This is a genomic window from Kluyvera genomosp. 3 (assembly GCF_011765685.1).
In the GTDB taxonomy this organism is placed as follows: Bacteria; Pseudomonadota; Gammaproteobacteria; order Enterobacterales; family Enterobacteriaceae; genus Kluyvera; species Kluyvera georgiana_A.
Map to the genome: position 1 here is coordinate 1,027,049 of NZ_CP050321.1, position 57,136 is coordinate 1,084,184.

The 57,136-nt window shown below is 56.1% G+C and carries 55 protein-coding genes (2 of these 55 cut by a window edge); 39 read left to right on the plus strand and 16 right to left on the minus strand.

Annotation, left to right across the window (positions count from 1 at the left end):
- Positions 1-249: the final stretch of a murein transglycosylase A gene (gene mltA / locus GY169_RS04870; protein WP_065358098.1), read on the plus strand. Its footprint begins 849 nt before the window's first position; only the last 249 of its 1,098 coding nucleotides appear in the window; the start codon falls outside the window, past its left edge; its stop codon occupies positions 247-249.
- A gap of 124 nt (positions 250-373) precedes the next feature.
- Entirely contained in the window at positions 374-1,186 is an 813-nt protein-coding gene (tcdA, locus tag GY169_RS04875; protein WP_064543045.1) for a tRNA cyclic N6-threonylcarbamoyladenosine(37) synthase TcdA, read from the plus strand.
- Here tcdA and csdE read toward each other — a convergent pair.
- Both csdE and csdA read right to left on the minus strand, forming a co-directional pair.
- Entirely contained in the window at positions 1,171-1,620 is a 450-nt protein-coding gene (csdE, locus tag GY169_RS04880) for a cysteine desulfurase sulfur acceptor subunit CsdE (protein WP_167575120.1), read from the minus strand. The genes tcdA and csdE overlap by 16 nt on opposite strands.
- Complete coding sequence (gene csdA / locus GY169_RS04885; protein WP_167575121.1) at positions 1,620-2,825, minus strand: cysteine desulfurase CsdA; 1,206 nt, start codon at positions 2,823-2,825, stop codon at positions 1,620-1,622. Before csdA ends, csdE begins: the two co-directional genes overlap by 1 nt.
- A gap of 191 nt (positions 2,826-3,016) precedes the next feature.
- Between csdA and GY169_RS04890 the strand changes: the two genes are divergently transcribed.
- The 4 genes from GY169_RS04890 (at position 3,017) to rlmM (ending at position 6,025) form a co-directional block, all read left to right on the plus strand.
- Positions 3,017-3,244 carry a YgdI/YgdR family lipoprotein gene (locus GY169_RS04890; protein WP_167575122.1) on the plus strand — a complete coding sequence of 76 codons (228 nt, stop codon included), beginning with the start codon at positions 3,017-3,019 and terminating at the stop codon, positions 3,242-3,244.
- A 352-nt stretch (positions 3,245-3,596) separates the two neighbouring features.
- The gene (gene gcvA / locus GY169_RS04895) at positions 3,597-4,514 is read left to right on the plus strand and encodes a glycine cleavage system transcriptional regulator GcvA (RefSeq protein WP_167575123.1); all 918 of its coding nucleotides are present in this window, start codon (positions 3,597-3,599) and stop codon (positions 4,512-4,514) included.
- A gap of 22 nt (positions 4,515-4,536) precedes the next feature.
- A complete protein-coding gene (locus GY169_RS04900) occupies positions 4,537-4,932 on the plus strand; it encodes a DUF423 domain-containing protein (protein WP_163446320.1) in 396 nt (131 codons plus the stop codon).
- Positions 4,925-6,025, plus strand: a complete 1,101-nt coding sequence (rlmM, locus tag GY169_RS04905; RefSeq protein WP_163446319.1) for a 23S rRNA (cytidine(2498)-2'-O)-methyltransferase RlmM — start codon at positions 4,925-4,927, stop codon at positions 6,023-6,025. The genes GY169_RS04900 and rlmM overlap by 8 nt, the downstream gene beginning before the upstream one ends.
- Before the next feature lie 72 nt (positions 6,026-6,097).
- Here the strand turns inward: rlmM and xni are convergent, their stop codons facing one another.
- From xni to queF, 5 genes are all read right to left on the minus strand, one after another.
- On the minus strand, positions 6,098-6,853 hold the full coding sequence (gene xni, locus GY169_RS04910; protein ID WP_167575124.1) for a flap endonuclease Xni: 756 nt from the start codon (positions 6,851-6,853) through the stop codon (positions 6,098-6,100).
- A gap of 112 nt (positions 6,854-6,965) precedes the next feature.
- A complete protein-coding gene (locus GY169_RS04915; protein WP_065358092.1) occupies positions 6,966-8,333 on the minus strand; it encodes an L-serine ammonia-lyase in 1,368 nt (455 codons plus the stop codon).
- Between the two features lie 53 nt (positions 8,334-8,386).
- Entirely contained in the window at positions 8,387-9,676 is a 1,290-nt protein-coding gene (locus GY169_RS04920) for an HAAAP family serine/threonine permease (protein WP_065358091.1), read from the minus strand.
- A 501-nt stretch (positions 9,677-10,177) separates the two neighbouring features.
- The gene (ppnN, locus tag GY169_RS04925; protein WP_065358090.1) at positions 10,178-11,542 is read right to left on the minus strand and encodes a nucleotide 5'-monophosphate nucleosidase PpnN; all 1,365 of its coding nucleotides are present in this window, start codon (positions 11,540-11,542) and stop codon (positions 10,178-10,180) included.
- A 117-nt stretch (positions 11,543-11,659) separates the two neighbouring features.
- Positions 11,660-12,505 carry an NADPH-dependent 7-cyano-7-deazaguanine reductase QueF gene (gene queF / locus GY169_RS04930; protein WP_065358089.1) on the minus strand — a complete coding sequence of 282 codons (846 nt, stop codon included), beginning with the start codon at positions 12,503-12,505 and terminating at the stop codon, positions 11,660-11,662.
- Positions 12,506-12,574: 69 nt separating this feature from the next.
- Here queF and syd point away from each other — a divergent pair, with 69 nt between their 5' ends.
- From syd to GY169_RS04960, 6 genes are all read left to right on the plus strand, one after another.
- Positions 12,575-13,120, plus strand: a complete 546-nt coding sequence (syd, locus tag GY169_RS04935; protein ID WP_167575125.1) for a SecY-interacting protein — start codon at positions 12,575-12,577, stop codon at positions 13,118-13,120.
- A 633-nt stretch (positions 13,121-13,753) separates the two neighbouring features.
- Complete coding sequence (locus tag GY169_RS04940; protein ID WP_167575126.1) at positions 13,754-14,083, plus strand: YqcC family protein; 330 nt, start codon at positions 13,754-13,756, stop codon at positions 14,081-14,083.
- A complete protein-coding gene (truC, locus tag GY169_RS04945) occupies positions 14,083-14,865 on the plus strand; it encodes a tRNA pseudouridine(65) synthase TruC (RefSeq protein WP_163446314.1) in 783 nt (260 codons plus the stop codon). Before GY169_RS04940 ends, truC begins: the two co-directional genes overlap by 1 nt.
- Before the next feature lie 15 nt (positions 14,866-14,880).
- On the plus strand, positions 14,881-15,324 hold the full coding sequence (locus GY169_RS04950; protein ID WP_167575127.1) for a flavodoxin: 444 nt from the start codon (positions 14,881-14,883) through the stop codon (positions 15,322-15,324).
- 250 nt (positions 15,325-15,574) lie between these two features.
- Positions 15,575-16,915, plus strand: a complete 1,341-nt coding sequence (gene gudD, locus GY169_RS04955; protein WP_163446312.1) for a glucarate dehydratase — start codon at positions 15,575-15,577, stop codon at positions 16,913-16,915.
- 33 nt (positions 16,916-16,948) lie between these two features.
- Positions 16,949-18,088 (plus strand): glycerate kinase, encoded by a 1,140-nt coding sequence (locus GY169_RS04960; RefSeq protein ID WP_167575128.1) that lies wholly within the window; start codon positions 16,949-16,951, stop codon positions 18,086-18,088.
- A 79-nt stretch (positions 18,089-18,167) separates the two neighbouring features.
- Here the strand turns inward: GY169_RS04960 and barA are convergent, their stop codons facing one another.
- Positions 18,168-20,921, minus strand: coding sequence for a two-component sensor histidine kinase BarA (gene barA / locus GY169_RS04965; RefSeq protein WP_167575129.1), 2,754 nt, complete (start codon positions 20,919-20,921; stop codon positions 18,168-18,170).
- A 56-nt stretch (positions 20,922-20,977) separates the two neighbouring features.
- Between barA and rlmD the strand changes: the two genes are divergently transcribed.
- From rlmD to eno, 5 genes are all read left to right on the plus strand, one after another.
- On the plus strand, positions 20,978-22,276 hold the full coding sequence (gene rlmD, locus GY169_RS04970) for a 23S rRNA (uracil(1939)-C(5))-methyltransferase RlmD (protein WP_167575130.1): 1,299 nt from the start codon (positions 20,978-20,980) through the stop codon (positions 22,274-22,276).
- Between the two features lie 50 nt (positions 22,277-22,326).
- A complete protein-coding gene (gene relA, locus GY169_RS04975) occupies positions 22,327-24,558 on the plus strand; it encodes a GTP diphosphokinase (RefSeq protein WP_163446308.1) in 2,232 nt (743 codons plus the stop codon).
- A gap of 60 nt (positions 24,559-24,618) precedes the next feature.
- Positions 24,619-25,410, plus strand: a complete 792-nt coding sequence (mazG, locus tag GY169_RS04980) for a nucleoside triphosphate pyrophosphohydrolase (protein WP_167575131.1) — start codon at positions 24,619-24,621, stop codon at positions 25,408-25,410.
- Positions 25,411-25,633: 223 nt separating this feature from the next.
- Positions 25,634-27,271, plus strand: coding sequence for a glutamine hydrolyzing CTP synthase (gene pyrG / locus GY169_RS04985; protein WP_064543087.1), 1,638 nt, complete (start codon positions 25,634-25,636; stop codon positions 27,269-27,271).
- 79 nt (positions 27,272-27,350) lie between these two features.
- Positions 27,351-28,649 (plus strand): phosphopyruvate hydratase, encoded by a 1,299-nt coding sequence (eno, locus tag GY169_RS04990; protein ID WP_163446305.1) that lies wholly within the window; start codon positions 27,351-27,353, stop codon positions 28,647-28,649.
- A 50-nt stretch (positions 28,650-28,699) separates the two neighbouring features.
- Here the strand turns inward: eno and GY169_RS04995 are convergent, their stop codons facing one another.
- Both GY169_RS04995 and GY169_RS05000 read right to left on the minus strand, forming a co-directional pair.
- Positions 28,700-29,809, minus strand: a complete 1,110-nt coding sequence (locus GY169_RS04995) for an SDR family oxidoreductase (protein ID WP_167575132.1) — start codon at positions 29,807-29,809, stop codon at positions 28,700-28,702.
- A 339-nt stretch (positions 29,810-30,148) separates the two neighbouring features.
- Entirely contained in the window at positions 30,149-31,486 is a 1,338-nt protein-coding gene (locus tag GY169_RS05000; protein WP_167575133.1) for a gluconate:H+ symporter, read from the minus strand.
- Positions 31,487-31,778: 292 nt separating this feature from the next.
- Between GY169_RS05000 and queE the strand changes: the two genes are divergently transcribed.
- Positions 31,779-32,450 carry a 7-carboxy-7-deazaguanine synthase QueE gene (gene queE / locus GY169_RS05005; protein WP_163446354.1) on the plus strand — a complete coding sequence of 224 codons (672 nt, stop codon included), beginning with the start codon at positions 31,779-31,781 and terminating at the stop codon, positions 32,448-32,450.
- A gap of 84 nt (positions 32,451-32,534) precedes the next feature.
- On the opposite strand, the gene agp is transcribed toward queE, so the two are convergent.
- Together agp and queD are read right to left on the minus strand one after the other, a co-directional pair.
- Positions 32,535-33,776, minus strand: a complete 1,242-nt coding sequence (gene agp, locus GY169_RS05010; protein ID WP_167575134.1) for a bifunctional glucose-1-phosphatase/inositol phosphatase — start codon at positions 33,774-33,776, stop codon at positions 32,535-32,537.
- Between the two features lie 165 nt (positions 33,777-33,941).
- Positions 33,942-34,307: a 6-carboxytetrahydropterin synthase QueD gene (gene queD, locus GY169_RS05015; RefSeq protein ID WP_163446301.1), complete on the minus strand. Its 366-nt coding sequence runs from the start codon at positions 34,305-34,307 to the stop codon at positions 33,942-33,944.
- Between the two features lie 304 nt (positions 34,308-34,611).
- On the opposite strand from queD, the gene cysJ reads away from it, so the two are divergent.
- The 3 genes from cysJ to cysH all read left to right on the plus strand — a co-directional run bounded on the left by cysJ (position 34,612) and on the right by cysH (position 38,978).
- A complete protein-coding gene (gene cysJ, locus GY169_RS05020) occupies positions 34,612-36,414 on the plus strand; it encodes an NADPH-dependent assimilatory sulfite reductase flavoprotein subunit (RefSeq protein ID WP_167575135.1) in 1,803 nt (600 codons plus the stop codon).
- Positions 36,414-38,126, plus strand: a complete 1,713-nt coding sequence (gene cysI, locus GY169_RS05025) for an assimilatory sulfite reductase (NADPH) hemoprotein subunit (protein ID WP_065357930.1) — start codon at positions 36,414-36,416, stop codon at positions 38,124-38,126. The genes cysJ and cysI overlap by 1 nt, the downstream gene beginning before the upstream one ends.
- A gap of 117 nt (positions 38,127-38,243) precedes the next feature.
- Positions 38,244-38,978: a phosphoadenosine phosphosulfate reductase gene (cysH, locus tag GY169_RS05030; protein ID WP_167575136.1), complete on the plus strand. Its 735-nt coding sequence runs from the start codon at positions 38,244-38,246 to the stop codon at positions 38,976-38,978.
- Between the two features lie 37 nt (positions 38,979-39,015).
- On the opposite strand, the gene GY169_RS05035 is transcribed toward cysH, so the two are convergent.
- On the minus strand, positions 39,016-39,918 hold the full coding sequence (locus GY169_RS05035) for a LysR family transcriptional regulator (protein WP_167575138.1): 903 nt from the start codon (positions 39,916-39,918) through the stop codon (positions 39,016-39,018).
- A 102-nt stretch (positions 39,919-40,020) separates the two neighbouring features.
- Between GY169_RS05035 and GY169_RS05040 the strand changes: the two genes are divergently transcribed.
- Positions 40,021-40,353, plus strand: a complete 333-nt coding sequence (locus tag GY169_RS05040) for a nuclear transport factor 2 family protein (RefSeq protein WP_163446297.1) — start codon at positions 40,021-40,023, stop codon at positions 40,351-40,353.
- The gene (locus GY169_RS05045; protein ID WP_167575139.1) at positions 40,331-41,110 is read left to right on the plus strand and encodes an SDR family oxidoreductase; all 780 of its coding nucleotides are present in this window, start codon (positions 40,331-40,333) and stop codon (positions 41,108-41,110) included. The genes GY169_RS05040 and GY169_RS05045 overlap by 23 nt, the downstream gene beginning before the upstream one ends.
- A gap of 39 nt (positions 41,111-41,149) precedes the next feature.
- On the opposite strand, the gene GY169_RS05050 is transcribed toward GY169_RS05045, so the two are convergent.
- Positions 41,150-42,196: an aminopeptidase gene (locus tag GY169_RS05050; RefSeq protein WP_167575140.1), complete on the minus strand. Its 1,047-nt coding sequence runs from the start codon at positions 42,194-42,196 to the stop codon at positions 41,150-41,152.
- Positions 42,197-42,522: 326 nt separating this feature from the next.
- Between GY169_RS05050 and cysD the strand changes: the two genes are divergently transcribed.
- From cysD to rpoS, 12 genes are all read left to right on the plus strand, one after another.
- Positions 42,523-43,431 (plus strand): sulfate adenylyltransferase subunit CysD, encoded by a 909-nt coding sequence (gene cysD / locus GY169_RS05055; protein ID WP_064543103.1) that lies wholly within the window; start codon positions 42,523-42,525, stop codon positions 43,429-43,431.
- A gap of 9 nt (positions 43,432-43,440) precedes the next feature.
- A complete protein-coding gene (gene cysN / locus GY169_RS05060; protein WP_167575141.1) occupies positions 43,441-44,868 on the plus strand; it encodes a sulfate adenylyltransferase subunit CysN in 1,428 nt (475 codons plus the stop codon).
- Positions 44,868-45,473: an adenylyl-sulfate kinase gene (cysC, locus tag GY169_RS05065; protein WP_163446293.1), complete on the plus strand. Its 606-nt coding sequence runs from the start codon at positions 44,868-44,870 to the stop codon at positions 45,471-45,473. Before cysN ends, cysC begins: the two co-directional genes overlap by 1 nt.
- Before the next feature lie 43 nt (positions 45,474-45,516).
- Complete coding sequence (locus GY169_RS05070; protein WP_163446292.1) at positions 45,517-45,843, plus strand: DUF3561 family protein; 327 nt, start codon at positions 45,517-45,519, stop codon at positions 45,841-45,843.
- A gap of 151 nt (positions 45,844-45,994) precedes the next feature.
- Positions 45,995-46,312, plus strand: a complete 318-nt coding sequence (gene ftsB / locus GY169_RS05075) for a cell division protein FtsB (RefSeq protein ID WP_163446291.1) — start codon at positions 45,995-45,997, stop codon at positions 46,310-46,312.
- Between the two features lie 19 nt (positions 46,313-46,331).
- Entirely contained in the window at positions 46,332-47,042 is a 711-nt protein-coding gene (gene ispD, locus GY169_RS05080; RefSeq protein WP_167575142.1) for a 2-C-methyl-D-erythritol 4-phosphate cytidylyltransferase, read from the plus strand.
- Entirely contained in the window at positions 47,042-47,521 is a 480-nt protein-coding gene (gene ispF, locus GY169_RS05085) for a 2-C-methyl-D-erythritol 2,4-cyclodiphosphate synthase (protein ID WP_064543116.1), read from the plus strand. Before ispD ends, ispF begins: the two co-directional genes overlap by 1 nt.
- A complete protein-coding gene (truD, locus tag GY169_RS05090; RefSeq protein ID WP_163446289.1) occupies positions 47,518-48,567 on the plus strand; it encodes a tRNA pseudouridine(13) synthase TruD in 1,050 nt (349 codons plus the stop codon). The genes ispF and truD overlap by 4 nt, the downstream gene beginning before the upstream one ends.
- Positions 48,548-49,309 carry a 5'/3'-nucleotidase SurE gene (gene surE, locus GY169_RS05095; RefSeq protein WP_163446288.1) on the plus strand — a complete coding sequence of 254 codons (762 nt, stop codon included), beginning with the start codon at positions 48,548-48,550 and terminating at the stop codon, positions 49,307-49,309. Before truD ends, surE begins: the two co-directional genes overlap by 20 nt.
- A complete protein-coding gene (locus GY169_RS05100; RefSeq protein WP_065357922.1) occupies positions 49,303-49,932 on the plus strand; it encodes a protein-L-isoaspartate(D-aspartate) O-methyltransferase in 630 nt (209 codons plus the stop codon). Before surE ends, GY169_RS05100 begins: the two co-directional genes overlap by 7 nt.
- Positions 49,933-50,054: 122 nt before the next feature.
- Positions 50,055-51,200 carry a murein hydrolase activator NlpD gene (nlpD, locus tag GY169_RS05105; protein WP_163446287.1) on the plus strand — a complete coding sequence of 382 codons (1,146 nt, stop codon included), beginning with the start codon at positions 50,055-50,057 and terminating at the stop codon, positions 51,198-51,200.
- A 117-nt stretch (positions 51,201-51,317) separates the two neighbouring features.
- Positions 51,318-52,310, plus strand: coding sequence for an RNA polymerase sigma factor RpoS (gene rpoS / locus GY169_RS05110; RefSeq protein WP_106926080.1), 993 nt, complete (start codon positions 51,318-51,320; stop codon positions 52,308-52,310).
- 61 nt (positions 52,311-52,371) lie between these two features.
- Here rpoS and GY169_RS05115 read toward each other — a convergent pair whose 3' ends face one another.
- Positions 52,372-52,776, minus strand: coding sequence for a MarR family winged helix-turn-helix transcriptional regulator (locus GY169_RS05115; RefSeq protein ID WP_064543127.1), 405 nt, complete (start codon positions 52,774-52,776; stop codon positions 52,372-52,374).
- A 151-nt stretch (positions 52,777-52,927) separates the two neighbouring features.
- On the opposite strand from GY169_RS05115, the gene GY169_RS05120 reads away from it, so the two are divergent.
- From GY169_RS05120 to GY169_RS05135, 4 genes are all read left to right on the plus strand, one after another.
- Complete coding sequence (locus GY169_RS05120; RefSeq protein ID WP_167575143.1) at positions 52,928-53,521, plus strand: non-oxidative hydroxyarylic acid decarboxylases subunit B; 594 nt, start codon at positions 52,928-52,930, stop codon at positions 53,519-53,521.
- Positions 53,521-54,948, plus strand: coding sequence for a non-oxidative hydroxyarylic acid decarboxylases subunit C (locus tag GY169_RS05125; RefSeq protein WP_064543132.1), 1,428 nt, complete (start codon positions 53,521-53,523; stop codon positions 54,946-54,948). Before GY169_RS05120 ends, GY169_RS05125 begins: the two co-directional genes overlap by 1 nt.
- Positions 54,949-54,958: 10 nt before the next feature.
- The gene (locus tag GY169_RS05130) at positions 54,959-55,195 is read left to right on the plus strand and encodes a non-oxidative hydroxyarylic acid decarboxylases subunit D (protein ID WP_065357919.1); all 237 of its coding nucleotides are present in this window, start codon (positions 54,959-54,961) and stop codon (positions 55,193-55,195) included.
- Positions 55,196-55,453: 258 nt separating this feature from the next.
- The gene (locus GY169_RS05135) at positions 55,454-55,606 is read left to right on the plus strand and encodes a Hok/Gef family protein (protein ID WP_167575144.1); all 153 of its coding nucleotides are present in this window, start codon (positions 55,454-55,456) and stop codon (positions 55,604-55,606) included.
- A gap of 100 nt (positions 55,607-55,706) precedes the next feature.
- Here GY169_RS05135 and mutS read toward each other — a convergent pair whose 3' ends face one another.
- Positions 55,707-57,136: the 3' portion of a DNA mismatch repair protein MutS gene (gene mutS / locus GY169_RS05140; protein ID WP_167575145.1), read on the minus strand. Its footprint extends 1,132 nt past the window's final position; only the last 1,430 of its 2,562 coding nucleotides appear in the window; its start codon lies off the right edge, out of view — the gene reads right to left on this strand; its stop codon occupies positions 55,707-55,709.

A 57,136-nucleotide genomic window follows, 5' to 3' on the forward strand; every position in this document is an offset into this window, starting at 1 on the left:
GTGATCCCGCCGGGTACCACGCTGCTGGCGGAAGTGCCGCAGCTGGACAACAACGGCAAATTTAACGGTCAGTACGAGCTGCGCCTTATGGTGGCGCTGGATGTCGGCGGCGCGATTAAAGGCCAACACTTCGACATCTATCAGGGCATCGGCCCGGATGCCGGACACCGTGCAGGCTGGTATAATCACTACGGACGCGTGTGGGTGCTGAAGTCATCCGGCAGCGCGGGTAACGTATTTAGCGGCTAATGGCCCGATGGCGTATCCGGCCTACACATTAGCGCGTAGGCCGGATAAGCGAAGCGCCATCCGGCAGTGGAATGGCGCTCAGGGCGGCATTGTCCGCTCTTTTTGTTTTTAACTCTGAGGTTCTATGTCTGTGGTTATCAGTGACGCCTGGCGCCAGCGTTTTGGCGGCACGGCACGTTTATACGGTGAAAAGGCGCTGCAGGTGTTTGCCGATGCGCACGTTTGCGTGGTTGGGATTGGCGGCGTGGGCAGTTGGGCGGCGGAAGCGCTGGCCCGCACCGGTATCGGCGCTATCACGCTTATCGATATGGATGACGTGTGCGTGACCAACACCAATCGCCAGATTCATGCGCTGGGCGGCAACGTTGGCCTGGCAAAGGCTGAGGTGATGGCTGAACGTATTCGCCTGATTAATCCCGAATGTCGTGTGACCGTCATTGACGACTTTGTGACACCGGATAACGTCGCGGAATATCTGGGCGTGGGCTACAGCTACGTGGTGGACGCTATCGATAGCGTGCGCCCAAAGGCGGCGTTGATTGCTTACTGCCGTCGCTATAAAGTGCCGTTGATCACCACCGGCGGCGCGGGCGGGCAAATCGACCCGACGCAGATCCAGGTGAGCGATCTGGCGAAAACCATCCAGGATCCGCTGGCGGCCAAGCTGCGCGAGCGGCTGAAAAGCGATTTTGGCGTGGTGAAGAACAGTAAAGGTAAGCTGGGCGTGGACTGCGTCTTTTCCACCGAGGCGCTGGTATACCCGCAGTCTGACGGTTCCGTGTGTGCGATGAAAAGTACCGCTGAAGGGCCAAAACGGATGGACTGCGCCTCAGGCTTTGGCGCGGCGACGATGGTCACCGCGACCTTCGGTTTTGTCGCGGTATCCCATGCGTTGAAAAAGATGCTCGCGAAAGCGGAGCGTCAGGCCAGCGCCTGACGCGCGGCATCAATCATTGCGTCATTCAGGGCCGTCAGGCCCTGACTGCGTGAGGCGCTCAACTGGCCGCGTAACCCGAGCTCATCGAAAAAGTCGAGCGGGCTGGTAGCCAGAATCGCTTCCGGGCGTTTGCCTTCCGCGGCGGTCAGCAGCACCGCCAGCAGGCCGCGCACGATCCTGCCTTCGCTATCGCCAAAGAAATGCAGCGTTCCGTCAGCCTCCAGCGAGTAGCCCAGCCAGACGCGGTTTTCACAGCCGGGAATCTCTTTGGCCTGCGCTTTGAGATCGTCCGTCAGCGAGGGGAGCTGTTTGCCCAGCAGAATCAGCTGCCGGTACTTCTCTTCCCATTGGCTAAGTGCGCCAAACTGTTGCCGTAATGCCTCAGGCGTTACGGTGGTGCCGAACGGGTGTCCGGCGAGCAAAGGAGTCGTCATTAATCCACCAGAAGTTCGAGCGCACGGTCAACGGCGTTGACCAGCGCGTGTACATCGTCTTGCGTATTATAGGGGGCGAACGAGGCGCGCAGCGTGCCGCTGACGCCCAGTGCCGCCAGCAGCGGCTGTGCACAGTGCTGGCCGGCGCGCAGGGCGATCCCGTATTCCGCCAGCAGCGTTACCATGTCACTGTGATGAACACCCGCAAAATCAAAGGCTAACAGGCTGGAATCCTGGCAGCGGAAGGAGCGGAACCCCGGGCGTTTTGCCAGCTCATCTTCCGCCAGCGTCGCTAAGCCCCGGCTCCAAGATTCGGCCTGCACGATATCCACCTCAGACAGCCATTCCAGCGCCGCGCTCAGGCCAATGACGCCCGCTACGTTCGGCGTGCCTGCCTCCAGGCGGTACGGCACCGGCTGGGTGGTAAAGCCGTTAAAGGTCACTTCGCTAATCATTTTGCCGCCGCCCAGCCACGGGGCCATGGCATCCAGCAGTTCGCTCTTGCCATAGAGTACGCCGATGCCGGTCGGCCCGTAGAGCTTATGGCCGGAAAAGGCATAGAAATCGATATCCAGCGCCTGCACGTCCGCCGGGAAGTGCACCGCGCCCTGTGCGCCGTCGACCATCACCACCATACCGGCCTGATGGGCGAGAGTAATTGCGCGCGCCAGATCCGGACAGCCGCCGGTGACGTTCGACATTTGCCCCAGCGCCAGAATGCGGCTGCGCGAGGTGATCAGCGTGGTGAGTTGTTCGACGTCCGGCAGGCGGTTAACGCCAAGAGGCAGTTGTACCACCTTCGCGCCAGTTTGCTCCGCCACCATCAGCCAAGGCACCAGGTTCGCGTGGTGCTCGGCGGTGCTGACGATAATTTCGTCGCCCGGCTGCAGGCGCGGTCGCGCGTAGCACTGGGCCACCATATTGATGGCTTCCGTCGTGCCGCGCGTCCAGACAATGTCTTTGCCGCGAGGGGCGTTTAGCCAGCGGGCGACCTGATCGCGCGCGGCTTCGTAGCGCGCGGTCAGGCGCTGGGCTTCGGCGAATTGGCTGCGATGGACGTTCCCCGCGCTCAGCGAGTAGAACTGGTTTGTCGCCTCTATCACCGCCTGGGGTTTTAACGCTGTGGCGGCGCTATCAAGGTAAACCCCGGCATCGTGCAGGGCGGGAAATTGCGCGCGAAACTGCGCGGGGTTGAAAGCGTTCATGGTATTCCTCGGTTCAATCAACCGATCGTGGCGCAAAATGAGCATTGATACAAGGTTTGTGCCAATCCTCGGAATCGTCTGGTTCTGCTGGCACTATCCGACCAGTGTCTTATGCTAAATAACGTTAGGCAAATATTTTCGCCTGTTATGAAATGAGCTTTAGATAGCATAAATCGCTAAAGGAGAAGAAGATGAAAAAGACTGCCGCAATGATTTCTGCCTGTATGCTGACGTTTACCCTGAGTGCCTGTTCTGGCCCAAACTACGTGATGCACACCAACGATGGTCGTAGCATTGTTTCCGAGGGCAAACCGCAGACCGATAAAGACACCGGTATGATTTCTTACACCGATGCCAACGGCGTGAAACAGCAAATCAACCATAGCGATGTGAAAGAGATGGTGGCGCTGGAGAAATAGCGCGCCGAATCGCAGGCAAAAAAAAGCACCGCAATTAGGCGGTGCTACATTAATCACTATGGACAGACAGGGTAAATGTACAGGAAGTGAAAAAGGGTAGCCTTGCTACCGTGATCTGAATTGCAGACCAATTGCAAACACAACAACACAACATCACAACCGTAAGCCAAAAGCCCTTCAGAACACGCATTCCAAAAAAAGCTTCTCGTTCCGGCTCAGGAAGTGCCGCCATCATAGGTATTTGCTGGTAGAAGCTCAACGGACAAATTATAATGTCTCAGATAAAAAAAACTAATAGGTTAACTGTTGTTTCCTATTTGTTAAATTCAATTAACAATTGGGTTCTGGGACCATGTCAAAGCGTTTGCCACCTCTTAATGCATTACGTGTATTTGATGCAGCCGCGCGCCATTTAAGTTTCACCCGCGCGGCCGATGAGCTTTTTGTGACGCAGGCCGCAGTAAGCCACCAAATCAAGTCTCTTGAGGATTTTTTGGGGCTGAAGCTGTTCCGTCGGCGCAATCGTTCGTTGCTGCTGACTGAAGAGGGGCAGAGCTATTTTCAGGATATCAAAGAGATCTTTTCGCAATTAACAGAGGCAACGCGTAAACTACAGGCACGCAGCGCGAAAGGGGCGCTTACCGTCAGTTTATTGCCCAGTTTTGCGATTCAATGGCTGGTGCCGCGCCTCTCAAGCTTTAACTCAGCTTATCCGGGAATCGACGTCAGAATCCAGGCGGTAGACCGTCAGGAAGACAAGCTGGCGGACGATGTCGACGTGGCGATTTTCTACGGTCGCGGCAACTGGCCGGGGTTACGCGTCGAAAAACTGTACGCGGAGTATTTACTCCCGGTTTGCTCTCCTCTGCTGCTGACCGGCGATAAGGCGCTAAAAACCCCCGCCGACTTAGCCAAACATACGCTGCTGCACGATGCTTCCCGCCGCGACTGGCAAACGTATACGCGCCAGCTGGGGCTCAACCATATCAACGTACAACAGGGACCGATCTTCAGCCATAGCGCCATGGTGCTACAGGCTGCCATCCACGGACAGGGGATTGCGCTCGCCAACAACGTGATGGCGCAGTCAGAGATTGAGGCAGGCCGTCTGGTGTGCCCGTTTAATGATGTTCTGGTCAGTAAGAATGCGTTTTATCTGGTTTGTCATGACAGTCAGGCAGAACTGGGTAAAATAGCGGCCTTTCGTCAGTGGATTCTGGCGAAAGCGGCCCATGAGCAAGAAACTTTTCGTTTTCGTTACGAACAATAAATGAATTTAGGGTAATACCATCATGACCAGCCGTTTTATGCTGATTTTTGCCGCTATCAGCGGTTTTGTCTTTGTCGCACTGGGCGCGTTTGGCGCACACGTGCTGAGCAAATCGCTCGGCGTTGTTGAAATGGGCTGGATCCAGACCGGTCTGGAGTACCAGGCGTTTCATACGCTGGCGATTTTTGGCCTGGCGGTGGCGATGCAGCGCCGCATTAGTATCTGGTTCTACTGGAGTAGCGTATTTCTGGCGCTGGGTACTGTGCTGTTCAGCGGTAGCCTGTACTGCCTGGCGCTCTCTCATTTACGCCTGTGGGCGTTTGTTACCCCGGTGGGCGGCGTCAGCTTCCTTGCCGGTTGGGTGTTGATGTTAATTGGTGCCATTCGACTTAAGCGTAAGGGTGTTGTTCATGAATAAGGTTGTGCTGTATTGCCGCCCTGGGTTTGAGAAAGAGTGTGCTGCGGAAATCACCGACAAGGCCGGGCGTCGTGAGGTGTTTGGCTTCGCGCGCGTAAAAGATAACTCGGGCTATGTGATTTTCGAATGCTATCAGGATGGTGACGCCGATAAGCTGGCGCGCGAGCTGCCGTTTAGCTCACTCATCTTTGCTCGCCAGATGATCGTCGTCGGCGAGCTGTTAAAAGATTTACCGCCAGAAGACCGCGTCACGCCGATCGTCGGCATGCTGCAAGGTGTGGTGGAGAAGGGCGGCGACCTGCGCGTAGAGGTGGCTGACACCAACGAAAGCAAAGAGCTGATGAAGTTCTGCCGTAAGCTCACCGTGCCGCTGCGCGCAGCGCTGCGAGAGGCGAAAGTGCTGGCGCCGTACGAGACCACCAAACGTCCGGTGGTACACGTGTTCTTTATCGCGCCAGGCTGCTGCTATACCGGGTACTCCTATAGCACCAACAATTCACCGTTCTATATGGGCATTCCGCGTCTGAAGTTCCCGGCCGATGCGCCGAGCCGTTCTACGCTGAAGCTGGAAGAGGCGTTCCACGTCTTTATTCCCGCCGACGAGTGGGACGAGCGTCTGGCAAACGGCATGTACGCGGTTGACCTGGGCGCTTGCCCCGGCGGCTGGACCTATCAGCTGGTGAAGCGCAACATGTGGGTTTCCTCAGTGGATAACGGCCCGATGGCGCAGAGCCTGATGGACACCGGTCAGGTGACCTGGCTGCGCGAAGACGGTTTCCGCTATCGCCCGAACCGCAACAACATCTCGTGGATGGTGTGCGACATGGTGGAGAAACCGGCGAAGGTGGCCGCGCTGATGGCGGAATGGCTGGTTAACGGCTGGTGCCGTGAGACCATCTTCAACCTGAAGCTGCCGATGAAAAAGCGTTATGAAGAGCTGTCGCAGAATCTGGCGCACATCCAGGCAAAGCTGGACGAGCACGGTATTAACGCGCAGATTCAGGCGCGTCAGCTGTACCACGATCGTGAAGAAGTGACCGTACACGTGCGTCGCCTGTGGGCTGCCGTGGGTGGGCGTCGCGACGAGCGTTAATCACGCATAACCCGGTCGAATGTGATTTGCAGGCCGGATAAGGCGAAGCCTTATCCGGCCTGCGTCTTTACGCTATCTGTTGAGCCTGAGCTGCTGCAAATTGCCATCGATATGCAAATCGGTTTGCAGGCGCGCGATATCCCGGCACAAGAACGCCATTTCCCGATGCTCTTCCAGTTTCTTTCGCCATTTCTCCGGCACCTCATCCAGATGTTCGTACAGCGCTTCCAGCGTGGGGAACTGCGTCAGCAGTTGAGTGGCGCTCTTCGGGCCAATACCCGCGACCCCAGGTACTTTCGAGCTGCTAATTCCCGCCAGCCCCCAGTAGTCGGGCAGTTGCTGAGGCTGCACGCCAAACTCTTTTTCGATAAACGGCACGTCGAGCCAGCGCTTCTGGAAATAGTCGCGAATGCGCAGGTTGGGTGAGAGCAGCTGGCAGTAGCCTTTATCGGTGGAGACAATGGTGGCCTGATGTCCCGCGCCAGCAACTTTCACCGCCAGCGTGGCGGCTAAATCGTCGGCCTCGTTACCGCGAGATTCCCAGCAGCGTACGCCGCGCAGCTCAAAAGCGGCGCGCAGGGCGGGCATTTCGGCATGCAGATCGTCCGGCATAGGGGGACGACCGGCCTTGTAGTCAGGAAGTCGCTGATGCCGCCAGCCGCTGTTACGCGCTTCATCGTCAAATACCGCTACCGCATGCGTCGGCTGGCTGTGCGCAATCAGCAGATCCAGCGCGTGCTGACAGGTTTCTACGCAGGGGGAGCCCTGAACGGCATGAATACGACGAATTAAGTTGAGTGCGTCAACGATAAGCAAATGGACGGCCACGGGCGTTCTCCCTAACAGATTGGGCGCTAAGGGTAACATTCAGGGACGGGTGAGGCTATTGGCGGGAGATAAAACGGGAAGAGGCCTCGCAAAACGAGGCCTCTGGGGAACGTTAGTCGCAGGCTACCACTTTCATCGCCAGCCCGCCGCGAGAGGTTTCGCGGTATTTGGCGTTCATGTCTTTGCCGGTTTCGTACATGGTCTCGATAACTTTATCGAGACACACGCGCGGCACGCTGGTACGGCGCAGGGCCATACGCGCGGCGTTGACCGCTTTCACCGACGCAATAGCGTTACGCTCGATGCACGGCACCTGAACCTGACCGGCAACCGGGTCGCAGGTCAAACCGAGGTTATGTTCCATGCCGATTTCCGCGGCAATGCACACCTGCGCCGGGCTACCGCCAAGCAGCTCAGCCAGACCTGCCGCCGCCATGGAGCAGGCGACACCCACTTCACCCTGGCAACCCACTTCAGCGCCGGAGATGGAGGCGTTCATCTTGTAGAGCGAGCCGATCGCGCTGGCAACCAGCATATAGCGCGCCAGCGAGTTGGCGTTCACTTCACGGATAAACTTGTCGTAGTAAGCCAGCACTGCCGGAACGATACCGCAGGCACCGTTGGTCGGCGCGGTGACGACGCGGCCACCGGCAGCGTTTTCCTCGTTCACCGCCAGGGCAAACATGTTAATCCAGTCAACCACCGCCATCGGGTCGCTGCTGATTTTGTCCTGGCTGACCAGCATACGGCGCAGCGCGGCAGCACGACGCGGAACGCGCAGTTTGCCCGGCAATACGCCTTCGGTCGTGGTGCCGTGCTCGATTCCGCCTTTCATTACCGCCCAGACGTCAGCGAAGTGCTTTTCCAGCTCTTCTTTGCTGTGCAGCGCGAGTTCGTTCTGCATCATCAGGCCAGACAGCGACAGGCCTGTTTCCTGGCAGTGACGCTGTAAATCCGCGGCGCTTTTATACGGGTATGGCACGGCAACCGGCGCTTCAGTCTGTTGGCCGAAGTGCTCTTCGTCGACGATAAAACCGCCGCCGATGGAATAGTAGGTTTTGCTGTAAACGGCTTTGTCACCTGACAACGCGGTAATACGCATGCCGTTTTCGTGCAGCGAGAGGTTGTCGGCATGGAAGTTCATGCACTGATCAACCGGGAATTCCACTTCGTGCTGACCGTTAGCCAGCATCAGTCGGCCATGGGTATTCACGTCCTGGATAAACGCCGGAATGGCATCGATATCCACCGTATCCGGCAGGTTTCCAGCCAGACCCATAATAATGGCGATATCGGTATGGTGGCCTTTACCGGTCAGAGAGAGTGAGCCGTAAACATCGACGACTACGCGAGTGATATCAGTCAGAATCCCACGCGCAATCAAGTCGTCCGTGAATTGTTTGCCTGCTTTCATTGGCCCGACGGTGTGTGAGCTGGAAGGACCAATGCCGATTTTGAAAATATCGAATACGCTAATCATGAGGCGTCCATTGTGTATCGAGGTGCGCCGCCCCGAAAGGCGGCGCAGGGGGATTAACTAAACAGAGAGTAGGAGATTGCGGAGATAGCGATGAGACCTACCAGCACAACGAAGACGTTGCTGATGTGACCGCTGTACTTACGCATTGCCGGTACTTTCTGAATCGCATACATCGGCATCAGGAACAGAATCATCGCGATGATCGGGCCGCCCAGGGTTTCAATCATGCCCAGGATGCTTGGGTTCAGGGTCGCCACAATCCAGGTGGTAACCAGCATGAACAGCGCAGTGATTTTGTTCAGTTTGTTGATTTCGATGGATTTGCCTTTGCTACGCAGAGACTTAATCACCATCCCGTTAAAGCCTTCACGTGCGCCCAGGTAGTGGCCCAGGAAGGATTTGGTGATAGCGATAATCGCGATAATCGGTGCCATCCAGGCGATAACCGGCGCGTTAAAGTGGTTCGCCAGGTAAGACAGGATAGAGATGTTCTGCTCTTTCGCCGCCGCCAGGTCCGCCGGGGACAGGCTCAGTACGCAGCTGAAGACGAAGAACATAACGGTCAGCACCATCATGATGTGGGCACGTGCCAGGATAGAGGAACACTTCTTCTCTGCGCCCTGACCGTACTCTTCACGCTTCGCGACCGCGAAGGAAGAGATAATCGGCGAGTGGTTGAAGGAGAATACCATCACCGGAATCGCCAGCCACAGAGTCATCCACAGGCCGTTGCCGGTAGAGGCCGCGCTGCTGAAGGACAGGGTTTCCAGTGCTGCGCCGCTCCACTGCGGGATCAGGTACAGCGCCAGCACCATCAGGGCTGCAACGAACGGGAACACCAGGATGCTCATCGCTTTAACGATCATCTGCTCACCGAAACGCACGATAGTCATCATACCGACGATCAGAATCAGCGACAGGATAGCGCGCGGCGGCGGCGTCATGTGCAGCTGGTGCGCCAGGAAGCTTTCCACGGTGTTCGTGATTGCTACGCTGTACACCAACAGGATTGGGTAGATAGCGAAGAAGTAGAGCAGGGTAATCAGTTTACCTGCGCCTACGCCGAAGTGCTCTTCAACGACTTCGGTGATGTCTTCGCCCGGGTTTTTACCGGACAGCACGAAGCGGGTCAGGCCGCGGTGTGCGAAGAAGGTCATCGGGAAGGCGAGGATAGCCATGATGATCAGCGGGATCATGCCGCCGACGCCGGCGTTGATCGGCAGGAACAGTACGCCCGCGCCGATCGCGGTGCCGTAAAGACCCAGCATCCACATCGTATCTGTTTTGCGCCATCCGCTAGCAGATTCTGCTGTGACGACCGTGCTGGTTTGAGTGTTTTCCATCTGTATCTCCTGGAGGAAGGAAAAATGCTAATTTTTTAGTCAAATAAAGTGAAAAAAAATAAAAACGTAATATTAAATTTTAGAAGTATTGGTTTTTTTGTGATTTTTACCCAACACCATTTTCGACGAGCGCAAATGTACATTTAACTCGTGAATGTATCAGTGATCATGATCCCAAATGTAATAATCTACTTTTAGTTAGGGATATTGCAGGTATTTTCCCTGCAATTACCTTTTAAGCGGATATTTATGGGCGCGAAGGCTAGCATTTGCAGTATGCGTGGTAAATGGGGGATGGCGAAATGCGATGTTTTTGCTGATAAAAATGCTGAAAATGGCGTTTTTTAGCGTTCAAACATAATTATCGCTAATTATATGTGGTCTCGGTTTTGACGCAATCGATTGGCTTGCGGGTAGCTACGTCATTTTTGGCGCGTTTTGAGGTGGGAAACCGGCGAGAAAACCCGCCGGTAGAGAAGTGAAATACGCTGCGTCTGTGGGTCAGGCGCAGATTTCGTAGCAAGGAATGTAGGCGGAGCCTGGTAGCTTCATGCGGTGTTGCGCCACGAAGCCCTGTAGCAGTTCATCCATGCGGCGCATCATCTCTTTATCGCCGTGAATTTTGTACGGGCCAAACTCTTCGATAGCGCGAATACCCACTTCCTTCACGTTACCCGCCACGATGCCAGAGAAGGCGCGGCGCAGGTCTGCGGCCAGCACTTCAACCGGTTGATCCGGATAAAGCTTGAGGTTTGCCATGTTCTCGTGCGACGGCTCAAACGGCATTTGCAGGTCTGGCGCAATGCGCATCGACCAGTTGAAGCTGTAGGCGTCGCCGGTATCGCGGCGGTTTTCTTTCACCAGCGGCATCGCTTTTTTCATCTGGCGCGCCACTTCCACTTCATCATCAATGATGATCTTATAGTGGCGACGCGCGCCTTCGCCCAGCGTATGCACCACGAACTCGTCGAGCACGCGGAAGTAGTCGGCGCTCTCTTTCGGGCCGGTGAGGATAAGCGGCAGCACCTGGTCTTTATTCGCCGGGTTCATCAGGATACCCAGCAGATACAGCAGTTCTTCCGCAGTACCTACGCCGCCCGGGAAGATAATGATGCCGTGAGCGATACGGACAAACGCTTCCAGGCGCTTTTCGATATCCGGCATGATGATCAGTTCGTTCACCAGCGGGTTTGGCGGCTCAGCGGCAATAATCGACGGTTCGGTCATGCCGATAAAGCGCCCTTCTTTGTAGCGCTGCTGCGCATGGCCGACCGCGGCGCCCTTCATTGGCGCTTCCATCGCGCCAGGACCGCAGCCGGTGCAGATGTTTAACTCACGCAGGCCAAGCTGGTTACCCACGCGACGCGCGTAGAGGTACTCGTTTTCGTTGATCGAGTGACCGCCCCAGCACACCACCATGCTCGGCGCTTCGCCCACGTGCAGCGCGCGCGCGTTGCGCAGAATGGAGAACACCAGGTTGGTGATATGGGCGGAGCTTTCCAGATCGAGATTCGGGAAGCGTACGGTGTTATGAATCTGCCCGTAAACGAACAGAATATCGCGCAGCACGGCGAACAGGTTGGCCTGGAGCGAGCGGATAATGCGTCCGTCGACGAACGCCTCTTCCGGCGGATTAATCAGTTCGAGCTTAACGCCGCGTTCGCGGCGCAGCACGTTAATATCAAAGCTTTCGAAGCGGGACAGCAGCTCTTTACTGTTATCGGTCAGGCTGCCTGAGTTCAGTACGGCCAATGAGCAGTTGCGGAACAATTGATACAGGTCGGTGCTGGCCGTGCGTTTAAGCATGTCGACTTCCAGCTGCGACAACATATCCATTGAGCCAAGCGGGCTAATATGTGTAATCAAGTGGACTCCTTAACGGGACGAAAATCGTCTTCCTTAGTGATTACAATAGCCTCGCAGGCTTGTTTACTACAACCTCAGTCGCGGAACAATGTGCGCATTATTGAGAAATTGTTCAGCTTACTGGCGCACCAGACGGCCAATTGCCGGTACAAATTCACCGTTTGCCCGCCACGGGTTGATATCCAGCCCGCCGCGGCGAGTGTATCGCGCGTAGACGCTCAGGCTCTCCGGCGCGCAGAAGCGCAGAATATCGTTGAAGATACGCTCGACGCACTGCTCGTGGAACTCGTTGTGATGGCGGAAAGAGACCAGATAGCGCAGCAGCTTTTCCCGGTCGATCTGTGGGCCACGGTACTGAATTTGTACAGAACCCCAGTCCGGCTGGTGGGTGATCAGACAGTTTGATTTCAACAGATGGCTGACCAGCGTTTCCTGCACCACTTTCTGGCCGGCTGCGCCGTCGAGGTAGTCGGCGTTGAACTGGTAGTTATCAATCTCGATATCCTGGTCATCAATACAGCTGCCATGGAAATGGGCAATCGGCTGGCCTTCAATCTCATCAAGGCGGTAGAGGGCCACCGTCACGTTGCCCTCGGCGCAGGCGCTCAGGTCGCGTTGCAGCGTTTCCTGCACGTCTTCCCAACGGGCGAAACGCGTCTGGTTGAAGCTGTTGAGGTAAAGCTTAAAGCTCTTTGACTCGACCAGGTTCACCGTGTCGTGGCTCAGCTCGACGTGGCCGACCGCCACCTGCGGTAGCCCTTTGGCGTTGAGCCAGGAAAGCTCGTACAGCGTCCAGATATCCGCGCCGTGGAAGGGCAGGGAATCGGCGTGCAGCCCGAGCGGATCGCGGTTCAGGCTGCGCGGAACGCCCTGTAGCAGGCTGGCGTCGTAGGTATCGCGGTAATCTGTGGTTTTACCGAGCGTCAGGCCGGCAAGCGCCTGATGGTTATCATAAGAAGACATGTTTCACCGTTATAAAGCAGGTACACTATGGCTTCTAGTGTATCCTGGCTAACCTGAAGAGAGAAATTCGTGGATCAGCAGACTGCAGACGCATTACACGCCTTTACCCAACGCTATTGCGATGCCTGGCAGCGCACCTATAACAGCCTGCCGCGCAGCGAAGAGCTTTACGGCATCCCGTCACCATGCCAGGTTTCGACGAGCGGCGACGCGGTCTTCTGGCAACCGCGGGATTTTGACGGTGAACCGAATGTAAATGGCGTTGAACGGGCAATGGATATTGTGGTACAACAACCCATTCACACCTATTATACCACTCAGTATGCGGGTGATATGCAAGCGCTTTTCATGGGCGATGCCCTGACGCTGCTGCAGGTGTGGAGCCCCGATGACTTCCGTCGCGTGCAGGAAAACCTGATTGGTCACCTGGTCACGCAGAAGCGCCTGAAGTTGTCGCCGACGCTGTTTATCGCCACGCTGGACAGCGAACTTGACGTGATTTCCGTCTGTAACGTGACCGGTGAAGTGGTCAAAGAGACGCTCGGAACGCGCAATCGCCTGCCTCTGGCCTCCTCCCTTGCGAGTTTCCTGACTCAACTTGAGCCTATTCTGTAAGACAGTTTGCCCATCCCTTTGTGAGAGATCTCTTACACGCACTGTGAGAGATCGCCAGATTATAAGTAAGACTCTTATCCCTATGTTTTAGTAATTTCGTTTTATATCAATATGATAATTGTTCTATAAGGTGATTTTCTTGCGTGTAAGCCTTAAGGGATTGTCTGAGGGGCGCTTGTAAGACGAAGCGAAATAGCGGATTCTATCTACGTCGACAGGGAGTCGCACAATGAAGTGAACATCAGGATGATGACGCTTCATAGGACACACCGGGAAGGTGATTCAAGGAAAGGCTTCAGGATGAAGCAAAAGGATAGCGCAGGAACGCGTTAAAGGACACCTCCAGGACGGAGAACGAGAGCCAGACAGGATATCTGGTGGATCAGGAAGATCAGGACACACTCAAGGATTGGGTGAAATCACATCGGGGTGGTGTGATGCAGGAAGCAACCGTTTAGGGACGAACTGGTCAGGAGACCACAGGAAAAGTTGTCACGGACGAGCAGGGAGCACTAAAAGTAGCTGGATTGCTGCGAAACGAACCGGGGGCACTGTTTTTACAGTGCCCCCTTTTTTTTGTTTCCCGCCAACTAGTGGTATCCTGCGCGCGATTTTCATTCCTCAGAGGTTTCCATGACACGCCACGACAGCCTACGCGACCAACTACTGCTTATTGAAACGCTGCTGCGTCAGCATCAGCACTGGCAGGAGACGGCGCCGCACGAAAGCGCCTTTGCCAGCGAACAGCCGTTCTGCATGGACACCCTGGAGCCGCTGGAGTGGCTCCAGTGGGTGCTGATCCCGCGCATGCATCAGCTGCTGGATAGCGAAATGCCGCTGCCAAAAGATTTTGCCATCGCGCCGTATTACGAAATGGCGCTCGACGCTGCGCATCCGCTGCGCGCGATTATCCTGCCGCCGCTTGAGCAGCTGGATGCCTTCTTTACGAGCGATCCCCACTGATGCTGGAAATTATCTACCAGGACGAGTGGTTGGTGGCGGTGAACAAACCGTCAGGCTGGTTGGTGCATCGCAGCTGGCTCGATCGCGATGAAAAAGTGGTGGTGATGCAGACGGTACGTGACCAGATTGGCCAGCACGTCTTTACCGCCCATCGCCTCGACCGTCCGACCTCCGGCGTGCTGCTGATGGGGTTGTCCAGCGAAGCCGGACGGCTGCTGGCGCAGCAGTTCGAACAGCATCAAATTCACAAGCGCTACCACGCCATCGTGCGCGGCTGGCTGACTGATGAAGCGGTGCTGGACTACCCGCTGGTGGAAGAGCTGGATAAAATCGCCGACAAGTTTGCCCGTGAGAATAAGGATCCACAGCCAGCGGTCACTCACTACCGGGGAATGGCGACGGTGGAAATGCCGGTCGCGACGGGCCGCTACCCGACCACGCGCTACGGCCTGGTAGAGCTGGACCCACAAACCGGCCGCAAACACCAGCTGCGCCGCCATCTGGCACATCTGCGTCATCCGATTATTGGCGACAGCAAGCATGGCGACCTGCGCCAGAACCGCAGCGCGGCGGAGCATTTCGGCTGCAACCGCCTGATGCTGCACGCCAGCGAACTCTCGATGACCCATCCGTTTACCGGCGAACCGCTGACGATTCGCGCTGGGCTCGACGACGTCTGGATGCAGGCTTTATCACATTTCGGCTGGCGCGGGCTTCTCCCTGAGAATGAAAGGGTTGAGTTTGTCGCCGACTGCGGTCAGGATGAAGCTATCCAGAAGTAAACAGGGAGTTAAATCATGGCTGAAGTAGGGATTTTTGTCGGCACCATGTACGGCAATTCGCTGCTGGTGGCGGAAGAAGCGCAAACCATTCTCGGCGGTCTCGGGCATCAGGCGAAAGTCTTTGAAGACCCGACGGTGGCGGATTGGGAAAGCTACACCGGTAAATACGCGCTGGTGGTGACCTCCACCACCGGTCAGGGTGACCTGCCGGATAGTATCGTGCCGCTGTTTAACGATCTCCAGGATATGTACCAGCCGCATCTGCGCTACGGTATTATCGCGCTGGGCGATAGCACATACGCGAACTTCTGCGGCGGCGGCAAGCGCTTTGACGCGCTGTTGCAGGAACAGGGCGCTCAGCGGATTGGCGAGATGCTGATGATCGATGCCTCCGAAGACCCGGAACCGGAGAGCGTCTCCAATCCATGGGTCGAGCAGTGGGCAACGCTGCTTAAATAAGCAAGGTTTATCCTCTTTCCGGTGCGGCGTCGTCGCACCGGCTGCTATTTGTTCATTTACCACATCGTTGAATAATATTCCCCGTTAATATTGTGCATTTGCACGATGAGCTGCCGCACGCCTGTTTCTATACTGTTGTTAGCCATAATAATAACGATTGCCAGATTTCTCGCTCCTGACGCGTCGGGCTGGGCATGTTAATACCCGTGCTCTGTTTACGGCCGTCGACCCAGTAGACAAGGATTTAACCATGACCATTCACACTTCCACGCCCGTTGTTACGTCCATGCAGGTGATTCCCGTTGCCGGACGCGACAGCATGCTGATGAACCTGAGCGGGGCACATGCGCCGTTCTTTACCCGAAATATCGTGATAATTCAGGATAATGCCGGGCACAAGGGCGTGGGGGAGATTCCCGGCGGCGAAAAGATTCGCGCCACCCTGGAAGAATCTATCCCGCTGGTGGTGGGGAAAACGCTCGGCGAGTACAAAAACGTCCTGAACCGCGTGCGTGCGGCTTTTGCCGACCGCGATGCCAGCGGGCGCGGCCTGCAAACCTTCGACTTACGCACCACGATTCATGTTGTGACCGCCATTGAATCGGCGATGCTTGACTTGCTGGGCCAGCATTTGGGAGTGAATGTGGCCTCGCTGCTTGGCGAGGGTCAACAACGTAGTGAAGTGGAAATGCTTGGCTATCTGTTCTTCATCGGCAACCGCAAGGCGACGCCGCTGCCGTATCAGAGCCAGCCGGATGAGCAGTGCGACTGGTACCGCCTGCGCCACGACGAGGCGATGACCCCGGATGCCGTTGTACGTCTGGCGGAGGCCGCGTATGAAAAATACGGTTTTAACGACTTCAAACTGAAGGGCGGCGTGATGGCGGGCGAAGAAGAGGCGGAATCGATCGTCGCGCTGGCAAAACGTTTCCCGCAGGCGCGTGTAACGCTGGATCCGAACGGCGCATGGTCACTCGATGAAGCGATCAAAATCGGTAAGTACCTGAAAGGGACGCTGGCCTATGCTGAAGATCCGTGCGGCGCCGAGCAGGGCTTCTCCGGCCGAGAAGTAATGGCGGAATTCCGCCGCGCGACCGGCCTGCCGACCGCCACCAACATGATTGCCACCGACTGGCGGCAGATGGGGCATACGCTGGCGCTGCAATCGGTGGATATTCCGCTGGCGGATCCGCACTTCTGGACCATGCAAGGCTCGGTACGCGTGGCGCAGTTGTGCCATGAATTCGGCCTGACCTGGGGCTCGCACTCCAATAACCACTTCGATATTTCGCTGGCGATGTTCACTCACGTCGCCGCCGCTGCGCCGGGAAAAATTACCGCCATTGATACCCACTGGATCTGGCAGGAAGGTAATCAGCGCCTGACCAAAGCGCCGTTTGAAATTAAAAACGGTAAGGTGCAAGTGCCTGATACACCGGGGCTGGGCGTTGAGCTGGATATGGACCAGGTGATGCAGGCCAACGCGCTGTATCAACAATACGGCCTGGGGGCGCGTGATGATGCCATGGGAATGCAGTACCTGATCCCAAACTGGACATTTGATAACAAACGCCCCTGTATGGTGCGCTAAGCTTACTGCCGCCACTTCGCACAAGGACAGCTTATGAAGATTGTGATTGCCCCGGACTCATACAAGGAAAGCCTGAGCGCCCTCGAGGTCGCCAGTGCGATTGAAGCGGGATTTCGCGAGATCTACCCGGACGCCGAGTACATCAAGCTTCCGGTTGCCGACGGCGGAGAAGGGACCGTCGAGGCCATGGTGGCGGCAACACAAGGGCGGGTGGTTGAGGTTGAGGTGACTGGCCCGCTCGGTGAGCCAGTGCAGGGCTTTTATGGCATCTCCGGCGATGAATCCTGCGCATTTATTGAAATGGCGGCGGCCAGCGGGCTGGAGCTTTTACCTCCCGCCGCGCGTAACCCGCTAAAAACAACCTCGTGGGGCACCGGAGAGCTGATTCGCCATGCGCTGGATCTTGGCGTGACGCGGATGATTATCGGCATTGGCGGTAGCGCCACCAACGACGGCGGCGCAGGCATGGTGCAGGCGCTTGGCGCGCAACTGCTGACCGCTGACGGCCAGCCGATTGCGCCCGGTGGCGCGGGGCTGTCGACGCTGGTAACGATTGACATCAGCGGTCTGGATCCGCGCCTGGCGCAATGCCGCATTGATGTTGCCTGTGATGTGACGAACCCGCTGGTCGGTGATGAAGGGGCGTCGGCGGTATTTGGGCCGCAGAAAGGCGCGACGCCAGAGATGGTTGTGCAGCTCGACCGCGCATTGGCGCACTATGCCGGGCAAATTGCGCAAGATTTAGGTCTTGATGTGCTGACGCTGGAAGGCGGCGGTGCAGCCGGAGGGCTGGGGGCGGCGCTGTACGCATTTTGCGGCGCACACCTGAGACCGGGCATTGATATTGTGACCGATGCGCTGCACCTGGATGCGCTGGTGGCCGATGCGGATCTGGTGATTACCGGGGAAGGGCGTATCGATAGCCAGACGATCCACGGCAAGGTGCCGGTAGGCGTGGCGCGGGTCGCCAAACGTTATCAGATTCCGGTGATTGGCATTGCCGGTAGCCTGACGGCTGATGTGGGTGTTGTACATCAGCATGGGCTGGATGCGGTGTTTAGCGTGCTGCATCGGATCTGTTCGCTTGACGAAGCGCTGGCGGAAGCCGGGGCGAATGTTCGTATGGCCGCGCGGAATATCGCGGCGACGATAAAAGTGGGACAGTCGCTGTAGGCCGGATAAGGCAACGCCGCCATCCGGCAATCACACACAAGCCTGATGGCGCTTCGCTTATCCGGCCTACAGGTTTGGGCTAGCCCAGCATTTTCTTCGTTTCCCGCGTCACATTATCCATTTCATCCAGCAGTTCCAGCAGCTCCGGCTCCAGCTCCTCCGCCGGGGTGCCGCTACGCAGCTGGCTTTCAATCAGCTGGCACAGATGTTTAAGGCGCGGTACGCCGCTGTAGCCGCAGCTGCCGTGCAGTTTGTGAATGGCATCGACCAGATTCTCCGGCTCTTCGCCGACCAACTGCTCCTCCACCTTATTGCGCACCTCCGGCAGGAAGGCGATCAGCATTTGTAGCATCTCCCGCGCCAGATCCGGCTTATAGGCGGCCTGGCGTAGCGCCAACTGCCAGTCCAGCGTGGCGTTCAGATCGATCGGCGGTTCCACCGGCGCGGACTGCGCGGGACGCGGCGGCGTAATGACGCCTGGCTTATAGCGCAGCAGCAGGTCGTGCAGACGGCTCTCTTCAATTGGCTTCGCCAGATAGTCGTTCATGCCGGCGGTCAGCAGCTTCTCTTTTTGCCCGGCAAGGGCGTGGGCGGTGACCGCAATCACCGGCGTTTGCTGCTGATGCGGAAGCTGACGAATCAGCTCACAGGCGCGAATACCGTCGATATCCGGCATCTGGATATCCATCAGAATCAGGTCGAATTTCATCTGCTTAGCGCACTCAATCGCCTGCTGTCCGCTTTCGCACAGCTCAACGTGCTGTACCTGATCGTCCAACAGCGCGCCAATCAGTTTCAGGTTTGCCGGGTTATCGTCCACCGCCATCACCGTCATCGGCAGGCGATGCTCGGTCACCGGGACGGCCACCTGTGTGGGCGTGCTGCGGCTGAATTCCTGCAGCACCGGCAGCAGACGAGTAATGGTCAAAGGCTTCAACAGGCAGGCAGCCGCACCGTTTTGTTTCAGCGACTCGGCGTCAACCTGGGCGTGACACGGCAGCGCCAGCACCAGATGGTTGGTCATGCCGAGCGCGGTACTCAGCTTATCGCGGTGAATGCTGAGGTCGCGCACCGAAACCGGTACGGCAACCAGCAGAATGTCGTAAAACTCGGTGGGCAGCGCGGCAATACTCACCGCATAGACGACCTCGAGCGGCGTTGTCGCCAGCATATCCAGCGTCGCCTGCGCGGCGGCGGCATTGGCCTCCACGTAGGCGATACGCTTGCCTTGCAGGCTGCTGGTATCCGGCCCTTCAGAAATGACGTTCGGATTGAGATCGAGGTTGATATTGAACCAGAACGTTGAACCACGGTTGGGCTGGCTGTGGAAGGAGATATCGCCGCCCATCTCGCGCACCAGTTTTTGCGTGATCACCAGCCCCAGCCCGGTGCCGCCGTGGCGTCGGGAGATGCTGGCATCGGCCTGGCGGAAGGCCTGGAACAAACGGGACTGATCGCGCTCCGGAATACCGATGCCGGTATCGCGAATCTGGACTTCAATTTGTACCTTGTTATTGCTGACGGCGCGCTGTTCTACCAGCACGTCAATGTTGCCGTTTTCGGTGAACTTGATGGCATTGCCGACCAGATTGGTAATGACCTGCTGCAGACGCAGCGGGTCGCCGATGACGTTGTCCGGCACGTCATTTTTAATGTTCAGCGTCAGCTCAAGCCCTTTATCGTGCGCCGAATGCGCCAGCAGCGTGACCACTTCATCCAGCGAACTGCGCAGCGGGAACGGAATGCTCTCCAGCAACAGCTTGCCCGCTTCCAGCTTGGAGAAGTCGAGCACATCGTTGATGATCGCCAGCAGGTTGTTGGCCGAACGCTCGATGGTATTGAGGTGGTCGCGCTGGGTCGGATTGAGCTCGGTTTTCAACGTCAGGCGGGTAAAGCCAATCACGCCGTTGAGCGGTGTACGTAGCTCGTGCGACATGTTGGCGAGGAACTCAGACTTGATGCGCGCCGCTTCCTGGGCGCGCTTCTTGGCGAGATCCAGTTCAACGTTTTGGATCTCCATCTGTTCGAGCGTCTCACGCAGGTCCGAAGTGGCCTGGTCGACGTTATGTTGCATCTCCTCGTGATAAGCGGCCAGCGACATGGCCATCGAGTTGATGCCGTTTTTCAGCATATCCAGCTCGCCGAGCATAAAGCCCTCAACGCGGCTGTCGAGCTGCCCGCGGCGGATCCGGTCAACGGTGTTCACCATGTTGCGAATTGGCCCGGTGACATCCTGCATTAACCGCCAGCCGAAGATCAGCGCAATACCGATGCAGAACAGCATCATCACGCTGGAGATAAAGATCTCTTTATATTGCTGAAGCCTGACCGACTTGAGATCCAGCTCCAGCGCTACATAGCCGAGCATATTGACCGGCGTTTTGGCGTCCGACTGCGGTGATTCATCCGGCGAGTAGTGCTCGGAGATAATCGGCGTGCGTAGGATCATGATATCGCCGTGGCGCGTCACGCTCAGCCTTCGCGGGAAGGGCATGCCGCGCGGCAGCTGCAGCTCGCCAGGATCCAGTTGATAGTTTGAGGTGACGAACAGCTTATTGTGTTCGTCATAGACGGAGATCGCCCGTACGATATCGGAGTGGCGACGGTGCAGCACGCTTATCAACTGGCCGATCGACTCACGGTTTTGCAAATTCATACCGTATTCGCTGGAGACGGCAAGCGGCTCGATAATGCTGGCGCCGGCGTCTTCCAGTTGACGCTGCAGGTCGTTATAGCGGTGGACGACGAAGAAGATGCTGAGCAGCAAACCGATTAATACGGTCGGCGCCAGGATCAAAATCATCATTCTTGCACGCAGGCTGTAGTTGGTCATGGAGGTCCGTTGTGGGAGAATCAGTGCAATATATTTGATTGAGAAAAATCTCTACGATGGCGCAATTCTACTCTGCAAAACGGCGCGTGACGACGCGCCAGATCATAACCGTGACAGTCAGCAGTCTTGATCCCTTCGGGCAAGGTGTGGCGCGCCACAACGGTAAAGCATTATTCATCAATGGGTTATTGCCGGAAGAGCGCGCGGAAATTACCCTGACGGAAGACAAAAAACAGTATGCACGTGGCCAGGTAAAACGCCGTCTGAGCGACAGCCCGGAGCGCGTTGAACCGCGCTGCCCGCACTTTGGCGTTTGCGGTGGCTGCCAGCAGCAGCATGCGTCGGTTGCACTACAACAGCGCAGCAAACGTGCGGCGCTGAATCGTTTAATGAATCGCGAAGTTGAGGAGGTTATCGCCGGGGAAGCCTGGGGATACCGCCGCCGCGCGCGCTTAAGCTTGAATTATCAGCCAAAAACCCAACGCTTGCAGATGGGTTTTCGCAAGGCCAACTCGAACGATATCATCGATGTGGTGCAATGCCCTGTTTTAGTGCCCAATCTTGAGGCGTTGCTACCCGCTGTGCGTGAATGCCTGAGCAGCCTGCAAGGCCTGCGTCATTTGGGGCATGTGGAGCTGGTCAGCGCCGATAACGGGCCGCTGATGGTGCTACGCCATACGGCGGCGCTTAACGGCGAAGATAAAGAAAAACTGGAACGCTTTTCGCATTCTTCCGGCGTGGCGCTGTATCTGGCACCGGAAAGCGAGATACTTGAACGCGTTACCGGTGATGCTCCCTGGTATTCCTCAGACGGGCTACGCTTAACCTTCAGCCCGCGCGATTTTATTCAGGTAAACGACGGCGTAAATCAGCAGATGGTGGCGACGGCGCTGGCATGGCTGGACGTGCAGCCTACTGACCGGGTGCTGGATCTATTCTGCGGAATGGGCAACTTTACGCTACCGCTGGCCAAACGCGCGGCCAGCGTGGTTGGCGTTGAAGGCGTACCTGCGCTGGTAGCGAAAGGGCGCGAGAATGCCGAACTCAACCACCTGCAAAATGTCACCTTCTTCCACGAGAATCTGGAAGATGATGTAACACTTCAGGCATGGGCGAAACACGGTTTTGACAAAGTTTTACTCGATCCTGCTCGTGCTGGCGCACCGGGCGTGATGCAGCATGTTATAAAATTAGCGCCGACGCGGGTGGTGTATGTCTCCTGCAATCCGGCGACGCTGGCGCGCGATAGCGAGGCGTTGCTGAATGCGGGTTACCAAATTCAGCGTCTGGCAATGCTGGATATGTTCCCGCACACTGGGCACCAGGAATCTATGGTGCTGTTTGAGCGTAGGTAATAACGGTGGCTTGTCGACTTCGACAGGCCGGTCCCTGAAAGGAGAGGACAATGGTTGCGGTAAGAAGTGCACATCTCAATAAAGCTGGTGAGTTTGACCCACAGAAATGGATCGCAAGTCTGGGAATTTCCAGCCAGCAGTCGTGTGAACGCTTAGCCGAGACCTGGGATTACTGTCGCCGCCAAACCGTTGGGCGTGATGACGCCGAGCTGATGCTGTGGCGCGGGGTTGAGATGGTTGAAATCCTCTCGACGCTGAGTATGGATAACGACACGCTACGCGCGGCGCTGTTGTTCCCGTTAGTCGACGCTAACGTGGTCAGCGAAGAGGTGCTCAGCGAGAGCGCCGGGCAGTCGGTAGTGACGCTGATTCACGGCGTGCGCGACATGGCGGCCATCCGCCAACTGAAGGCCACCCATACTGACGCGGTCTCCTCCGAACAGGTAGACAACGTCCGTCGCATGCTGCTGGCGATGGTCGACGATTTCCGCTGCGTGGTCATCAAGCTCGCCGAGCGTATTGCCCACCTGCGTGAGGTGAAGGATGCGCCGGAAGATGAGCGCGTGCTGGCGGCGAAAGAGTGTACCAACATCTACGCGCCGCTCGCGAACCGTCTCGGCATTGGCCAGCTCAAATGGGAGCTGGAAGATTACTGCTTCCGCTACCTGCACCCGGCGGAATACAAACGTATTGCCAAACTGCTGCACGAGCGTCGTATTGACCGTGAGCATTACATCAATGACTTCGTCGGCCACCTGCGCAGTGAAATGAAAACCGAAGGGGTAAAAGCCGAGGTTTACGGCCGTCCGAAGCATATCTACAGCATCTGGCGCAAAATGCAGAAAAAACATCTCGCGTTCGATGAGTTGTTTGACGTGCGTGCGGTGCGTATCGTCGCCGAGCGCCTGCAGGATTGCTATGCCGCGCTGGGGATAGTACACACTCACTATCGCCACCTGCCGGATGAGTTCGACGACTACGTCGCCAACCCGAAACCGAACGGCTATCAGTCCATCCATACCGTGGTGCTGGGGCCTGGCGGCAAAACGGTTGAGATCCAGATTCGTACTAAACAGATGCACGAAGATGCCGAGCTGGGCGTCGCCGCGCACTGGAAGTACAAAGAAGGTACCGCCAGCGGCGCGCGCTCCGGCCACGAAGATCGTATCGCCTGGCTGCGTAAGCTGATTGCGTGGCAGGAAGAGATGGCCGATTCGGGCGAAATGCTCGACGAAGTGCGCAGCCAGGTCTTTGATGACCGCGTCTACGTGTTTACGCCGAAAGGCGACGTGGTGGATCTGCCGGCTGGCTCCACGCCGCTGGACTTTGCCTACCACATTCACAGCGATGTCGGACACCGCTGCATCGGCGCGAAGATCGGCGGGCGCATCGTGCCGTTCACCTATCAACTGCAGATGGGCGACCAGATTGAAATCATCACCCAGAAGCAGCCGAACCCAAGCCGCGACTGGCTGAACCCGAACCTGGGCTATGTGACAACCAGCCGCGGGCGTTCGAAAATCCACGCCTGGTTCCGTAAACAGGATAAAGACAAGAACGTGCTGGCCGGGCGGCAGATCCTCGACGACGAGCTGGAACATCTGGGCATCAGCCTTAAAGAAGCCGAAAAGCACCTGCTGCCGCGCTACAACTTTAACGACGTGGAAGAGCTGCTGGCGGCGATTGGCGGCGGTGATATTCGCCTCAATCAGATGGTGAATTTCCTGCAGGCGCAGTTCAATAAACCGAGCGCCGCTGAACAGGATGCCGCCGCGCTTAAACAGCTGCAGCAGAAATCTTACACGCCGCAAAACCGCAGCAAAGACAACGGTCGCGTGGTGGTTGAAGGTGTTGGCAACCTGATGCACCACATTGCCCGTTGCTGCCAGCCGATTCCTGGCGATGAAATTGTCGGTTTCATTACTCAGGGGCGCGGCATTTCGGTGCACCGTGCGGACTGTGAACAGTTGGCGGAGCTGCAATCGCACGCGCCGGAACGTATCGTTGATGCGGTGTGGGGCGAAAGCTACTCGGCGGGTTACTCGCTGGTGGTGCGCGTGCAGGCTAACGACCGCAGCGGCCTGCTGCGCGATATCACCACCATTCTCGCCAACGAAAAGGTCAACGTTCTGGGCGTAGCCAGCCGCAGCGATACCAAGCAGCAGATGGCGACCATCGACATGACCATTGAAATCTACAACCTGCAGGTGCTGGGCCGTGTGCTTGGCAAGCTGAACCAGGTGCCGGACGTGATCGACGCGCGTCGACTGCACGGCGGTTAATTTCCCCTTACCCTCTCCCTGTTGGGAGAGGGTAACGCTCTATTTTTGCAAGGAAACACCATGACTCAAATCGACCGACTGCTCGGTATTATGCAGCGCCTGCGTGACCCGGAAAACGGCTGCCCGTGGGATAAAGAGCAGACGTTCAGCTCCATCGCCCCCTACACGCTGGAAGAAACCTACGAAGTACTCGATGCCATCGCTCGCGAAGATTTTGACGACCTGCGCGGTGAACTTGGCGACCTGCTGTTCCAGGTGGTGTTCTACGCCCAGATGGCTCAGGAAGAAGGGCGCTTTGATTTCAACGACATTTGCGCCGCCATCAGCGACAAGCTGGAACGTCGCCACCCGCACATCTTCGGCGATGCAAATGCCGGCAATAGTCAGGAAGTGCTGGCCCGCTGGGAGCAGATCAAAACCGCCGAACGCGCTGAAAAAGCGCAGCACTCCGCGCTGGATGACATTCCGCGCGCTTTCCCGGCGCTGATGCGGGCACACAAAATCCAGAAACGCTGTTCGGCGGTGGGTTTTGACTGGACGACGCTGGGCCCGGTGCTGGATAAAGTGTACGAAGAAATTGATGAAGTCATGGACGAAGCCAGGCAGGCGGTTGTCGATGAAGCTAGACTGGAAGAGGAAATGGGCGACCTGCTGTTCGCCACCGTCAATCTTTCACGTCATTTAGGCGTCAAAGCCGAGACCGCGCTGCAAAAAGCGAATGAAAAATTTGAGCGTCGTTTCCGCGAGGTTGAGCGAATTGTCGCTGAGCGAGGCCTGGAAATGACCGGCGTAGACCTGGATTTGATGGAAGAAGTTTGGCAACAGGTAAAACAGCAGGAACATGATCTCTAAAGAATTTTTGCGGGAAAGGGCGAAAAGTGCGAAATCTTAAATGACAAGCGCTTGATTTGCGTCAAAAACATTTACCCAAAAGGGGCTATTTTCTCACTCCCCATGTTTGTTTCTGCGGCGATTGAGGAGCGAGAATGAAAGTTTGTGGCGCTCGCCATGTTCGGGTATACTACTTTCCCGTCTTGGTTATTCCATCGTTTCACCCTAACTTCTCAGGTTCAGCATGACAACGAACTATATTTTTGTGACCGGCGGGGTCGTATCCTCTCTGGGTAAAGGCATTGCCGCAGCCTCCCTGGCAGCCATTCTTGAAGCCCGTGGCCTTAACGTCACCATGATGAAACTGGATCCGTATATCAACGTCGATCCTGGTACCATGAGCCCGATCCAACACGGGGAAGTGTTCGTTACCGAAGACGGCGCTGAAACCGACCTGGACCTGGGTCACTACGAGCGTTTCATCCGCACCAAAATGACTCGCCGTAACAACTTCACTACTGGCCGTATTTACTCAGACGTCCTGCGCAAAGAGCGCCGTGGCGACTATCTGGGCGCGACCGTACAGGTTATCCCGCATATCACTAACGCGATCAAAGAGCGCGTGCTTGCCGGTGGCGAAGGCCATGATGTGGTGCTGGTTGAAATCGGCGGCACCGTCGGCGATATCGAATCTCTGCCGTTCCTGGAAGCGATTCGTCAATTAGCGGTGGATATCGGTCGTGAGAACGCGCTGTTCATGCACCTGACGCTGGTGCCTTATATGGCAGCTGCCGGTGAAGTGAAAACCAAACCGACTCAGCACTCCGTTAAAGAACTGCTGTCCATCGGTATTCAGCCAGATATCCTGGTCTGCCGCTCCGATCGCGCGATTCCGGCAAATGAACGTGCAAAAATTGCATTGTTCTGTAATGTGCCAGAAAAAGCGGTTATTTCGATGAAAGATGTCGATTCCATTTATAAAATTCCAGGCCTGTTGAAATCTCAGGGGCTGGACGATTATATTTGTAAACGATTCAGCTTGAACTGCCCGGAAGCGAATCTGTCCGAATGGGAACAGGTTATTTACGAAGAAGCGAACCCGGCAGGCGAAGTGACCATTGGTATGGTCGGCAAGTACATTGAACTGCCGGACGCCTACAAATCGGTTATTGAAGCGCTGAAACACGGTGGCCTGAAAAACCGCGTCAGCGTCAACATCAAGCTGATTGATTCGCAGGATGTAGAAACGCGCGGCGTCGAAATTCTGAAAGATTTAGATGCTATCCTGATCCCTGGCGGCTTCGGCTACCGTGGTGTAGAAGGTAAGATCGCTACCGCACGCTACGCGCGTGAAAATAATATTCCTTATCTGGGCATTTGCCTGGGTATGCAGGTTGCGCTGATCGAATTCGCGCGCAACGTTGCGGGGATGGACAACGCCAACTCTACGGAATTTGTGCCAGACTGTAAGTACCCGGTTGTGGCGCTCATTACTGAATGGCGTGATGAAGAAGGCAATGTCGAAGTTCGTACTGAAAAGAGCGACCTCGGCGGCACCATGCGCCTTGGCGCGCAGCAGTGCCAGCTTAGCGATGACAGCCTGGTTCGTCAGATGTACGGCGCGCCAACAATCGTTGAACGTCACCGTCACCGCTATGAAGTCAACAACATGTTGTTGAAACAGATTGAAGCTGCAGGTCTGCGCGTTGCGGGCCGTTCCGGTGATGATCAGTTGGTCGAGATCATCGAAGTTCCGAATCACCCGTGGTTCGTTGCTTGTCAGTTCCATCCGGAGTTTACTTCTACGCCGCGTGATGGGCACCCGCTGTTTGCTGGCTTTGTGAAAGCCGCTGGCGAGTACCAGAAGCGTCAAGCGAAGTAAAAAAAGTTAGAACGGCAGCGCCCCACGAGGGGCGTTGTTTGTCTGGAGTTTTAGTTTAACTTGTACTGAGGAAAACCTAATGTCCAAAATCGTTAAAATCATCGGTCGTGAAATCATCGACTCCCGTGGTAACCCGACTGTTGAAGCTGAAGTACACCTGGAAGGTGGTTTCGTCGGTATGGCAGCTGCCCCGTCAGGTGCTTCTACTGGTTCCCGCGAAGCGCTGGAACTGCGCGATGGCGACAAATCCCGTTTCATGGGTAAAGGCGTACTGAAAGCTGTTGCCGCTGTTAACGGCCCGATTGCTCAGGCTCTGCTGGGTAAAGATGCTAAAGATCAGGCTGGCATCGACAAGATCATGATCGATCTGGACGGTACTGAGAACAAATCCAACTTCGGCGCGAACGCAATCCTGGCTGTTTCCCTGGCGAACGCCAAAGCAGCTGCTGCCGCTAAAGGCCTGCCGCTGTACGCTCACATCGCTGAACTGAACGGCACTCCGGGCAAATACTCCATGCCGGTTCCGATGATGAACATCATCAACGGCGGTGAGCACGCTGACAACAACGTCGACATTCAGGAATTCATGATTCAGCCGGTTGGCGCGAAATCCCTGAAAGAAGCCGTACGTATGGGTTCTGAAGTGTTCCACAACCTGGCTAAAGTTCTGAAAGCTAAAGGTATGAACACTGCAGTTGGTGACGAAGGCGGCTACGCGCCGAACCTGGGTTCCAACGCTGAAGCACTGGCTGTTATCGCTGAAGCTGTTAAAGCTGCTGGCTACGAGCTGGGCACCGACATCACTCTGGCGATGGACTGTGCAGCTTCTGAATTCTACAAAGACGGTAAATACGTTCTGGCTGGCGAAGGCAACAAAGCGTTCACCTCTGAAGAATTCACTCACTTCCTGGAAGACCTGACCAAACAGTACCCGATCGTTTCCATCGAAGATGGTCTGGACGAGTCTGACTGGACTGGTTTCGCATACCAGACTAAAGTTCTGGGCGACAAAATCCAGCTGGTTGGTGACGATCTGTTCGTAACCAACACCAAGATCCTGAAAGAAGGTATCGAGAAAGGCATCGTTAACTCCATCCTGATCAAATTCAACCAGATCGGTTCCCTGACCGAAACTCTGGCTGCGATCAAAATGGCGAAAGACGCTGGCTACACCGCTGTCATCTCTCACCGTTCTGGCGAAACTGAAGACGCTACCATCGCTGACCTGGCTGTTGGTACCGCTGCTGGCCAGATCAAAACTGGTTCTATGAGCCGTTCTGACCGCGTTGCTAAGTACAACCAGCTGATTCGTATCGAAGAAGCGCTGGGTGCACAGGCTCCGTACAACGGTCGTAAAGAGATCAAAGGTCAGGCGTAATCCTGTCTTTATCTGATATAAAAATGCCAGCCTTTGGGCTGGCATTTTTTTTACTTAAAATCGACCGCCATCTGCTGCGGAATCGAGAGTCCACGCGTGGTTTGTACGCAGCGATCAATATAGTCGGTAAAGCGCGGTGGTTTTGGCATGCCGATACTGAGCAACTTGTCGTTGCTAAAGCGCACGTTCAGCGTGGCGAAAGCGCCATACAGCCGCATCGCTTTCAACATTAGCCGCTCGTTGCACGGGCCGAAAATACCTTTCAGTTCGCGCCGCATTTGCACCAGTGCTTCATAGCTGACTTGCGCATAGCGGTCGCCAACCGGTGCCTGCTCCAGGGCTTGCGCCATCGCATAATCAATATCGGCAAAGCGAACGCTATTCTCTTCTCCCGCCGAGATATGTATCACTTCCCCTTGTACCAGCGGCGCATCCAGCAGCAGAAGCAGCGCGTTGGCACAGTAATCCACCGGTACCACATCAATTCTGTCTTCCATCGAGCACAGGAATTTTTGCAGCATCAGCCCCATGCTGAAGACCCAGAAAATGCTGCTGGACGGCTGGCAGCCGTGGCGAGTATGGCCGACAACGATCGAAGGACGGGCGATAATCAGGGGCAGCGTTGGAAGCTGCTGTTGCATCAGCTGTTCGATGGTCGATTTGGAATGCGTGTACTCTACCAGGTGTTCGGCCCGCTCGCGGAACTCTGCGCTTTCAGCGACCAGAGAGTCCGGCTCTGGCGAGCAGGACATTGCCGTGCCGACGTGTAGAAAGCGCTGTAAGCCTTCCACTTTTGCCATACGGCGAGCAAACTGTAGCGTACCTTCTACGTTCACCTTCCAGATCAGCGGGTTGTTGCCAAAGGAAGCCACCGCGGCGCAGTTCAGCACGTGGGTTACCTTGTCCAGACGCGCATCATCGAGAAAACTCTCCGGGTAGGCTAAGTCACCCAGCAGGATATGGCGTGGGGCGATCTTCGCCAGCTTCTCTTCATCGATATTGAATTTACGTAAGTTCTCCTTAACCCTTGCGACAGCGGCTTCACCGTTATCTGCACGGACTAACAGCAGTAAATTAACGTCGCTGTGGGTATTGAGAATGGCTTCCAGCGCCGCGCCGCCAAGAAAACCGGTAACGCCCGTGATTAATAATGTATTCATGAATACTGTCTCGTCATGGTTGATTTGCGGATTCTAGGATCGGAAAAGTAAACGGCGCTTAAATAAAGAATGGGGTAATAAAGGGAGAGCTTAAGCTTATTTTAAGCTTAAGTACTGGCGCGGATTGAATTTGACATCTTGATATTTAAAAAGATTCAATAAATTTTATTTTCAATTATAACTTTTTGCTTATTAATGGTTTTATAAAATTAATAGTTGTATCTTAACTGTAAAAATAAACATTTTTTGTTACACCATAAATGCCATTCTAAAAGAAGAAAAACAATCCGTAGCGGGCTTGGCTACGGATTGTTTAGAAAAATTTTTTTTGGGAAATATTTAGATAATCAAATCGAGCAATAATACAATTAACAGACCGACAACGGAGTTAGTTAATTCTAAAAGTCCCCAGGTTTTGAAGGTGTCTTTAATCGACAGGCCAAAATACTCTTTGAATAACCAGAATGCGGCATCATTGACGTGGGTTAGCGTGTTGCTTCCCGAGGCGGTCGCCAGCACCATCAACGCCGGATCAACATTAAAAGTCGTAATCATTGGCCCCACAATCCCCGCCGCGGTAATCGCTGAGACGGTACCTGCACCGGTAGCCAGTCGCAGCAGCACAGTGATAAACCACGCCATAATCAACGGCGAGACGGAAGAGGTACGCATCATATCGGCGATGTAATCACCCACGCCGGTATCCATAATGATCTGCTTAAAGGCGCCACCTGCACCGATGATAAAGACGACCAGCGCCACTTTCTCAATGGCGGTGGAGTAAGAGCTCATCACCTCGGTCATCGATTTACCGCGCGCGGTACCGAATGCATACAGCGCGACCAGTACGGCAATCAGCATGCTGACCTGCGCGCTACCGATAAAGTTAAGGAACGAGATAACGCTGGCCCCTGCCGGGATAAACAGCTTAATCACGGTCACGCCGGTGATGATGATTGCCGGAATGAGCGGCACCAGCAGGCTGGTGGCGAACGACGGCATTTCGTCATCGCGAAAAACCTTCTGTGATTCCAGCAGCTGTGGAATTGGGCGCTCCAGATTGCCCAGCAGTTTTGGCAGCAGAATGCCCGAGCAGATGACCGTTGGAATAGCGACGATAACGCCGTAGATGTAGACCATCCCCATATCGGCATGGAAAGCGGCAACCAGCGCCGTTGGACCTGGCTGCGGCGGAAACAGGCTATGCGCGGTTGTCGCGGCGGCGACCATCGTGATGCCGAGTTTCAGGAACGGAATTTTGGCTTCGCGAGCAATACTGATCACCAGCGGCGCGAGGATCAGGAAAGCAACCTCGTAAAACATCGCCAGGCCGAATATCAGGCCAATGACCATGATTGCCCACTGCACCTTTTTTGGCCCGAAGCTTTGCAGCAAAGTCGAGGAGACACGCTGGGCCGCGCCGGAATCGACCATCAGCTTGCCGAGGATCGCACCGAACAGAATGATTAACGCCAGATGCCCCAGCGTGCTGCCCACGCCCGTTTCAATCGATTTCCCGATAGCCTCCAGCGGCAATCCTTCACAGACGCCAACAAAAATCGCCGCCAGCAGCAGCGCCAGCATCCCGTTGATCTTAAATTTCATATTGAGAATAAGTAGCAGTACAACGCCCAGGGCGACCCAGATCACCGGCAGGGCTTCAGCAAACGCGTTCATCCTTTTTCCTTGTCAAAATTTATAATTGGTATGATATGTAGCCGGTTTTGGATATTACTCACGAAAATGTGTCATACCAATTTGAATCACGCAGCAACATGTTAAACAGTGAAAGAGGGCGAATAACGATGTAATGAAAATGTTAATTTTCATCAAAAGGATTGGATACATCACAGAAAAGCCCCGTTAAGTGCGTCGGCAAAAAAGCAACGTGCGGTTGCGCAAGAAGTGCGAGGGATCGCTGGCGCGAAATATGCAATAATGACGGTTTACCACTACTGAAGAGCCGATGATGCAGTACCCGATTAACGAGATGTTTCAGACCCTGCAGGGTGAAGGTTATTTTACTGGCGTCCCCGCCATCTTTATTCGTTTACAGGGATGCCCGGTAGGCTGTGCCTGGTGTGACACCAAACATACCTGGGATAAGCTCGAGGATCGGGAAGTGTCTCTGTTCAGTATCCTGGCGAAAACCAAAGAGAGCGATAAGTGGGGGGCGGCAAGCAGCGACGATCTGCTGGCGATTATTGGCCGTCAGGGCTGGACCGCGCGTCACGTGGTGATTACCGGCGGTGAGCCGTGCATCCACGACTTAACTCCGCTTACCGCGCTGCTTGAGCAGAATGGCTTTAGCTGCCAGATTGAAACCAGCGGTACCCATGAAGTGCGCTGCACGCCGAACACCTGGGTGACCGTGTCGCCGAAGGTGAACATGCGCGGCGGCTACGATGTGCTGTCGCAGGCGCTGGAACGGGCCGATGAAATCAAGCATCCGGTAGGCCGCGTGCGCGATATTGAAGCGCTGGACGAACTGCTAGAGACGCTCTCTGACGAGAAGCCGCGGATTATTGCCTTGCAGCCGATTAGCCAGAAAGACGATGCTACCCGTCTGTGCATTGAAACCTGTATCGCGCGCAACTGGCGTCTCTCGATGCAGACGCACAAGTATCTGAATATTGCCTGATGATATTTGCCGCCCGGAGGAGGCGCATCGCGTCTCCTCCGGAAACATCCCGGCATCGCTTCGCTCAGCCGGGGGCGTTAAGCTTTACTTCGCCGCGTCGTTCATAACTTTCGAGAAGGTGTCCATCGGGCAGAAACCGTTCGCATCAACCGGGCAGCCTTTTAGCGACAGCGTGACGCGCTGCGGCGGTGTTTTCAGGGTTAATGCATCCGCGTTACGCAACTGCTCGGCGCTCTGATAAACATACTCAATCTTCATCAAATCCCGATTTGCTTGCGTATCATGCCAGCGCTGGAACACAATTTTCCCGCCGATTGGCGTGCGTTCGTACTGACCCGGCAACGTGTAGGCGTTGAAATCCAGCGCCGTCAGCAGCGAAGCAATGTTCGAGTCATGACCCACCAGAACCGTGATTTTCGGCGTTTTCGCCGCTTCGGTTACCAGCGCATTATCGATATATTTCACCAGCGGTTTTGCTACGTTGCGCGCGACTTCTGGCGAGGTGAACAGGCTGTCCTGATAGCCGTTTTTAAGTTTTGACAGCAGACGCCACTGCTGATCGGTTTTAATTTCCCCCCAGGCCACCTGGTCAAGCGGGAACCCTTCGTAATATTGCAGCGTGAACGCATCGACCAGCGAGTTACCGATTGCCAGCGGCCCCTTAACACCCGGCTCCTTCTGGTAGTTGGCGCTAAAGCTGTCTTTGGCATCGCTCAGCGAACACTGTTGCTGCTCTTTGCAGGAAGGAGAATCCTGATAACGGGCAATCTGCGCCAGCAGCTTATAGCTCTCGTCGAGCTGTTGAGCCTGCCGCGCTTTCTCCATCGCCTGTACTGCCTTCTCACGGAATGAGGCAGAGTCGTCGGTGATCACCGGGTTAAAGGTTGGGTCCATGGTGCCCATTTTTTCCTGGTGGTGGACGACAACGTCGCAGCCGGGGAAGGCGCCATTAATAAAGAACTGGGCGGTGGCAACGGTGCGTTGCAGGCTGTTGGCATAGGCGTATACCGTGTCCGGCGCCGGGCATTCCCCGCTGGTGACCATTCCCTGCTGCGCCAGCCATTCACGCATATAGTGGCCCATATAGACTTCGAGCACGCCGCCTTTGGTGGTGAGCTGTCCGCCGGGAACGTCCCATTCCGGCCAGGCATTTGGCGTCGACTGTTCGAGCACGCTACCGTTAGTCGCCAGCGGCGCGCGCAGGTTGTGACGGCTCATCACCAGCACCTGCTGAAGCTGATAGCCTTCGGGTGGCGTTTGCGCCTGGCTTAATCCTGAGAACAATAACAGTGCCGGCATTGCAGCGGCGAGAAGCGTTTTTTTCATCCCTTATTCCTCACAATGTATTAACCAACCCAAAGAGTGTGACAGAACTTCGTCATATTTCCTGGGCGGATGCCGCATTCTGAAAGATTAGGGAAATGAATGTGATAGGAGACTACGGAAGGGGAACGGGGGAGACGCGAACCGACTCCCCGCTTGCCGACTGACTTACTCGCCGCGGTAGACGCAGCCTGCGGTACAGGTTTCTTTCACCATTACCGCGCTCAGCAGCGGCACAACCGGTTTAACCTGTTCCCAGATCCAGCGGGAAAGCACTTCGCTGGTCGGGTTTTCCAGACCCGGAATATCGTTCAGATAGTAGTGATCCAGACGATCGTAGGTCGGTTTGAACGCCGCTTTCAGTTCGGCAAAATCCATGATCCAACCGGTATGGGGATCAACTTCACCGGTAATCTCAAGACGCACCATAAACGAGTGGCCGTGCAGGCGACCGCACTTATGCCCTTCCGGCACATGTGGCAGATGATGGGCGGCTTCGAAGGTGAAATCTTTAAACAGTGTGGTGGACATCATGAACTCTCAGTCTTGCGGAAAAAAACGCCGCATAGTACCCGAATGCACATTTTTCTGCATTAACTAAAACCGCCAAATGGGCAAAGAGGACAATAATTGTGCACGATGATAATTATTATCCATTTATATCAATAGGTTATTTAACCTGTTTTATTGCTATTAACTACCAGGAAAAGAGGTTAGTCCATTTGGTTATTTGATATTTCTATCCCTTCTTTAATTGTTATTATCCACGTCGTTAACCTTACATTCAGTTTTGTTTTTTCTGATTAGAAACAGCTTTGCTACTGGAACATAACAACGCATGACAACACAGTCTCCCCCTTCAGCTTTGCTCCCGCTTAATCCGGAGCAGTTAGCGCGCCTTCAGGCGGCCACTACTGATTTATCACCCACCCAGCTTGCCTGGGTTTCTGGCTATTTTTGGGGCGTGCTTAATCAGCAGCCTGGCGCTGCGACCGTTTCTGCCGCACCGGCTGCCGTCGAAGTCCCGGCCATTACGCTGATTTCCGCCTCGCAGACCGGCAATGCCCGCCGCGTTGCGGAAGCGCTGCGTGACGATCTGCTGGCCGCCAAACTGAACGTGAACCTGGTGAACGCCGGGGATTATAAATTCAAACAAATCGCGTCGGAAAAGCTGCTGGTTGTTGTGACCTCTACGCAGGGTGAAGGGGAAACGCCGGAAGAAGCGGTAGCGCTGCATAAATTCTTGTTCTCGAAAAAAGCGCCGAAGCTGACCGATACCGCCTTTGCGGTGCTGGGACTTGGCGATACTTCCTATGAGTTTTTCTGCCAGGCAGGGAAAGACTTTGACAGCAAGCTGGCCGAGCTGGGCGGTGAGCGCCTGCTCGACCGCGTCGATGCAGACGTGGAGTACCAGGCCGCCGCGGCGGAATGGCGTGCGCGTCTGGTTGAGGTGCTGAAAGCCCGCGCGCCGGCTGCACCTTCCGTGCAGGCGGCAGCAAGCGGGGCGGCGAACGACATTCACTCCAGCCCGTACACCAAAGAGGCACCGCTGTCGGCGTCCTTGTCGGTGAACCAGAAAATTACCGGCCGCGATTCTGAAAAAGACGTCCGCCATATTGAAATTGACCTCGGCGATTCAGGCCTGCGCTATCAGCCAGGCGACGCGCTGGGCGTGTGGTATCAGAATGATCCCGCGCTGGTGCAAGAGCTTGTTGAGCTGCTGTGGCTGAAAGGTGACGAGCCCGTTACCGTCAACGGCAAAACCCTGCCGCTGGCCGAAGCGCTGCAGTGGCACTTCGAACTGACGGTCAACACCGCGAATATCGTGGAGAACTACGCTACGCTGACGCGCAGCGAGTCTCTGCTGCCGCTGGTGGGCGATAAAACGCAGTTGCAGCAATATGCAGCCACCACGCCTATCGTCGATATGGTGCGTTTCTCCCCGGCGCAGCTCGACGCTGAAGCATTAATCGGCCTGTTGCGTCCGCTGACGCCGCGTCTGTACTCCATTGCCTCTTCACAGGCGGAAGTCGAAAGCGAAGTGCACGTAACCGTCGGCGTCGTGCGCTACGATATTGAAGGCCGCGCCCGCGCGGGTGGTGCTTCCAGCTTCCTCGCCGACCGCGTGGAAGAAGAGGGCGAAGTGCGCGTGTTCATTGAGCACAACGATAATTTCCGCCTGCCAGCGAATCCGCAGACTCCGGTGATTATGATTGGCCCTGGTACGGGTATCGCGCCGTTCCGCGCCTTTATGCAGCAGCGCGCCGCCGATGGTGCGGAAGGTAAGAACTGGCTGTTCTTCGGTAACCCGCACTTCACCGAAGATTTCCTTTATCAGGTTGAATGGCAGCGTTACGTGAAAGAAGGCGTGCTGAGCCGGATCGATCTGGCCTGGTCACGCGATCAAAAAGAAAAAATCTACGTACAAGACAAACTGCGCGAACAGGGCGCAGAGCTGTGGCGCTGGATTAATGACGGTGCCCACATTTATGTCTGCGGCGACGCCAATCGCATGGCGAAAGACGTTGAGCAGGCGTTGCTGGAAGTGATTGCTGAGTTCGGTGCAATGGACATCGAAGCGGCGGATGAATTTTTAAGTGAGCTGCGCGTCGAGCGCCGTTATCAGCGAGATGTCTACTAATGAGCGAAAAACACCCAGGGCCTTTAGTGGTCGAAGGCAAACTGACTGACGCCGAGCGCATGAAGCGTGAAAGTAATTTCCTGCGCGGCACCATCGCGGAAGACCTGAATGACGGCCTGACCGGCGGCTTCCACGGCGATAACTTCCTGCTGATCCGTTTCCACGGCATGTACCAGCAGGATGACCGTGACATTCGTGCCGAGCGCGCCGAGCAGAAGCTGGAGCCGCGTCACGCGATGCTGCTGCGCTGCCGTCTGCCGGGCGGAGTGATCACCACCACCCAGTGGAAGGCGATCGACAAATTCGCCGCTGACAACACGATTTACGGCAGCATCCGTCTGACCAACCGTCAGACCTTCCAGTTCCACGGTATTCTGAAGAAGAATGTCAAGCCAGTGCACCAGATGCTGCATTCGGTGGGGCTGGACGCGCTGGCGACCGCCAACGACATGAACCGTAACGTGCTGTGCACCTCCAACCCGTATGAGTCCGAGCTGCACGCGGAAGCCTACGAGTGGGCGAAAAAGATCTCTGAACATCTGCTGCCGCGCACCCGCGCCTATGCGGAGATCTGGCTCGATCAGGAGAAGGTCGCGACCACCGACGAAGAACCGATCCTCGGGGCAACCTATCTGCCGCGTAAATTCAAAACCACGGTGGTGATCCCGCCGCAGAACGATATCGATCTGCACGCCAACGACATGAACTTCGTGGCGATTGCTGAAAACGGCAAGCTGGTGGGCTTTAACCTGCTAGTTGGCGGCGGTCTGTCTATTGAGCACGGTAATAAGAAAACTTACGCGCGTACGGCCAGCGAGTTCGGCTTCCTGCCGCTTGAGCATACCCTGGCGGTAGCGGAAGCGGTGGTGACGACCCAGCGTGACTGGGGTAACCGTACCGACCGTAAAAATGCGAAAACCAAATACACGCTTGAGCGCGTCGGTGTCGACACGTTCAAAGAAGAAGTTGAGCGTCGCGCGGGGATCAAATTCGAGCCGATCCGTCCGTATGAGTTTACCGGTCGCGGCGATCGCATCGGTTGGGTGAAAGGGATCGACAACAACTGGCACCTGACGCTGTTTATCGAAAACGGTCGTATCCTGGATTACCCAGGACGTCCGCTGAAAACCGGCCTGCTGGAGATCGCGAAGATCCACAAAGGCGATTTCCGCATCACCGCCAACCAGAACCTGATTATTGCCAGCGTGCCGGAAAGCCAGAAAGCGAAGATCGAGAAGCTGGCGCGCGACCACGGGTTGATGAATGCGGTGAAACCGCAGCGCGAAAACTCGATGGCCTGCGTGTCGTTCCCGACCTGTCCGCTGGCGATGGCGGAAGCCGAGCGTTTCCTGCCGTCGTTCACGGACAAAGTCGAAGCGATTCTGGAAAAACACGGTATCCCGGACGAGCACATCGTGATGCGCGTGACCGGCTGCCCGAACGGCTGTGGCCGCGCGATGCTGGCGGAGCTGGGGCTGGTGGGCAAAGCGCCGGGTCGCTACAACGTGCATCTGGGCGGCAACCGCATGGGGACGCGTATTCCGCGTATGTATCGCGAAAATATTACGGAATCAGAAATTCTCGATTCTGTTGACGAACTGGTTGGGCGCTGGGCGAAAGAGCGTGAAGCGGGTGAAGGCTTCGGCGACTTTACGGTGCGTGCGGGCATCATTCGCCCGGTGCTCGATCCAGCGCGTGATTTCTGGGAATAACACCGTCCCCCCTCACCCTAATCCTCTCCCCGCAGGGGAGAGGGGACCGTTCGGTTTTCTCCCTCGCCCCTTTGGGGAGAGGGCCGGGGTGAGGGGAAACACACAAACGAGGTCCATATGTCCAAACTCGATCTAAACGCCCTGAACGACCTGCCAAAAGTCGATCGCGTACTGGCGCTGGCCGAAACCAACGCCGAACTGGAAAAACTGAGCGCTGAGGATCGCGTGGCCTGGGCGCTGGAAAACCTGCCCGGCGAATACGTGCTCTCCTCAAGCTTTGGTATCCAGGCGGCGGTGAGTTTGCATCTGGTGAATCAGATTCGCCCGGATATCCCGGTGATCCTCACCGATACCGGCTACCTGTTCCCGGAAACCTACCAGTTTATTGATGAGTTAACGGACAAACTCAAACTTAATCTCCAGGTCTATCGCGCCAAAGAGAGCGCTGCCTGGCAGGAAGCGCGTTACGGCAAACTGTGGGAGCAGGGCGTTGAAGGCATTGAGAAATACAATGACATCAACAAGGTTGAGCCGATGAACCGGGCGCTCAAGGAGTTAAATGCGCAGACCTGGTTTGCCGGCCTGCGCCGCGAGCAGTCAGGTAGCCGTGCTACGCTGCCGGTGCTGGCGATTCAGCGCGGCGTGTTTAAAGTGCTGCCGATTATCGACTGGGATAACCGTACCGTTTACCAGTATCTGCAAAAGCACGGTATGAAATACCATCCGCTGTGGGATCAGGGCTATCTGTCGGTTGGCGATACGCACACCACCCGCAAATGGGAGCCGGGCATGGCGGAAGAAGAGACGCGGTTCTTCGGGCTGAAGCGTGAGTGCGGGCTGCACGAAGGGTAATGAATTTATCGCGCAGCGGGCCCTCTGTTGCGCGATATTAAGCCTGCTGGCGACCTAATTCCCTCGCCATTTCCAGAAAGGCGGCAAGCCCGGCGGACGGGTTGCGACGCCCGGGGTAGTAAATACACAGGCCGGGGAAGGGTGGTGTCCAGTCGTTGAGCAGGCGAACCAAACGACCTGCTGCAATATCCTCCACCACATCCTGCTCCAGAAAGCAGCCAATCCCGGCGCCTTCCAGCACGGCAATCCGCGCTAAAGAGGCCTCATCAAGCGTAAGTCGCCCTTGAACATCCACCTGCACAACCTCTCCGGCGTTTTCCAGGTGCCAGCGGTAAATCGTACCGTCGGGCAGCCTGACGCGAATGCAGGCGTGATGGAGAAGATCGAGCGGCGTTTCAGGGCTGCCCTGTTCTTTAAGATACTGAGGCGAAGCGACGATAGCGTGACGCTGCGGCTGGCCTAATGAAATGGCAATCATGTCATTGGGAATAAGCTTCGCCACACGGACGCCCATATCAAAGCCTTCCGCCACGATATCAATCAGGCGACCATCGGTGACAATATCGACCTGCATTTCGGGATAACGCTGCAGAAACTTCAGCACCAGCGAAGAGATAATGGTGCGCGCGGCAAAGGGCGGAGTATTAATTCGCAGCAGCCCCGACGGCGTTTCGCGGCGGGCGCGAACGACCTCCAGGGCATCATAAACCCCCTGGAGCGAAGGGCCGACGTTATCAATAAACAGGCGACCGGCATCGGTCAGGCTGACGCTACGAGTGGTACGGTTAAACAGCCGGACGCCAAGCCCGGACTCAAATTTGGCAATCGTGTGGCTCAGCGCCGTGGTGGAAACACCCAAATCGACCGCCGCCGCGCGGAAAGTTCCACGACGGGCAATCGCCATGACGGCTTCTAAATCAGTGAGCGCAACGCGCGACATTATCCCGTTTCCTTCATCACTTCATCAACATTTGTCCTGATTGTTTAAACTATAGCGGATCCTTACAGTAAACCCGTAACGTTTATTGAAAGGAGCGGCAGCATGAATATGCCAACGGCAATACAGCATTTCTTTAATGAAGAAAGTCTCGACACGGCGATGAGTGCCTTTGCGGAATATGCGGTGGTCAAAGATGAGGGGAATACCTATACCGGCCGCACGGCTATCCGCGCATGGCGGGTCGCTTCCAGAGAACAGTATGATTTTGTCTCTGAACCGTTCGATATGTTTGCACGTGGCGACATCGTGACGATTCGTGCCAATGTTAGCGGCAACTTCCCGGGTAGCCCTGTTGTGCTGGACTACGATTTCCGTCTGCTAAAAGACCGTATTGTTGAACTGGAGATTGGTTATGCCGAGCTTTCTGGGTCTTGAGGGAAAACGTGTGCTGGTCACGTCGGGGACCAAAGGCGCAGGCGCGGCGACGGTGGCGCTATTTTTAGCGCAGGGCGCGCGGGTGATGACCTGTGCCAGACATCAACCGGAAGCCCATAGCGATGCGCTTTTTGTCGCCGTTGACCTCACAACCGCGGAGGGCTGTGTGGCGTTGGCCGATGCCGTACAGACGCAGCTTGGCGGTGTTGATATTGTCGTCCATATGCTTGGCGGCTCATCGTCACCGGTCGGAGGCTACGCCGTGCTCAGCGATGATATCTGGCAACAGGAGCTGGTGTTGAACCTCTATCCTGCCGTCCGTCTGGATCGCCTGCTGCTGCCTGCGATGGTGGCTAACGGGCAGGGTGTGGTCGTTCACGTCTCGTCTATCCAGCGTTCCTTGCCTTTACCGGAGTCCACTACGGCCTACGCGGCAGCGAAAGCCGCGCTATCCACCTACAGCAAAAGCCTCTCCAAAGAAGTGTCGCCAAAAGGCGTTCGTGTCTTGACGGTAGCGCCTGGATGGATTGAAACCGAGGCTGCCGTACGCTTTGCCGAGCGGCTGGCTGCTGAGAAAGGAATCGATTACGAGGGCAGTAAAAAGATCATTATGGATTCGCTGGGCGGTATTGCGCTCGGTCGTCCGTCAGCGCCGGAAGAGGTGGCGAACCTGATTGCTTTCCTGGCGTCTGAGCGAGCCGGTTCGATTACCGGCAGTGAGTACGTTATTGATGGTGGAACGATCCCCACGGTGTAATGCGGTAAAGGTCAGGCGGGCTGCCTGACCTTGAGGGTATCAGCCGTGGGTTTTCGCCTTCGCCAGCTCTCGCATCAGCGGCATCATCACTCTGACCACTTCACGGCTACGGCGCTCAATACGCCCCGGCAGCGCTTTATCAATATATTGCTGGTTGTCGAGTTGCGCGTTATGCCAGCTGGTGCCGTCCGGGAAGCTGGCGCTTTTCGCGCGCTGCTGGTAGCCGTCCTTTTTGCCAAGCGACCAGTTGGTGGCTTCGACGGAGAGTACCGGGATACCCGCCTGGTCGAAGACTTCGGCATCGTTGCAGCAACCAGTACCCTGCGGGTATTGCGGATTGAGGCCTGGGTTGGTGGCGGCAGCAATGCCGCGGCTGTGGGCCAGGGTCAGCGCCCGATCGCGGGTTAACTTGCGCACCGAGGCCGGGGTTTTGACGCCGCTGTTAAAATAGAGTTTGTCGCCGACGACCAGGTTATCGAGGTTAATGACCAGCAGCGTATTTTTCTTTTCCGCGCTGCTCATGCGCTTAAGTAAATTCTCAGCGCCGAGTTTTCCCTCTTCTTCACCGCTGGTAGCGATAAAACGGATGCCATACTCTGTGGGAATATTTTTAAAACGCTCCGCCAGCTCCAGCATCACGCCGAGGCCCAGTGCGTTATCGTCGATGCCCTGAAGCGTCAGACCGCCGAGATTCTGTTCGACGTCGCTGTCGCTGTGCGGCGCGTAGGTGTCGAGATGCGCCATGATAATAATCTGCTGGCTGGATTTCCCTTCATGCGCCGCGATAACCGTACTGCCGACCACGTTATGCCAGTTTTTTCGGTTATCTTTGCTGGTGTAGATATAGCGGCTGTTAAAGGTGCGGATATCGCTCTGGTAACCCATTTGCGCAAACTGCTGACGAATATAGTCGGCGGAGAGCATTTCAGCGGGCGTGCCGGTAATGCGTCCGGGGAAATAGGTGGCAATATAGCGAGCCTGCGTATTGGCGATGGTGCCCAGTGACGAAGCGGCGGCCTGTGCCGGGAGGGAGAAGCATACGCCGAGCGCCAGGGCTGCCATGCAGTGGCGCAATGCGGAGAACATAGGAAGTCCTTACAACAGAGCAAAAAAATAGACGCGCTTAGTATGAAACTGTGGTTTTCATTACACAATTTCAAAAGCTCTTAAATGCCCGAAAAATAGCATGTTAAGCACTTTTTGATATTTGCTTTTCCAGCGCGTTATTCCTTTGAGTAACTACTCATTCCTTTTCGTAATTTCATTTGGTCTAAACCTACCCCTATAGTCCCTCTATTGCTGATTGTTAGCGAGTTGTAGCACGACCCCGCAGCAACAACCCAATAAGCGCCAACGACAAGATCGGCCCTCAACACAACAGACGTGCAATGAATCAGGCTTAAGGAACGGTTATGGACCAAAAACGACTTACTCACCTGCGGCAACTGGAGGCGGAAAGCATCCATATCATCCGTGAGGTGGCCGCCGAATTCTCTAATCCGGTGATGATGTACTCCATCGGCAAAGATTCCAGCGTAATGCTGCATCTGGCGCGCAAGGCGTTTTATCCGGGTACGCTGCCGTTCCCGCTGCTGCACGTTGACACTGGCTGGAAGTTCCGCGAAATGTACGAGTTCCGCGACCGTACCGCGAAAGCCTACGGCTGCGAACTGCTGGTGCATAAAAACCCGGAAGGGGTGGCGATGGGGATCAACCCGTTTGTCCACGGTAGCGCCAAGCACACCGACATTATGAAAACTGAAGGGCTGAAGCAGGCGCTGAACAAATACGGTTTTGATGCCGCGTTCGGCGGCGCGCGCCGCGATGAAGAGAAATCCCGCGCCAAAGAGCGTATTTACTCCTTCCGCGACCGCTTCCACCGCTGGGATCCGAAAAACCAGCGTCCGGAGCTGTGGCACAACTACAACGGGCAGATCAACAAAGGCGAAAGCATCCGCGTCTTCCCGCTCTCTAACTGGACCGAGCTGGATATCTGGCAGTATATCTATCTGGAAAACATCGAAATTGTTCCGCTGTACCTGGCCGCTGAGCGCCCGGTGCTGGAACGTGACGGCATGCTGATGATGATCGATGACGATCGCATTGATTTACAGCCGGGTGAAGTGATCAAAAAACGCATGGTGCGTTTCCGTACCCTGGGGTGCTGGCCGCTGACCGGTGCGGTAGAGTCCGACGCGCAAACGCTGCCGGAAATTATCGAAGAGATGCTGGTCTCGACCACCAGTGAACGCCAGGGCCGCGTGATTGACCGCGACCAGGCTGGCTCCATGGAGCTTAAAAAACGTCAGGGTTATTTCTAAGGAGCCGCCATGAACACCACTATTGCACAACAAATTGCCGATGAAGGCGGCGTTGAAGCGTATCTGCACGCTCAGCAGCACAAAAGCCTGCTGCGTTTTCTGACCTGCGGCAGCGTGGATGACGGCAAAAGTACGCTGATTGGCCGCCTGCTGCACGATACTCGTCAGATTTACGAAGACCAGCTGTCGTCGCTGCACAATGACAGCAAGCGTCACGGCACCCAGGGGGAGAAGCTCGATCTGGCGTTGCTGGTGGACGGCCTGCAGGCCGAGCGCGAGCAGGGCATCACCATCGACGTGGCGTACCGCTATTTCTCCACCGAGAAGCGTAAATTTATTATTGCCGACACCCCGGGGCACGAGCAGTACACCCGTAACATGGCCACCGGCGCGTCGACCTGCGACCTGGCGATTTTGCTGATCGACGCGCGTAAAGGCGTACTGGATCAGACCCGTCGTCACAGCTTTATTTCCACACTGCTGGGCATCAAGCATCTGGTGGTGGCTGTCAATAAAATGGATCTCGTCGGCTACAGCGAAGAGACCTTTAACCGCATTCGCGAAGAGTATCTGACCTTTGCCGAGCAGCTGCCGGGCAACCTCGATATTCGCTTCGTCCCGCTGTCCGCGCTGGAAGGCGATAACGTTGCCAGCAACAGCGACAAGCTGCCGTGGTACAGCGGCCCGACGCTGCTGGAAGTGCTGGAGACGGTGGAAATCCGTCGTACGGTGGATACCCAACCGATGCGTTTCCCGGTTCAGTACGTGAACCGCCCGAACCTCGATTTCCGCGGTTTCTCCGGCACGCTGGCTTCCGGCACCGTGAAGGTCGGCCAGCGCATTAAGGTGCTGCCGTCAGGCGTAGAGTCTACCGTGGCGCGCATCGTGACCTTTGACGGCGATCTGCAGGAAGCGGCGGCAGGAGAAGCCATCACGCTGGTGCTGAAAGATGAAATCGACATCAGCCGTGGCGACCTGCTGCTTGACGCACAGGACGCGCTGCCGACGGTGCAACGCGCTGCCGTTGACGTGGTGTGGATGGCCGAGCAGCCGCTGGCGGCAGGGCAAAGCTATGATATTAAAGTCGCCGGCAAGAAAACCCGCGCCCGCGTCGATGGCATTCAGTATCAGGTTGATATCAATAACCTCACCCAGCGCGAAGTGGACGCGCTGCCGTTGAACGGTATCAGCCTGGTGGACCTGACCTTTGATGAGCCGCTGGTGCTCGATAAATATCAGGAAAACCCGGTCACCGGCGGTCTGATCTTCATTGACCGTTTAAGCAACGTGACCGTCGGTGCGGGCATGGTGCGTGAACCGAATACCGAGGATGCGGTGGTGAATTCAGAGTTCAGCGCTTTTGAACTTGAGCTGAATGCGTTGGTGCGCAAACACTTCCCGCATTGGGGCGCGCGCGATTTGCTGGGAGGCAAGTAATGGCGGCACATGACGAAAACGTCGTCTGGCATGCCCATCCCGTCACCGCGCAGCAGCGTGAACAACTCCACGGTCACCGTGGGGTTGTGCTGTGGTTTACCGGGCTTTCGGGCTCGGGTAAATCCACCGTGGCCGGGGCGCTGGAAGAGGCGCTGCATGAGCTTGGTGTAAGCACCTATTTGCTCGATGGCGATAATGTGCGCCACGGGCTGTGCAGCGATCTCGGCTTTACCGATGCAGACCGTAAAGAAAATATTCGCCGCGTCGGCGAAGTGGCGAAACTGATGGTGGATGCCGGGCTGGTGGTATTGACCGCATTTATCTCGCCTCATCGCGCCGAACGGCAGATGGTGCGTGAACGCGTAGGGGACGATCGCTTCTTTGAAGTCTTTGTCGATACGCCGCTGGCAACTTGCGAAGCCCGCGATCCGAAAGGGCTGTATAAAAAAGCGCGCGCCGGAGAGTTGCGTAATTTCACCGGAATTGATTCATCGTATGAATCACCCGAGCAGCCTGCGATCCACCTGGACGGTGAACAATTAGTAACAAATTTGGTTGCGCAATTATTAGATCTACTGAGGCAGAGCGATATTATCAGATCCTGAAAACGTGTCGGAGTTTGCCTGCTCCGACCTAACAGGATTATTTATGCGTAACACTCAGAACATCAACGTGGCCCAGCCCGAGTCACTAGCCTCTGCTTATGATGAAACCACCTGGTCTTTGTCAGGGGCTTTTGTCGGCTTTGTGGCGTGGTTGATGGCGCTGGGTATCCCCTATCTGCATTACGGCAATAACACACTGTTCTTTTTCCTCTACACCTGGCCTTTTTTCCTTGCCCTGATGCCCGTCGCGGTGGTGGTTGGCGTTGCGTTTCACTCGCTGGTGAAAGGCAAGTTAGGTTACACCATTGTTGCAACGCTACTGACTGTCGCCCTCCTGTGTGGTTTGTTATTCATGTGGATTATGAGTTAATTCCTTCGTATGAGGGTTCAACGGCGGCGGATTGCACGCCAACAGGCAAAGGAAATGTGGTACATTTCCGGCGATATGCGGTATCGCCTGCGGCCGGAGTGGAGTATGACGGCAAGTTATGGGATGATAGAGCCGTTTTTCAGGGGGCAGGATGGGTAAATTAACGCTGCTATTACTGGCTTTGCTGGTCTGGCTACAATATTCGCTGTGGTTCGGAAAGAACGGTCTGCATGACTTCAGCCGAGTCCGTGATGATGTATCCGTACAACAAACAACCAACGCAAAATTAAAAGCGCGCAACGATCAGCTTTTCGCCGAAATTGATGACCTTAATGGCGGCCAGGAAGCGATTGAGGAACGCGCACGTAATGAACTCAGCATGACCCGTCCGGGCGAAACGTTCTATCGTCTGGTTCCGGATGCGTCTAAACGCACGCAGGGCGCGGGGCAAACGCAAACTAATCGATAATCAGTCCCAGGATGACGACATGGCCGTGACTTTTCCGGGCGTATGCGCCGTGGTGCCGGCAGCCGGATTTGGCCGCCGCATGCAAACGGACTGCCCAAAACAATATCTCTCAATCGGTAACAAAACGATTCTTGAACACTCGGTGGATGCGCTGCTGGCCAACGCCCGCGTCCAGCGGGTGATTATCGCCGTTTCTGCCGGAGACGAACGCTTCGCGCAGCTGCCTCTTGCGCAACATCCCCAGATTACCGTCGTTGAAGGCGGCGCCGAGCGCGCGGATTCCGTGCTGGCGGGCCTGCGTGCGATTGATGATGCGCAATGGGTGCTGGTACACGACGCGGCCCGTCCGTGTCTGCATCAGGACGATCTGGCGCGTCTGCTCAGCTTAAGCGAAACCAGCCGGGTCGGCGGTATTCTGGCCGCGCCGGTGCGCGATACCATGAAGCGCGCCGAGCCGGGGAAAGCTGCGATTGCGCACACTGTCGATCGTAACGATCTATGGCATGCGCTGACGCCACAGTTTTTCCCGCGCGAACTGTTACTGGATTGCTTGACCCGCGCGCTCAACGAAGGCGCGTCGATTACCGACGAAGCGTCGGCATTAGAATATTGCGGCTTTCATCCCGAGTTGATTGCCGGACGTGCTGATAATATTAAGGTGACCCGCCCGGAAGATCTGGCGCTCGCTGAATTTTACCTCACCCGCTCGGGTAACCCGGAGAATGCATAATGCGAATTGGACACGGTTTTGACGTACACGCCTTTGGCGGCGAAGGCCCGATTATCATTGGCGGCGTGCGCATCCCGTACGAAAAAGGGCTGCTGGCGCACTCCGATGGCGACGTTGCGCTGCACGCGTTGACCGACGCCCTGCTGGGCGCGGCGGCGCTGGGCGATATCGGCAAACTGTTCCCGGACACCGATCCCGCCTTTAAAGGCGCGGACAGCCGCGCCCTGCTGCGCGAAGCGTGGAAACGCGTGCAGGCCAAAGGTTACACGCTTGGCAATGTTGATGTCACGATCATTGCCCAGGCGCCGAAAATGCTGCCGCACATCCCGCAAATGCGCGTGTTTATTGCCGAAGACCTCGGCTGCCATATGGATGACGTTAACGTTAAAGCGACCACCACCGAGAAGCTGGGTTTTACCGGGCGCGGTGAAGGCATTGCCTGCGAAGCGGTCGCACTGCTGCAAAAGGCTACGTCATGATTCAGTTTGATGCACTGACCTACCTGCACGGCAAGCCGCAGGGAACGGGGCAGTTAAAAGCCAGCCCGGAAGATTTCCTGGTGGTTGAAGATTTAGGTTTTGAGCCGGACGGCGAAGGCGAGCACATTCTCGTGCGCATCCTGAAAAACGGCTGCAATACCCGATTTGTTGCCGACGCGCTGGCTAAATTCCTTAAAATACATGCTCGCGAAGTGAGCTTTGCCGGACAGAAAGATAAGCATGCGGTCACCGAACAGTGGCTGTGCGCGCGCGTGCCGGGCAACACGATGCCGGATTTAAGCCAGTTTCAGCTGGAAGGCTGTCAGGTGCTGGAATACGCGCGTCATAAGCGTAAGCTGCGTTTAGGCGCGCTAAAAGGCAATCAGTTTACGCTGGTGCTGCGTGAGGTGAGCGGCCGTGATGACGTCGAGACACGATTACAGGCGATTGCCGAACGCGGCGTGCCGAACTACTTCGGCGCTCAGCGTTTTGGCATTGGCGGCAGTAACCTGCTGGGCGCACTGCGCTGGGCAGAAAGCGGCGCGCCGGTGCGGGATCGTAATAAACGCAGTTTTTGGTTGTCGGCGGCCCGCAGCGCGTTGTTTAATCAGATAGTGAGCGAACGCCTAAAAAAACCGGACTTTAATCAAGTTGTTGACGGCGATGCGCTACAATTAGCGGGACGCGGCAGCTGGTTTGTTGCCACCGATGAAGAGCAGGCCGTACTGCAGGCTCGCGTCGACGCGCGTGAATTAATGATTACCGCAGCGCTGCCTGGGAGCGGCGACTGGGGAACACAGCGTACCGCCCTGGAATTTGAACAGACCGTGCTGGCTGAAGAGACGGCGCTGCAGTCGCTGCTGCAGCGTGAAAAAGTCGAAGCCGCGCGCCGCGCCATGCTGCTCTATCCGCAGCAGCTGAGCTGGAACTGGTGGGACGACGTCACCGTCGAACTGCGCTTCTGGCTGCCGGCGGGCAGTTTCGCGACCAGCGTGGTAAGGGAACTTATCAATACAACAGGTGATTATGCGAATATTGCTGAGTAACGATGACGGGATCCATGCGCCAGGCATTCAGACGCTGGCCAGAGCCTTGCGGGAATTTGCCGAGGTTCAGGTAGTTGCACCCGATCGTAACCGCAGCGGCGCGTCGAACTCGTTGACGCTGGAATCCTCGCTTCGTACCTTCACTTTCGATAACGGCGACATTGCCGTGCAGATGGGCACGCCAACCGACTGCGTCTATCTGGGCGTCAATGCGCTGATGCGTCCGCGTCCGGATATCGTGGTTTCAGGCATTAATGCCGGCCCCAATCTGGGCGATGACGTGATCTACTCTGGCACGGTTGCCGCCGCTATGGAGGGCCGCCATTTAGGCTTTCCCGCCCTCGCGGTGTCGCTAAACGGTCATCAGCACTATGAGACCGCCGCGGCGGTGACCTGCTCGCTGCTGCGTGCGCTCGCCCGTGAACCGCTGCGCACCGGGCGCATCCTCAACGTCAACGTGCCCGACCTGCCGCTCGACCAAATCAAAGGCATTCGCGTGACCCGCTGCGGCAGCCGCCATCCGGCGGATAAAGTGATTCCACAGCAGGATCCGCGCGGTAATACTCTCTACTGGATTGGGCCGCCGGGCGATAAATGCGACGCCGGGCCGGACACCGATTTTGCCGCGGTGGACGCGGGCTACGTATCGGTGACGCCGCTGCATGTGGATCTCACCGCGCACAGCGCGCATGAGGTGGTCACCGGCTGGTTGGAGCAGGCGAGGGTTGATGCGCAATGGTAGTCAGTAAACGTATCCAGAGTCTGCTCAACCAACTTCGTCAACTGGGCATCCGCGATGAGCGGGTGCTTGATGCGATGGCGCAGGTTCCGCGCGATAAATTTATTGATGAAGCGTTTGAACATAGCGCGTGGGAAAACGTCGCGTTGCCGATAGGCCAGGGCCAGACGATTTCGCAGCCCTATATGGTGGCGCGCATGACCGAGCTGCTGGAGCTGACGCCGGAGTCCCGGGTGCTGGAGATTGGCACCGGGTCGGGCTATCAGACGGCGATTCTGGCGCATCTGGTGCATCATGTCTGCTCCGTTGAGCGGATAAAAAGTCTGCAATGGCACGCCCGGCGTCGCCTGAAGCAGCTTGATTTACATAATGTATCGACCCGCCACGGCGATGGCTGGCAGGGGTGGCAGGCACGCGCCCCGTTTGACGCTATCATCGTTACGGCGGCACCGCTGGAGATTCCGGTTGCGTTAATGTCGCAGCTGGACGAAGGCGGTATCCTTGTTTTACCCGTGGGCGACGATCGCCAGTACCTCAAGCGCGTTCATCGGCGGGGAGACGAATTTATTATTGATACCGTTGAGGCTGTTCGCTTCGTTCCCCTGGTAAAAGGGGAGCTGGCCTGAGTCCCGGATTTTTCTGAGGGTATTCAGCGAAATTCAGCGTATGGTGAACACGTTTTCCAGTGTTCATCGCCTGCGTTGCACGGTATTAAGTCACTGGCAGTTAACCTATTCCTGGGGGATAAATGAGCGCGGGAAGCCCTAAATTTACCGTCAATCGTGTTGTGGCATTATCACTGGTTTCACTTTGGTTGGCCGGTTGTACTTCTTCGAATAATACACCAGCGCCAGTCAGCTCCGTGAACAGCGGAGGCTCCAGCAGCACGAACTCCGGCATGCTGATTACGCCGCCGCCAAAAATGGGCAGCACGGCGCAGTCAACGCCTCAGATTCAACCGGTACAGCCGGTTCAGACCCAGCCGGTGCAGGCGCAGCCGCAAGTCGCGCAGCCTGTTGCTGAACAACCGGTACAGATGCAGAACGGTCATATCGTCTATAACCGTAAATATGGCGACATTCCTAAAGGTAGCTATACCGGCGGCAGCACCTACACGGTGAAGCATGGCGATACGCTGTTCTACATCGCGTGGGTGACCGGGAATGATTTCCGTGACCTGGCCCAGCGCAACAACGTCGCGGCGCCGTACGCCCTGAATGTCGGCCAGGTTCTGCAGGTGGGTAACGCTTCAGGCCAGCCGATCACCGGCAATAACCCTGTCGCCATGGCCAGCGCACAGGCCAGCAGCGGAAATTCCGGATTAGTCTCAAAACCTGCACAAAATTCAACCGCGGTTGTTGCGTCGACTCCGACAATTACGTATTCTGAGGATTCAGGTGAACAAAGTGCTAACAAAATGTTGCCTAACAACAAGCCTGCGACGACAGTCACAGCGCCTGTAACGGCACCAACTGCGAGCACAACCGTACCGACTGCCAGCAGTACTTCAACCAGTTCGCCGATCTCTTCATGGCGCTGGCCAACTGACGGCAAGGTAATCGAGAACTTTAGCGGCACCGACGGTGGCAACAAAGGTATCGATATTGCAGGCAGTAAAGGACAGGCAATCGTCGCAACCGCCGATGGGCGCGTCGTCTATGCCGGTAACGCACTGCGCGGTTACGGTAATCTTATTATCATCAAACACAACGATGATTACCTGAGTGCCTACGCTCATAACGATACAATGCTGGTCCGGGAACAACAGGACGTCAAGGCGGGGCAGAAAATCGCTACCATGGGTAGCACCGGAACCAGTTCAACACGTTTGCATTTTGAAATTCGTTACAAGGGGAAATCCGTCAACCCGCTGCAGTATTTACCGCAGCGATAAGTCGGCAAAGTACTTCACATGAACGCTTTCAGGTGACGTCGGCGACCGCAGAGGTCGCCTGAAAAGTGACATGATAAGGTGCATTGCCTGGGGATCACGGGTAGGAGCCACCTTAAAATGAGTCAGAATACGCTGAAAGTTCATGATTTAAATGAAGACGCGGAATTTGATGAGAATGGAGTAGAGGCTTTCGATGAGAAGGCCTTAAATGAAGAGGAACCCAGTGACAACGAACTCGCGGAAGAAGAGCTCTTATCGCAAGGTGCCACTCAACGTGTACTCGATGCGACTCAGCTTTACTTAGGCGAGATCGGCTATTCTCCGTTATTGACCGCTGAAGAAGAAGTTTATTTTGCACGTCGTGCCCTGCGTGGCGACGTTGCCTCACGCCGTCGGATGATTGAAAGCAACCTTCGTCTGGTGGTGAAAATTGCCCGCCGTTATGGCAATCGTGGTCTGGCACTGCTGGATCTGATTGAAGAGGGCAACCTGGGGCTGATTCGTGCCGTAGAGAAATTCGACCCGGAGCGTGGGTTCCGTTTTTCAACCTATGCCACCTGGTGGATTCGTCAGACCATTGAACGGGCGATCATGAACCAAACCCGTACCATTCGTCTGCCAATCCATATTGTTAAAGAACTGAACGTCTATCTGCGTACCGCGCGTGAACTGTCCCACAAGCTGGACCATGAACCGAGCGCGGAAGAGATAGCTGAACAGCTGGATAAGCCGGTTGATGACGTAAGCCGTATGCTGCGTCTCAATGAACGCATCACTTCAGTTGATACGCCGCTGGGCGGAGATTCTGAGAAAGCGCTGCTGGATATCCTGGCCGATGAAAATGAAAACGGCCCGGAAGACACCACGCAAGACGATGACATGAAGCAAAGCATCGTGAAATGGCTGTTCGAACTGAACGCCAAACAACGAGAAGTGCTGGCGCGTCGTTTTGGCCTGTTGGGGTATGAAGCAGCTACGCTGGAAGATGTCGGCCGCGAGATTGGCCTGACCCGCGAGCGCGTGCGTCAGATTCAGGTTGAAGGTCTGCGTCGTCTGCGTGAAATTCTGCAGACACAGGGGCTGAATATCGAAGCGCTGTTCCGCGAATAAGCCTGTTTTATTCAAAGAGGTCAGTCGTCAGACTGGCCTTTTTCTTTGCTTTTTTTCCGCGTTATTCCATCATCTTACGAATTAAATGTGTAAATTGCTCCCGTTCCTGCGGCGTCAAACGCTGCAAAAACTCGTCATCCACGCGGTTCCCCACCGGCTGGCTCGCCGCCAGTAGCGCTTCCCCGTCCGGGGTTAAAAAAACAAAACGCCGACGCTTATCATCCGGGTCATGCTCGCGTTTGACCCACCCGCGAGCCTCCATTCGGCTCAGCATTTCAGCGAGCGTCGCCTTGGTGCTAACCGCCACGCTGGTCAACGCCACTTGTTCAATGCCTGGGCATTCGGCGATGGAGCGCATGACCGCATACTGCGGTTTGGTGAGTTCCGGCAACTCGTGCTGCCAGCGTGACGTATGCTGTTGAAAAAGATGGCGGAGCAGGTGAAACGCTTCGTTTTTGATCTCCATGATCGCTCTCCGGCAATGTATCTGCGCTTATGATAGCCGCTCCCGACCCATTGAACAAAAAATGCGAGCTTCGCTGAACAACCTTGCCAGACTCGTCCAACAGGAGTAGCTTAACCACATTGTTCGTACACGAACGAAAATGAGGTGAGAGATGAGACTGATTATTGGCATGACGGGAGCAACCGGCGCGCCGTTGGGGGTTGCGCTGCTGCAAGCGCTGCAAGGCATGCCGGAGGTGGAAACGCACCTGGTGATGTCGAAATGGGCCAAAACCACCATCGAACTGGAAACTCCGTGGAGCGCACGCGATGTTGCCGCCATGGCCGACTTCAGCCACAGGCCGGCCGATCAGGCTGCGACCATCTCTTCCGGCTCTTTTCAGACCGACGGCATGATTGTTATCCCATGCAGTATGAAAACGCTGGCCGGTATTCGCGCTGGTTATGCGGATGGTTTGGTGGGGCGTGCCGCTGACGTGGTGCTGAAAGAGGGGCGCAAGCTGGTGTTGGTACCCCGCGAAATGCCGCTGAGCACTATCCATCTGGAAAACATGCTGGCGCTCTCCCGCATGGGCGTTGCCATGGTGCCGCCCATGCCCGCGTTTTATAACCATCCGGAAACGGTGGACGACATCGTGCAGCACGTGGTGACCCGCGTGCTCGATCAGTTTGGCCTCAAACATGACAAGGCCCGTCGCTGGCAGGGTTTACCGGCGGCGAACCAATATTCACAGGAGAATGCATAATGGCTTTTGATGATTTACGTGGATTCTTGCAGGCGCTGGAAGACCAGGGACAACTACTGAAAATCAGTGAAGAGGTCAATGCCGAGCCCGATCTGGCCGCCGCGGCCAATGCCACAGGCCGCATTGGCGACGGCGCGCCCGCGCTGTGGTTTGATAATATTCGCGGTTTTACCGATGCTCGCGTGGTGATGAACACTATTGGTTCCTGGCAGAACCACGCTATCTCCATGGGGCTGCCAATCAACACGCCGGTGAAAAAACAGATTGATGAGTTTATTCGCCGCTGGGATAAATTCCCGATTGCGCCGGAGCGCCGCGCTAACCCGGCGTGGGCAGAAAACACCGTCGACGGCGAAGACATTAACCTGTTCGATATCCTGCCTCTGTTCCGCCTGAACGACGGCGACGGCGGTTTTTATCTCGATAAAGCGTGCGTCGTCTCACGCGACCCGCTGGATCCGGATAACTTCGGTAAACAGAACGTCGGCATTTACCGTATGGAAGTGAAGGGTAAGCGTAAGCTTGGCCTGCAGCCGGTACCGATGCACGACATCGCGCTACATCTGCATAAAGCGGAAGAGCGTGGCGAAGATCTGCCGATTGCGATTACCCTGGGCAACGACCCGATTATTACCCTGATGGGCGCTACGCCGCTGAAGTACGATCAGTCGGAATATGAAATGGCCGGCGCGCTGCGTGAAAGCCCGTATCCGATTGCCACCGCGCCGCTGACCGGTTTCGACGTGCCGTGGGGCTCTGAAGTGATCCTCGAAGGGGTGATTGAAGGCCGTAAGCGTGAAATCGAAGGTCCGTTCGGCGAGTTCACCGGACACTACTCGGGCGGTCGTAACATGACCGTGGTGCGCATCGATAAGGTTTCGTATCGCACAAAACCGATTTTTGAATCTCTTTACCTCGGCATGCCGTGGACCGAAATTGACTACCTGATGGGCCCGGCAACCTGTGTACCCCTGTACCAGCAACTGAAGGCGGAGTTCCCGGAAGTGCAGGCGGTGAACGCCATGTACACCCACGGTCTGCTGGCGATTATCTCCACCAAAAAACGCTACGGCGGTTTTGCCCGCGCGGTCGGCCTGCGTGCGATGACCACGCCGCACGGTCTGGGCTACGTGAAGATGGTCATTATGGTTGATGAAGACGTCGACCCGTTCAACCTGCCGCAGGTGATGTGGGCGCTATCGTCAAAAGTTAACCCAGCGGGTGACCTGGTGCAGTTGCCGAATATGTCGGTACTGGAACTGGATCCGGGCTCAAGCCCGGCGGGTATCACCGACAAACTGATTATCGACGCCACCACTCCGGTTGCGCCGGACAACCGCGGTCACTATAGCCAGCCCGTACAAGACCTGCCGGAAACCAAGGCCTGGGCTGAAAAACTGACCGCTATGCTGGCTAACCGTAAGTAAGGAGGAAAAGATGATCTGTCCACGTTGCGCCGATGAGCATATTGAAGTGATGGCGAAATCGCCGGTGAAAGGTGTCTGGACCGTATACCAGTGCCAGCACTGCCTGTACACCTGGCGTGATACTGAGCCGTTACGCCGCACCAGCCGCGAGCACTACCCGGAAGCGTTCCGCATGACGCAGAAGGATATCGACGACGCGCCGATGGTGCCGAGCATTCCGCCGCTGCTGGCGGAAGATAAGCGCTGATTTTGATGCTGTTTCTGTGTAGCCCGGATAATCCGGGCTTTTTTTATTTTGCGAGCAGGCTCGTAGCAACGGACGGCGTTTATTTGCTAAGCGGCAGGCAGGAATAGAATAGCGGCGGGTGCTTGAGGCTTTCTGGGCTTTGAGCATTTTCAGGGTTCCAGAAAGGTGAAAGCCCCAGGCGATATTTCTATCAACCTGAGGCTAGCATCAAACCCAAACAGTTCAGATGTTAGTCTCTTCTTTGCAGGGAGGCAAGATATGCTGACAAAGTACGCCCTGGTGGCGATCGTTGTGCTGTGTATAACAGCATTAGGATTCACGTTAATGGTGCGCGATTCGCTGTGTGAATTGAGCATCCGTGAGCGTGGTATGGAGTTTAAAGCTATTCTCGCTTACGAACCGAAGAAGTAGCGACGACGCGGGGGAAACCCCGCGTATTGGCTGTACGGATTTGTCCTCCAGCACCCATTTTTCACCTGCCGGGCTACTCACGTAGCCCGGCCGAGCGCGGCTACACCATGCCTTTCAGACGATAAATCCACTCCAGCGCCTGACGTGGCGTTAATGCGTCCGGATCCAGACCTTCCAGAGCCTCCACCGCCGGTGATACCTCTTCGGGTGCAGACAGCAGCGACATTTGCGTGCCGTCTATCTGCGTGGCCGCCGCATTGGGCGAAAGGCTCTCCAGCTCGCGCAGCTTCTGGCGCGCGCGCTTAATCACTTCTTTCGGCACGCCCGCCAGCTGGGCCACTGCCAGGCCGTAGCTCTTGCTCGCCGCGCCATCCTGCACGCTGTGCATAAAGGCGATAGTCTCGCCGTGCTCCAGCGCGTCCAGATGCACGTTGGCGACGCCTTCCATTTTCTCCGGCAACTGGGTCAGCTCGAAGTAGTGGGTGGCGAATAGGGTTAACGCTTTGATCTTATTAGCCAGATTTTCCGCGCAGGCCCACGCCAGTGACAGACCGTCGTAGGTGGAGGTGCCGCGACCGATTTCATCCATCAGCACCAGGCTGTGTTCGGTGGCGTTGTGCAGAATGTTGGCCGTTTCGGTCATCTCTACCATAAAGGTGGAGCGGCCGGAGGCCAGATCGTCCGCCGCGCCGACGCGGGTGAAGATACGGTCGATAGGACCAATCTCGACACTTTGCGCCGGAACGTAGCTGCCAATGTAGGCCAGCAGCGCAATCAATGCCGTCTGACGCATATAGGTACTTTTACCGCCCATGTTCGGGCCGGTAATGATTAACATCCGGCGCTGCGGCGACAGGCTCAGCGGGTTGGCGATAAACGGTTCGTTGAGTACCTGCTCCACCACCGGATGGCGGCCTTCGGTAATCCGAATGCCGGGCTTATCGGTAAAGGTCGGGCAGGTGTAGTTCAGCGTATAGGCGCGTTCCGCCAGGTTAACCAGCACATCCAGCTCAGCCAATGCGCTGGCGCTTTGCTGAAGGTCGGCCAGGTGCGGCAGCAGCAGTTCAAACAACTCGTCGTACAGCTGTTTTTCCAGCGCCAGGGCCTTGCCTTTCGAGGTCAGAACTTTGTCCTCGTACTCTTTCAGCTCGGGGATGATATAGCGCTCGGCGTTTTTCAGCGTCTGACGGCGCACGTAGTTAATCGGCGCCAGATGGCTTTGCCCACGGCTGATTTGGATGTAATAACCGTGAACCGCGTTATAGCCGACTTTCAGGGTATCCAGCCCGGTACGCTCGCGTTCGCGGATCTCCAGGCGGTCGAGGTAATCGGTCGCGCCATCGGCCAGCGCGCGCCATTCGTCCAGCTCTTCGTTATAACCCGGGGCGATTACGCCGCCGTCACGAACCAGCACCGGCGGCGCATCGATGATGGCACGCTCCAGCAGCTCGCGCAGTTCGGTAAATTCACCCATTTTCTCGCGCAGCATCTGTACCGGTGCGCTGTCGACGCTGGCCAACTGAGCACGCA

Bases quoted from the DNA above. Each gene is read 5' to 3' on its own strand.
- rlmD (WP_167575130.1), top strand. From the start codon at position 20,978: ATGGCGCAATTCTACTCTGCAAAACGGCGCGTGACGACGCGCCAGATC.
- csdE (WP_167575120.1), bottom strand. From the start codon at position 1,620: ATGACGACTCCTTTGCTCGCCGGACACCCGTTCGGCACCACCGTAACG.
- GY169_RS04900 (WP_163446320.1), top strand. From the start codon at position 4,537: ATGACCAGCCGTTTTATGCTGATTTTTGCCGCTATCAGCGGTTTTGTC.
- pyrG (WP_064543087.1), top strand. From the start codon at position 25,634: ATGACAACGAACTATATTTTTGTGACCGGCGGGGTCGTATCCTCTCTG.
- eno (WP_163446305.1), top strand. From the start codon at position 27,351: ATGTCCAAAATCGTTAAAATCATCGGTCGTGAAATCATCGACTCCCGT.
- truD (WP_163446289.1), top strand. From the start codon at position 47,518: ATGATTCAGTTTGATGCACTGACCTACCTGCACGGCAAGCCGCAGGGA.
- rpoS (WP_106926080.1), top strand. From the start codon at position 51,318: ATGAGTCAGAATACGCTGAAAGTTCATGATTTAAATGAAGACGCGGAA.
- GY169_RS04960 (WP_167575128.1), top strand. From the start codon at position 16,949: ATGAAGATTGTGATTGCCCCGGACTCATACAAGGAAAGCCTGAGCGCC.
- csdA (WP_167575121.1), bottom strand. From the start codon at position 2,825: ATGAACGCTTTCAACCCCGCGCAGTTTCGCGCGCAATTTCCCGCCCTG.
- gcvA (WP_167575123.1), top strand. From the start codon at position 3,597: ATGTCAAAGCGTTTGCCACCTCTTAATGCATTACGTGTATTTGATGCA.
- barA (WP_167575129.1), bottom strand. From the start codon at position 20,921: ATGACCAACTACAGCCTGCGTGCAAGAATGATGATTTTGATCCTGGCG.
- GY169_RS04920 (WP_065358091.1), bottom strand. From the start codon at position 9,676: ATGGAAAACACTCAAACCAGCACGGTCGTCACAGCAGAATCTGCTAGC.
- ispF (WP_064543116.1), top strand. From the start codon at position 47,042: ATGCGAATTGGACACGGTTTTGACGTACACGCCTTTGGCGGCGAAGGC.
- cysD (WP_064543103.1), top strand. From the start codon at position 42,523: ATGGACCAAAAACGACTTACTCACCTGCGGCAACTGGAGGCGGAAAGC.
- gudD (WP_163446312.1), top strand. From the start codon at position 15,575: ATGACCATTCACACTTCCACGCCCGTTGTTACGTCCATGCAGGTGATT.
- GY169_RS05070 (WP_163446292.1), top strand. From the start codon at position 45,517: ATGCGTAACACTCAGAACATCAACGTGGCCCAGCCCGAGTCACTAGCC.
- GY169_RS04890 (WP_167575122.1), top strand. From the start codon at position 3,017: ATGAAAAAGACTGCCGCAATGATTTCTGCCTGTATGCTGACGTTTACC.
- GY169_RS05040 (WP_163446297.1), top strand. From the start codon at position 40,021: ATGAATATGCCAACGGCAATACAGCATTTCTTTAATGAAGAAAGTCTC.
- relA (WP_163446308.1), top strand. From the start codon at position 22,327: ATGGTTGCGGTAAGAAGTGCACATCTCAATAAAGCTGGTGAGTTTGAC.
- cysN (WP_167575141.1), top strand. From the start codon at position 43,441: ATGAACACCACTATTGCACAACAAATTGCCGATGAAGGCGGCGTTGAA.
- GY169_RS05035 (WP_167575138.1), bottom strand. From the start codon at position 39,918: ATGTCGCGCGTTGCGCTCACTGATTTAGAAGCCGTCATGGCGATTGCC.
- tcdA (WP_064543045.1), top strand. From the start codon at position 374: ATGTCTGTGGTTATCAGTGACGCCTGGCGCCAGCGTTTTGGCGGCACG.
- GY169_RS05125 (WP_064543132.1), top strand. From the start codon at position 53,521: ATGGCTTTTGATGATTTACGTGGATTCTTGCAGGCGCTGGAAGACCAG.
- surE (WP_163446288.1), top strand. From the start codon at position 48,548: ATGCGAATATTGCTGAGTAACGATGACGGGATCCATGCGCCAGGCATT.
- GY169_RS04950 (WP_167575127.1), top strand. From the start codon at position 14,881: ATGGCTGAAGTAGGGATTTTTGTCGGCACCATGTACGGCAATTCGCTG.
- queE (WP_163446354.1), top strand. From the start codon at position 31,779: ATGCAGTACCCGATTAACGAGATGTTTCAGACCCTGCAGGGTGAAGGT.
- truC (WP_163446314.1), top strand. From the start codon at position 14,083: ATGCTGGAAATTATCTACCAGGACGAGTGGTTGGTGGCGGTGAACAAA.
- cysI (WP_065357930.1), top strand. From the start codon at position 36,414: ATGAGCGAAAAACACCCAGGGCCTTTAGTGGTCGAAGGCAAACTGACT.
- ftsB (WP_163446291.1), top strand. From the start codon at position 45,995: ATGGGTAAATTAACGCTGCTATTACTGGCTTTGCTGGTCTGGCTACAA.
- ispD (WP_167575142.1), top strand. From the start codon at position 46,332: ATGGCCGTGACTTTTCCGGGCGTATGCGCCGTGGTGCCGGCAGCCGGA.
- GY169_RS05100 (WP_065357922.1), top strand. From the start codon at position 49,303: ATGGTAGTCAGTAAACGTATCCAGAGTCTGCTCAACCAACTTCGTCAA.
- rlmM (WP_163446319.1), top strand. From the start codon at position 4,925: ATGAATAAGGTTGTGCTGTATTGCCGCCCTGGGTTTGAGAAAGAGTGT.
- queD (WP_163446301.1), bottom strand. From the start codon at position 34,307: ATGATGTCCACCACACTGTTTAAAGATTTCACCTTCGAAGCCGCCCAT.
- cysH (WP_167575136.1), top strand. From the start codon at position 38,244: ATGTCCAAACTCGATCTAAACGCCCTGAACGACCTGCCAAAAGTCGAT.
- GY169_RS04995 (WP_167575132.1), bottom strand. From the start codon at position 29,809: ATGAATACATTATTAATCACGGGCGTTACCGGTTTTCTTGGCGGCGCG.
- GY169_RS04940 (WP_167575126.1), top strand. From the start codon at position 13,754: ATGACACGCCACGACAGCCTACGCGACCAACTACTGCTTATTGAAACG.
- GY169_RS05115 (WP_064543127.1), bottom strand. From the start codon at position 52,776: ATGGAGATCAAAAACGAAGCGTTTCACCTGCTCCGCCATCTTTTTCAA.
- queF (WP_065358089.1), bottom strand. From the start codon at position 12,505: ATGTCTTCTTATGATAACCATCAGGCGCTTGCCGGCCTGACGCTCGGT.
- GY169_RS05135 (WP_167575144.1), top strand. From the start codon at position 55,454: ATGCTGACAAAGTACGCCCTGGTGGCGATCGTTGTGCTGTGTATAACA.
- GY169_RS05000 (WP_167575133.1), bottom strand. From the start codon at position 31,486: ATGAACGCGTTTGCTGAAGCCCTGCCGGTGATCTGGGTCGCCCTGGGC.
- nlpD (WP_163446287.1), top strand. From the start codon at position 50,055: ATGAGCGCGGGAAGCCCTAAATTTACCGTCAATCGTGTTGTGGCATTA.
- agp (WP_167575134.1), bottom strand. From the start codon at position 33,776: ATGAAAAAAACGCTTCTCGCCGCTGCAATGCCGGCACTGTTATTGTTC.
- GY169_RS05120 (WP_167575143.1), top strand. From the start codon at position 52,928: ATGAGACTGATTATTGGCATGACGGGAGCAACCGGCGCGCCGTTGGGG.
- GY169_RS05045 (WP_167575139.1), top strand. From the start codon at position 40,331: ATGCCGAGCTTTCTGGGTCTTGAGGGAAAACGTGTGCTGGTCACGTCG.
- mazG (WP_167575131.1), top strand. From the start codon at position 24,619: ATGACTCAAATCGACCGACTGCTCGGTATTATGCAGCGCCTGCGTGAC.
- GY169_RS05050 (WP_167575140.1), bottom strand. From the start codon at position 42,196: ATGTTCTCCGCATTGCGCCACTGCATGGCAGCCCTGGCGCTCGGCGTA.
- GY169_RS05130 (WP_065357919.1), top strand. From the start codon at position 54,959: ATGATCTGTCCACGTTGCGCCGATGAGCATATTGAAGTGATGGCGAAA.
- GY169_RS04915 (WP_065358092.1), bottom strand. From the start codon at position 8,333: ATGATTAGCGTATTCGATATTTTCAAAATCGGCATTGGTCCTTCCAGC.
- cysJ (WP_167575135.1), top strand. From the start codon at position 34,612: ATGACAACACAGTCTCCCCCTTCAGCTTTGCTCCCGCTTAATCCGGAG.
- cysC (WP_163446293.1), top strand. From the start codon at position 44,868: ATGGCGGCACATGACGAAAACGTCGTCTGGCATGCCCATCCCGTCACC.